The organism is Bradyrhizobium sp. LMTR 3 (genome assembly GCF_001693485.1).
GTDB lineage: Bacteria > Pseudomonadota > Alphaproteobacteria > Rhizobiales > Xanthobacteraceae > Bradyrhizobium.
The window spans coordinates 281645-338576 of the sequence record NZ_MAXC01000001.1 but is presented as its reverse complement, the minus strand read 5'-3'; the positions used below and the strand labels follow the sequence as shown (position 1 = coordinate 338576).

At 62.9% G+C, this 56932-nt stretch carries 49 protein-coding genes and 1 pseudogene (1 of these 50 only partly in view); 28 read left to right on the top strand and 22 right to left on the bottom strand.

Annotated features, from left to right (window positions below):
• Positions 1-184, bottom strand: a 184-nt coding sequence (locus LMTR3_RS01565) for an acyl-CoA dehydrogenase family protein (RefSeq protein WP_176721801.1), incomplete at its 3' end; no start/stop codon positions are given.
• Positions 185-406: 222 nt separating this feature from the next.
• Here LMTR3_RS01565 and LMTR3_RS01560 point away from each other — a divergent pair.
• From LMTR3_RS01560 to LMTR3_RS01545, 5 genes are all read left to right on the top strand, one after another.
• Entirely contained in the window at positions 407-1678 is a 1272-nt protein-coding gene (locus tag LMTR3_RS01560) for a cytochrome P450 (protein ID WP_065743313.1), read from the top strand.
• Positions 1679-1710: 32 nt separating this feature from the next.
• Positions 1711-2985, top strand: coding sequence for a cytochrome P450 (locus LMTR3_RS01555; RefSeq protein WP_065743312.1), 1275 nt, complete (start codon positions 1711-1713; stop codon positions 2983-2985).
• Entirely contained in the window at positions 2982-3152 is a 171-nt protein-coding gene (locus tag LMTR3_RS38860; RefSeq protein ID WP_210184668.1) for a hypothetical protein, read from the top strand. Before LMTR3_RS01555 ends, LMTR3_RS38860 begins: the two co-directional genes overlap by 4 nt.
• 78 nt (positions 3153-3230) lie before the next feature.
• Positions 3231-4712, top strand: a complete 1482-nt coding sequence (locus tag LMTR3_RS01550; RefSeq protein ID WP_065743311.1) for an FAD-dependent monooxygenase — start codon at positions 3231-3233, stop codon at positions 4710-4712.
• Positions 4713-4982: 270 nt separating this feature from the next.
• Entirely contained in the window at positions 4983-6746 is a 1764-nt protein-coding gene (locus tag LMTR3_RS01545) for an adenylate/guanylate cyclase domain-containing protein (RefSeq protein ID WP_065743310.1), read from the top strand.
• Between the two features lie 312 nt (positions 6747-7058).
• Here LMTR3_RS01545 and LMTR3_RS01540 read toward each other — a convergent pair whose 3' ends face one another.
• Entirely contained in the window at positions 7059-7355 is a 297-nt protein-coding gene (locus LMTR3_RS01540) for a hypothetical protein (protein WP_065743360.1), read from the bottom strand.
• A gap of 306 nt (positions 7356-7661) precedes the next feature.
• On the opposite strand from LMTR3_RS01540, the gene LMTR3_RS01535 reads away from it, so the two are divergent.
• The gene (locus LMTR3_RS01535; protein WP_245319688.1) at positions 7662-8264 is read left to right on the top strand and encodes a winged helix-turn-helix domain-containing protein; all 603 of its coding nucleotides are present in this window, start codon (positions 7662-7664) and stop codon (positions 8262-8264) included.
• An 11-nt stretch (positions 8265-8275) separates the two neighbouring features.
• Positions 8276-9064 (top strand): SRPBCC family protein, encoded by a 789-nt coding sequence (locus LMTR3_RS01530; RefSeq protein ID WP_065743308.1) that lies wholly within the window; start codon positions 8276-8278, stop codon positions 9062-9064.
• Positions 9065-9096: 32 nt separating this feature from the next.
• Here the strand turns inward: LMTR3_RS01530 and LMTR3_RS39955 are convergent, their stop codons facing one another.
• The 4 genes from LMTR3_RS39955 to LMTR3_RS01510 all read right to left on the bottom strand — a co-directional run bounded on the left by LMTR3_RS39955 (position 9097) and on the right by LMTR3_RS01510 (position 13141).
• Complete coding sequence (locus LMTR3_RS39955; protein WP_349643785.1) at positions 9097-9543, bottom strand: hypothetical protein; 447 nt, start codon at positions 9541-9543, stop codon at positions 9097-9099.
• Positions 9544-9887: 344 nt separating this feature from the next.
• A complete protein-coding gene (locus LMTR3_RS01520) occupies positions 9888-11012 on the bottom strand; it encodes an MFS transporter (RefSeq protein ID WP_245319687.1) in 1125 nt (374 codons plus the stop codon).
• Between the two features lie 115 nt (positions 11013-11127).
• Positions 11128-11463, bottom strand: a complete 336-nt coding sequence (locus LMTR3_RS40175; RefSeq protein ID WP_502686591.1) for a hemerythrin domain-containing protein — start codon at positions 11461-11463, stop codon at positions 11128-11130.
• 754 nt (positions 11464-12217) lie between these two features.
• Positions 12218-13141, bottom strand: a complete 924-nt coding sequence (locus tag LMTR3_RS01510) for a LysR family transcriptional regulator (protein WP_065743306.1) — start codon at positions 13139-13141, stop codon at positions 12218-12220.
• Between the two features lie 128 nt (positions 13142-13269).
• Here LMTR3_RS01510 and LMTR3_RS01505 point away from each other — a divergent pair, with 128 nt between their 5' ends.
• The 4 genes from LMTR3_RS01505 (at position 13270) to mdlC (ending at position 18175) form a co-directional block, all read left to right on the top strand.
• Positions 13270-14436, top strand: coding sequence for an acyl-CoA dehydrogenase family protein (locus tag LMTR3_RS01505; RefSeq protein WP_065743305.1), 1167 nt, complete (start codon positions 13270-13272; stop codon positions 14434-14436).
• A gap of 9 nt (positions 14437-14445) precedes the next feature.
• A complete protein-coding gene (locus tag LMTR3_RS01500) occupies positions 14446-15576 on the top strand; it encodes a CaiB/BaiF CoA transferase family protein (protein ID WP_065743304.1) in 1131 nt (376 codons plus the stop codon).
• Positions 15573-16424: an HTD2 family dehydratase gene (locus LMTR3_RS01495; protein WP_065743303.1), complete on the top strand. Its 852-nt coding sequence runs from the start codon at positions 15573-15575 to the stop codon at positions 16422-16424. Before LMTR3_RS01500 ends, LMTR3_RS01495 begins: the two co-directional genes overlap by 4 nt.
• Positions 16425-16546: 122 nt before the next feature.
• Positions 16547-18175 carry a benzoylformate decarboxylase gene (gene mdlC / locus LMTR3_RS01490; protein WP_065743302.1) on the top strand — a complete coding sequence of 543 codons (1629 nt, stop codon included), beginning with the start codon at positions 16547-16549 and terminating at the stop codon, positions 18173-18175.
• A gap of 246 nt (positions 18176-18421) precedes the next feature.
• On the opposite strand, the gene LMTR3_RS01485 is transcribed toward mdlC, so the two are convergent.
• Complete coding sequence (locus LMTR3_RS01485; protein WP_065743301.1) at positions 18422-19216, bottom strand: SDR family oxidoreductase; 795 nt, start codon at positions 19214-19216, stop codon at positions 18422-18424.
• A 25-nt stretch (positions 19217-19241) separates the two neighbouring features.
• The gene (trhA, locus tag LMTR3_RS01480) at positions 19242-19940 is read right to left on the bottom strand and encodes a PAQR family membrane homeostasis protein TrhA (protein WP_065743300.1); all 699 of its coding nucleotides are present in this window, start codon (positions 19938-19940) and stop codon (positions 19242-19244) included.
• A 272-nt stretch (positions 19941-20212) separates the two neighbouring features.
• Here trhA and LMTR3_RS01475 point away from each other — a divergent pair, with 272 nt between their 5' ends.
• Both LMTR3_RS01475 and LMTR3_RS01470 read left to right on the top strand, forming a co-directional pair.
• Complete coding sequence (locus tag LMTR3_RS01475) at positions 20213-21676, top strand: YcjX family GTP-binding protein (RefSeq protein ID WP_065743299.1); 1464 nt, start codon at positions 20213-20215, stop codon at positions 21674-21676.
• Entirely contained in the window at positions 21673-22704 is a 1032-nt protein-coding gene (locus LMTR3_RS01470) for a YcjF family protein (RefSeq protein WP_065743298.1), read from the top strand. The genes LMTR3_RS01475 and LMTR3_RS01470 overlap by 4 nt, the downstream gene beginning before the upstream one ends.
• A gap of 183 nt (positions 22705-22887) precedes the next feature.
• Here the strand turns inward: LMTR3_RS01470 and LMTR3_RS01465 are convergent, their stop codons facing one another.
• The 3 genes from LMTR3_RS01465 to LMTR3_RS01460 all read right to left on the bottom strand — a co-directional run bounded on the left by LMTR3_RS01465 (position 22888) and on the right by LMTR3_RS01460 (position 24993).
• Positions 22888-23460, bottom strand: a complete 573-nt coding sequence (locus tag LMTR3_RS01465; protein WP_141686423.1) for a hypothetical protein — start codon at positions 23458-23460, stop codon at positions 22888-22890.
• A gap of 670 nt (positions 23461-24130) precedes the next feature.
• Complete coding sequence (locus LMTR3_RS39010) at positions 24131-24316, bottom strand: hypothetical protein (RefSeq protein WP_245319686.1); 186 nt, start codon at positions 24314-24316, stop codon at positions 24131-24133.
• Positions 24268-24993 (bottom strand): isocitrate lyase/PEP mutase family protein, encoded by a 726-nt coding sequence (locus LMTR3_RS01460; RefSeq protein ID WP_245319685.1) that lies wholly within the window; start codon positions 24991-24993, stop codon positions 24268-24270. Before LMTR3_RS01460 ends, LMTR3_RS39010 begins: the two co-directional genes overlap by 49 nt.
• Before the next feature lie 310 nt (positions 24994-25303).
• Here LMTR3_RS01460 and LMTR3_RS01455 point away from each other — a divergent pair, with 310 nt between their 5' ends.
• Complete coding sequence (locus tag LMTR3_RS01455) at positions 25304-25582, top strand: DUF3551 domain-containing protein (RefSeq protein ID WP_035728233.1); 279 nt, start codon at positions 25304-25306, stop codon at positions 25580-25582.
• 538 nt (positions 25583-26120) lie between these two features.
• Here LMTR3_RS01455 and modA read toward each other — a convergent pair.
• Positions 26121-26885, bottom strand: coding sequence for a molybdate ABC transporter substrate-binding protein (modA, locus tag LMTR3_RS01450; RefSeq protein ID WP_065743295.1), 765 nt, complete (start codon positions 26883-26885; stop codon positions 26121-26123).
• A 464-nt stretch (positions 26886-27349) separates the two neighbouring features.
• Here modA and LMTR3_RS01445 point away from each other — a divergent pair, with 464 nt between their 5' ends.
• Together LMTR3_RS01445 and LMTR3_RS37245 are read left to right on the top strand one after the other, a co-directional pair.
• The gene (locus LMTR3_RS01445) at positions 27350-28003 is read left to right on the top strand and encodes a glycerophosphodiester phosphodiesterase (protein WP_141686422.1); all 654 of its coding nucleotides are present in this window, start codon (positions 27350-27352) and stop codon (positions 28001-28003) included.
• 88 nt (positions 28004-28091) lie between these two features.
• Positions 28092-28625, top strand: coding sequence for a hypothetical protein (locus LMTR3_RS37245; protein WP_176721800.1), 534 nt, complete (start codon positions 28092-28094; stop codon positions 28623-28625).
• A gap of 335 nt (positions 28626-28960) precedes the next feature.
• On the opposite strand, the gene LMTR3_RS01435 is transcribed toward LMTR3_RS37245, so the two are convergent.
• Positions 28961-30460, bottom strand: a complete 1500-nt coding sequence (locus tag LMTR3_RS01435; RefSeq protein ID WP_245319693.1) for a glycosyltransferase family 39 protein — start codon at positions 30458-30460, stop codon at positions 28961-28963.
• Between the two features lie 359 nt (positions 30461-30819).
• Here LMTR3_RS01435 and LMTR3_RS01430 point away from each other — a divergent pair, with 359 nt between their 5' ends.
• On the top strand, positions 30820-32550 hold the full coding sequence (locus tag LMTR3_RS01430) for an adenylate/guanylate cyclase domain-containing protein (protein ID WP_065743357.1): 1731 nt from the start codon (positions 30820-30822) through the stop codon (positions 32548-32550).
• A 363-nt stretch (positions 32551-32913) separates the two neighbouring features.
• Complete coding sequence (locus tag LMTR3_RS01425; RefSeq protein WP_028351035.1) at positions 32914-33114, top strand: cold-shock protein; 201 nt, start codon at positions 32914-32916, stop codon at positions 33112-33114.
• A gap of 155 nt (positions 33115-33269) precedes the next feature.
• Here LMTR3_RS01425 and LMTR3_RS01420 read toward each other — a convergent pair whose 3' ends face one another.
• Complete coding sequence (locus LMTR3_RS01420; protein WP_065743292.1) at positions 33270-33893, bottom strand: hypothetical protein; 624 nt, start codon at positions 33891-33893, stop codon at positions 33270-33272.
• Positions 33894-34176: 283 nt separating this feature from the next.
• Between LMTR3_RS01420 and putA the strand changes: the two genes are divergently transcribed.
• The 3 genes from putA to LMTR3_RS01405 all read left to right on the top strand — a co-directional run bounded on the left by putA (position 34177) and on the right by LMTR3_RS01405 (position 39161).
• A complete protein-coding gene (putA, locus tag LMTR3_RS01415; RefSeq protein ID WP_065743291.1) occupies positions 34177-37188 on the top strand; it encodes a bifunctional proline dehydrogenase/L-glutamate gamma-semialdehyde dehydrogenase PutA in 3012 nt (1003 codons plus the stop codon).
• Positions 37189-37296: 108 nt separating this feature from the next.
• A complete protein-coding gene (locus tag LMTR3_RS01410) occupies positions 37297-38502 on the top strand; it encodes a CaiB/BaiF CoA transferase family protein (RefSeq protein ID WP_065743290.1) in 1206 nt (401 codons plus the stop codon).
• An 11-nt stretch (positions 38503-38513) separates the two neighbouring features.
• Positions 38514-39161: a glutathione S-transferase family protein gene (locus LMTR3_RS01405; protein WP_065743289.1), complete on the top strand. Its 648-nt coding sequence runs from the start codon at positions 38514-38516 to the stop codon at positions 39159-39161.
• 32 nt (positions 39162-39193) lie between these two features.
• Here the strand turns inward: LMTR3_RS01405 and LMTR3_RS01400 are convergent, their stop codons facing one another.
• Both LMTR3_RS01400 and LMTR3_RS01395 read right to left on the bottom strand, forming a co-directional pair.
• Complete coding sequence (locus LMTR3_RS01400) at positions 39194-40696, bottom strand: hypothetical protein (RefSeq protein ID WP_065743288.1); 1503 nt, start codon at positions 40694-40696, stop codon at positions 39194-39196.
• A 90-nt stretch (positions 40697-40786) separates the two neighbouring features.
• Positions 40787-41779, bottom strand: coding sequence for a hypothetical protein (locus LMTR3_RS01395; RefSeq protein ID WP_065743287.1), 993 nt, complete (start codon positions 41777-41779; stop codon positions 40787-40789).
• Positions 41780-42019: 240 nt separating this feature from the next.
• Here LMTR3_RS01395 and LMTR3_RS01390 point away from each other — a divergent pair, with 240 nt between their 5' ends.
• The gene (locus LMTR3_RS01390; RefSeq protein ID WP_065743356.1) at positions 42020-42394 is read left to right on the top strand and encodes a Crp/Fnr family transcriptional regulator; all 375 of its coding nucleotides are present in this window, start codon (positions 42020-42022) and stop codon (positions 42392-42394) included.
• A complete protein-coding gene (locus LMTR3_RS01385; protein ID WP_065743286.1) occupies positions 42391-43200 on the top strand; it encodes an MBL fold metallo-hydrolase in 810 nt (269 codons plus the stop codon). Before LMTR3_RS01390 ends, LMTR3_RS01385 begins: the two co-directional genes overlap by 4 nt.
• 418 nt (positions 43201-43618) lie before the next feature.
• Here LMTR3_RS01385 and LMTR3_RS01380 read toward each other — a convergent pair whose 3' ends face one another.
• From LMTR3_RS01380 to LMTR3_RS01370, 3 genes are read right to left on the bottom strand one after another with little or no spacing between them, the layout of a single operon-like run.
• The gene (locus tag LMTR3_RS01380; protein WP_065743285.1) at positions 43619-44116 is read right to left on the bottom strand and encodes a TPM domain-containing protein; all 498 of its coding nucleotides are present in this window, start codon (positions 44114-44116) and stop codon (positions 43619-43621) included.
• A gap of 2 nt (positions 44117-44118) precedes the next feature.
• Positions 44119-44994, bottom strand: a complete 876-nt coding sequence (locus LMTR3_RS01375; protein WP_065743284.1) for a TPM domain-containing protein — start codon at positions 44992-44994, stop codon at positions 44119-44121.
• Between the two features lie 20 nt (positions 44995-45014).
• A complete protein-coding gene (locus LMTR3_RS01370) occupies positions 45015-45623 on the bottom strand; it encodes a LemA family protein (RefSeq protein ID WP_065743283.1) in 609 nt (202 codons plus the stop codon).
• A gap of 162 nt (positions 45624-45785) precedes the next feature.
• Here LMTR3_RS01370 and LMTR3_RS01365 point away from each other — a divergent pair, with 162 nt between their 5' ends.
• The 3 genes and pseudogenes from LMTR3_RS01365 to LMTR3_RS01355 all read left to right on the top strand — a co-directional run bounded on the left by LMTR3_RS01365 (position 45786) and on the right by LMTR3_RS01355 (position 48900).
• Positions 45786-46637 carry an enoyl-CoA hydratase gene (locus LMTR3_RS01365; RefSeq protein WP_065743282.1) on the top strand — a complete coding sequence of 284 codons (852 nt, stop codon included), beginning with the start codon at positions 45786-45788 and terminating at the stop codon, positions 46635-46637.
• A gap of 20 nt (positions 46638-46657) precedes the next feature.
• A pseudogene (locus LMTR3_RS01360) lies at positions 46658-47690 on the top strand (acyl-CoA dehydrogenase family protein).
• A gap of 13 nt (positions 47691-47703) precedes the next feature.
• Positions 47704-48900, top strand: coding sequence for an acyl-CoA dehydrogenase family protein (locus tag LMTR3_RS01355; protein ID WP_065743281.1), 1197 nt, complete (start codon positions 47704-47706; stop codon positions 48898-48900).
• 172 nt (positions 48901-49072) lie between these two features.
• Here LMTR3_RS01355 and LMTR3_RS01350 read toward each other — a convergent pair whose 3' ends face one another.
• On the bottom strand, positions 49073-51397 hold the full coding sequence (locus LMTR3_RS01350; RefSeq protein WP_065743280.1) for a xanthine dehydrogenase family protein molybdopterin-binding subunit: 2325 nt from the start codon (positions 51395-51397) through the stop codon (positions 49073-49075).
• A 145-nt stretch (positions 51398-51542) separates the two neighbouring features.
• Positions 51543-52643, bottom strand: coding sequence for a S1C family serine protease (locus LMTR3_RS01345; RefSeq protein ID WP_065743279.1), 1101 nt, complete (start codon positions 52641-52643; stop codon positions 51543-51545).
• 331 nt (positions 52644-52974) lie between these two features.
• Between LMTR3_RS01345 and ftsH the strand changes: the two genes are divergently transcribed.
• Positions 52975-54816 carry an ATP-dependent zinc metalloprotease FtsH gene (gene ftsH, locus LMTR3_RS01340; RefSeq protein ID WP_065743278.1) on the top strand — a complete coding sequence of 614 codons (1842 nt, stop codon included), beginning with the start codon at positions 52975-52977 and terminating at the stop codon, positions 54814-54816.
• Between the two features lie 120 nt (positions 54817-54936).
• Here ftsH and LMTR3_RS01335 read toward each other — a convergent pair whose 3' ends face one another.
• Positions 54937-55812, bottom strand: coding sequence for a dihydrodipicolinate synthase family protein (locus LMTR3_RS01335; protein WP_065743277.1), 876 nt, complete (start codon positions 55810-55812; stop codon positions 54937-54939).
• A gap of 407 nt (positions 55813-56219) precedes the next feature.
• On the opposite strand from LMTR3_RS01335, the gene LMTR3_RS01330 reads away from it, so the two are divergent.
• Positions 56220-56932: the beginning of a peroxidase family protein gene (locus LMTR3_RS01330; RefSeq protein WP_065743276.1), read on the top strand. 1030 nt of this gene lie beyond the right edge of the window; the window shows 713 of its 1743 coding nt (coding positions 1-713); it begins with the start codon at positions 56220-56222; its stop codon lies off the right edge, out of view.

The window sequence follows — 56932 nt, the reverse complement described above, 5'->3', positions numbered from 1 at the left end:
TGATACCGTGCAGGCCGAGCGCGCCGATCCTGGGCCAGAGGTCGCGCGGGAACTGATTGCTGCGGTCGATTTCGGCGGCGCGCGGGGCGATTTCATTCTGCGAAAACGCATGCACCGTCTCGCGGATGGCGTCCGCAGTCTCGCCAAGATCGAAGTTGAACATCCGATGGGCGTTGGGAATCATGGCCGCCTCCCGGCGAATTAAACGTTGTTTCAAACAGACTTAGTACCCGGGCCTACACTTGTCACGCGGCGAAATACGCGCGCGCCGCCCAAGATGGGCCAGCACTGCGATGCGGCCAAATGCGCCCAACTCGCCCTTGCGCCGGGGCACGGCTCGGGATGTAATAGGGTAAAACATCACCCGTTCGGCATGCTTCGCACGGGGAATCAGGGAGAGCGGCTCATGCACGGAACCATCGATCTCGCCGGAGATTCTCATCTGCGCGCCGCGCGCGACACGGCACAGTCGATGCCGCTGACGGATTTCGATGTCGGCAATCCCGAACTGTTCCAGAACGATTCCTTCTGGCCGTATTTCGACCGGCTGCGCCGGGAAGACCCCGTGCATTACTGCAAGGACAGCATGTTCGGGCCGTACTGGTCGATAACCAAGTACAGCGACATCATGGACGTCGAGACCAATCACGCGGTGTTCTCGTCGGCATCGTCGCTTGGCGGCATCACCATTCGCGACGTCGCGCCGGACCTGCGCCGCGAAAGTTTCATCGCGATGGACCAGCCGCGCCACAGCGCGCAGCGCAAGACGGTGGCGCCGATGTTCACGCCGACGCATCTGGACCAGCTCGCGATCAACATCCGCAAGCGCTCCGCCGAATGCCTCGACAACCTTCCGAAGAACGAGGTGTTCGACTGGGTCGATCAGGTCTCGATCGAGCTCACCACACAGATGCTCGCCGTGCTGTTCGACTTCCCCTGGGAAGATCGCCGCAAGCTGACGCGCTGGTCCGACATCGCGACCACGATTCCGCATCTTGGCGGCCTGGTCGAGAGCGAGGACCAGCGGCAGGCCGAGTTGTTGGAATGCGCGACCTATTTCGCAAGACTGTGGAAGGAGCGCATCAGCCAGCCGCCGAAGAGCGACCTGTTGTCGATGATGGCGCATAGCGATGCTACGCGCGACATGGACCCGAAGAATTTTCTCGGCAATCTGATCCTGCTGATCGTCGGCGGCAACGACACCACCCGCAACACGCTGTCGGGCAGTGTCTATGCGCTGAACAAGAATCCGGATCAGTATCAGAAGCTCCGCGACAACCCCGAGCTGATCGACAGTTTCGTCCCCGAAGTGATCCGCTGGCAGACGCCGCTCGCGCACATGCGCCGCACCGCGCTGGAAGACATCGAATTCCGCGGGCGTCAGATCAGGAAGGGCGACAAGGTCGTGATGTGGTACGTCTCGGGCAACCGCGACGAGGAGGTGATCGAGCGTCCCTACGAGTTCATCATCGACCGCGCCCGCCCCCGCACCCATCTTTCCTTCGGTTTCGGCATCCACCGATGCGTCGGGATCAGGCTGGCAGAGTTGCAACTGAAGATTATCTGGGAAGAAATCCTCAAGCGGTACGATAATATTGAGGTGATCGGCGAACCGAAGCGGGTATATTCGAGTTTCGTCAAGGGCTACGAAACCCTGCCGGTCCGCATCGCCGCCTAGCCGCGCTCACGCTCATCCGGGATGATCGAACCATGAACGTTCAAACTGCCATCAGAGCCGACAGACAAGAGCTGCTGCGCGCCGCGCGCGAGGAGGCCTATTCGACGCCGCTGAAGGACTTTCATCCCGGTGCGCCGAAACGTTTTCAGAACGACACGCTGTGGCCGTGGTTCGAGCGGCTGCGCAAGGAAGAGCCGGTTCACTATTGCGAGAATTCGCCGATCGAGCCCTATTGGTCGGTGACCAAGTACAACGACATCATGCATGTCGACACCAACCACGGCATCTTCTCCTCCGATTCCACGCTCGGCGGCATCTCGATCCGCGACGTGCCGCCCGGCTACGACTACCCGAGCTTCATCGCGATGGACCAGCCCAGGCACTCGGCGCAGCGCAAGACGGTGTCGCCGATGTTCACGCCGACACATCTGGACGAGCTGGCAAAGCTGATCCGCGAGCGCTCGCAAAAGGTGCTGGACAATTTGCCGCGCAACGAGACCTTCAACTTCGTCGAGCGCGTCTCGATCGAACTGACCACGCAGATGCTGGCGACGCTGTTCGATTTCCCCTGGGAGGAGCGGCGCAAGCTGACGCGCTGGTCCGACGTCTCGACCGCGCTGCCCAAGAGCGGCGTGGTGGAATCGCCCGAGCAGCGGCGCCGGGAGATGGACGAATGCTACGCCTATTTCTCGAAGCTGTGGAACGAACGCGTCAACGCGCCGCCGAAGAACGACTTGCTGTCGATGATGGCGCACAGCGATGCGACGCGGCACATGGATCCCGACAATCTGATGGGCAACATCATCCTGCTCATCGTCGGCGGCAACGACACCACCCGCAACACCATGAGCGGCTCGGTGCTGGCGCTGAACGAGCACCCGGAGCAGTATCAGAAGCTGCACGACAATCCGGCGCTGATCGATTCCATGGTGCCGGAAGTGATCCGCTGGCAGACGCCGCTCGCCCATATGCGCCGCACCGCGTTGGTCGACACCGAAATCGGGGATAAGAAGATCAAAAAGGGCGACCGCGTGGTGATGTGGTACGTCTCGGGCAACCGCGACGAGGAAGGCATCGAGCGCCCCGATGAATTCATCATCGACCGCGCCCGCCCCCGCACCCATCTGTCGTTCGGCTTCGGCATCCACCGCTGCGTCGGCATGCGGCTTGCCGAGTTGCAGCTCAAGATCGTGTGGGAAGAAATGCTCAAACGCTTCGACCGCATCGAGGTGGTCGGCGAGCCGAAGCGGGTCTATTCAAGCTTCGTGCGCGGCATCGAGCAGTTGCCGGTCCGCATTCCGGGGTGAGCGGCGCACTCAACCCCGCCGATCACTACGTAAAAGAAAAAGCCGCCCAAGGCGGCTTCCAGATTCGATGCCTGATGATCGTGGATCAGGCAGAGATGCCCGCTGGCTGTGTCTTCCGGAAATATCCGAAAAAGCAGAACACCAATCTTCCCCACTTCAATATGTAGCGCGCAAGGGGCTTGCTTCAAGACCCCGGTCATCCCGTAGAACCGCTGGCCGACGCCACAACCTACGGGGGTCACGAAATGAGTGCATTTGTCGTCGAGCATGCGGTGGTCATCGTCGGAGGAGGTCCGACAGGGTTGATGTTGGCCGGCGAGTTGGCGTTGGCTGATATCGACGTCGCCATCGTCGAGCGGCGCCCTGACCAGGAGCTGGTCGGCTCGCGCGCGGGCGGTCTGCACGCACGCACCATCGAGGTTCTCGATCAGCGCGGAATTGCCGACCGGTTTCTCTCGCAGGGACAGGTGGCCCAGGTCGCAGGCTTCGCCTTGATCCGCTTGGACATCAGCGACTTCCCCACCCGGCACAATTACGGGCTCGCGCTATGGCAGAACCATATCGAGCGCATCCTCGCCGGCTGGGTCGGCGAGCTGGCGGTGCCGATCTATCGCGGACGTGAGGTGACTGATATCGCGCAGGACGACAGCGGCGTCGATGTCGCGCTGGCCGACGGCCAGTCGCTGAGGGCGAAATATCTCGTCGGGTGCGACGGCGGACGCAGTCTGATCCGCAAAGCAGCCGGCATCGACTTCCCCGGCTGGGATCCGACGACCAGCCACCTGATCGCCGAGGTCGAGATTGCCAAGGAGCCGGAATGGGGCATCCGCCACGACACCATCGGCATCCATGGCCTGAGCAGGTTGGAGGATGGCGGGCCGGTGCGGGTCATGGTGACCGAGCGGCACGTGGGATCCACCAGCGAACCCACGTTGCGCGATCTCAGCGAGGCGCTCATCGCCGTCTTCGGGACCGACTACGGGATCCACAGTCCGACCTCGATCTCCAGGTTCACCGATATGACCCGCCAGGCGGCGTCGTACCGCACGGGACGGGTGCTGCTGGCCGGCGATGCCGCGCATGTGCATTACCCCGCGGGAGGACAGGGCCTCAATATCGGCGTGCAGGATGCCGTGAATCTGGGATGGAAGCTGGCCCAGGTGGTCAAGCAGACGTCACCGGAAAGCCTGCTGGATACTTACCACGCCGAGCGCCACCCGGTCGGTGCCCGGGTGCTGCGCAACACGATGGCCCAAGTCGCGCTGATGCGTCGCCCAGACGACCGCATCAAGGCCTTGCAGAACACCATGTCCGAACTACTCGGCATGGACGAGCCCCGCAAACGCTTCGCCGCGATGATGTCCGGTCTGGACGTCCGCTACGATCTCGGCGAGGGACATCCGCTGCTCGGACGCCGCATGCCCGATCTCGACCTGGTCACCGCCAACGGCCCGCTGCGGGCATTTACTCTGATGCACGGCGCCCGCCCCGTGCTGCTCGACTTCGGCCATCCCGGCCGCCTCGACGTCACGCCGTGGGCGGATCGGGTCCAACTGATCAGCGCTGAATATGTTGGTACGTGGGAGCTGCCGGCAATCGGCGTAGTTGCTGCTCCCACCGCCGTGTTGATCAGGCCGGACGGATATGTCGCCTGGGTGGGAGAGCAAACCGAGCTCGGGCTCGCTGACGCGCTAACGACATGGTTCGGACCACCTGCCGCAGCGTAGCTGCAAAGGTTTTGCCGCGGCCGCTCGCTGATCCGCGGGCTGGCCGCCCATGTCCGCCCTGAATCGAAAGCTGACATCGTCTGGCTCACCCGAAACGTCGGCTTAGAGCCAGAAGCTGACGTGTGGCCAAGAGCTGGAGAGAGGACGGAAAGCAAACACCTCTTCGGGGTAGCCGTCAGGGGGAAAACGATAGCCCAGAGCCGGTGAACTTTGTCGCGGCTTGGGTTATACTCGGTCGTCACCGGTCCCGGCTTTTACAGGGTGACAGCTATGGGCACCGCAGCGGTTGAACGCAAGCTCGCTGCCATTGTGGCGGCCGACGTGGCCGGTTATTCGCGACTCATGGGAGCCGACGAGGAAGGCACTCACGCATCGTTCGTGGCGCATCTTCGGGAGCTGATCGAGCCGAAAATCCGGGAGCACCGCGGCCGCGTGGTCAAGACCACTGGTGACGGCTTCCTCGCCACCTTCGAGAGCGTTCTGGGCGCGGTCCGGTGCGCCGTCGAGGTGCAGCGCGGGATGGCCGAGCGGAATGCCAGCGTGCCGGAGCCGCAGCGCCTCGTGTTCCGGCTCGGCATCAACGCCGGCGACATGATGATCGATAGCGGAGACATTTATGGCGACGGCGTCAACATTGCAGCGCGGCTCGAGACCATGGCCGAGCCGGGGGGCATCTGCGTCTCCGCCCGCGTGCAGGAGGACGCGAGCGGGCGGCTCGACCTCGGCTTCGAAGACCTCGGCGAGCGGCAGCTCAAGAACATCGTCCGGCCGGTGCGGCTTTATCGCGTCATATTCGATCGACCCGAGGCGTCGGCAGGCGCCGTCGCAACTGGCACGCAACTGCCTAACCTCAGCGATCGCCCCACCTTTGCCGTTCTGCCGCTCGCCAACATGAGCGGCGACCCGGAGCAGGAATACTTTGCCGACGGTATAAGCGAGGATCTCATTACGGGGATTGCTACGTGGTGTCGTTTCCCGGTAATCGCCCGCAACTCGTCCTTCGTCTACAAGGGCCGTTCAATCGACATCAAGCAGGTCGGCCAGGAGCTCGGCGCCCGTTACGTGTTGGAAGGGAGCGTCCGCAAGGCCGGAAACCGGGTCCGCATCACTGCCCAGCTCATCGACGCGCTGACCGGGCACCACGTTTGGGCGGAGCGCTACGATCGCGAGCTCGGCGATCTGTTTGCGATTCAGGACGACATCACGACGAGCATCGCGGCTGCGGTCGAGCCGGAGATCATGGAAGTAGAGGAGCATCGGGCAACGACGCGCAGGAGCCTCACCGGCTACGATCTGGTCCAGCGCGGCAACTGGCACCTCTACAAATTCACCCCGGAAAGCATACCCGAGGCGCAGCGCCTGTTCACGGCCGCCATTGAGGCGGATCCCAACTATGCTCCGGCCTACGCCAGCATGGCCTACAGCAAGTACATTTCGGCGCAGTTTGGTGCGGACTTTGAGGCAACGCTGCAAAGCGCATTCGAGTACGCCCGCAAAGCAGTCGCCCTCGATGAGAAGGATGCGCGCGCGCACATGTTTTTCGCCCAAAGCTCGCTTTGGCTGCGCCGGCACGAGGAGGCCATAGCGGCGGCCCGTCAGGCGATTGCGCTCAATCCGAGTCTCGCGCACGCCTATTCGGTGCTTGGCTATGCGCTAGACTGCGTCGGCGAATTCGAGGAAGCGCTGAAGACCGTCGCGCATTCGTTTCGTTTGCGCCCGCACGATCGTACGGTCGGGCGCTGCATTCCAGCGATGGCCGTTGCCCACTACCAGCTCGGAGCGTATGCGGCCGCGGAGGAGACCGCCCGCCGCGCCGTGACCCTGACGCCACCCTACTGGCTCGGTCATCAGATGTTGGCCGCCAGTCGCGGGCAGCTCGGCCGCAAGGCTGACGCGGCGCAATGTGTCGCGGAAATCCGCCGCCGCGAGCCCGAGATCTCGCGAAGCGCGTATAGCGCGAGACTTCCGTTTCGAGAAGCCATCTACGCCCAGCGCATCGAAGAAGGTCTGGCGAAGGCTGGCTGGAGCGGCTGAGCGAGTCTCCCAGCTCAGGATTGGTCTAGTTTGGCAGGGAAGGAACGCCTGTGGCTGGGGCCTTGCGGATGTCTCACCTCAAGCCTTGAGTCCTCAGACCATGTCTGACGTCCGCATCGGGTCATTTGCGTCGTTCTGACTAGGGGTCGGCCACTTCCGGTTTGCCCTGACGAGCGAACTTCTTCGGAGTGCGTCGGCATGTCTCAAACGTGCCGGTTTTGCTGTAACAGTCGGGAGCAACGGATTGGGTTCGTAGCGCGCTTGTAGGAGCCGCAGCTTTGACGCGCTGCCCCCTGACGCCCTTACGAACAATTACGCGTCAGATTCCATATTGACCAAAACTTCCCCGGCGATGATTTCGGGGTCTCCAAGATTAAGGTCAAGCAGGCTTGCTTGAACAAACTCCAGTACCTTATCGTTCGCCGCATTGGCGCTTTCGCGGTCCTCGAATATCATTACAGCGATACCGACGCCTTCGCCCCCATCCACTACGTAATAAGATCTGAATCCGTGCGATTCCCTTAGGATCTGACCGATGCCGCTTTTGGCGCGGCGGGCAGCATCCGCAACCGAACGAACCTTGGTGTACTTTCGAATGAACATGTACATGAGGCCACCCATGCGTCTCAGCTCGAGCCCCAAGGCATCAAAGCATATTGGGCCGCTGCTGGACTAGGGCCTACTTCCGAGATGGGTCACACGCGGACCTTTGGCCCTGCCCTATCCTGTGTCTGTGCGACCCTCGAATGCGGACGTCGTCGCCGACAGCGTTCGATTCCGCTTTATGCCAGGAAGAGCATCGCCATCTGCTTGTGCAAGTCGACAACTCCATTCCGATGAGAATGCGCAATCGCACAAAGTAGGACCGCGACCAAACGCAACTGTCGCGCTGCCCCTTGACAAAAAAATTTGTCAATGTACGCTACCACCATGATCGATATCGAAGTGATCAGCGATCCGGCGGTTGCGGTTGCCGCCCTTGACCCTATCCGAAGCGCGTTGCTGGCCGAACTCGCAGAGCCCGCGTCGGCGGCGATCCTGGCGACGCGCCTGGGGCTACCTCGTCAGAAGGTGAACTATCATTTGCGCGCGCTCGAAGCCTGCAGGCTGGTCGAGGTCGCGGACGAACGGCAGTGGGGCGGATTGACCGAGCGGCTGCTGGTGTTATCGGCCAAGTCGTTCGTTGTTTCGCCGGAGGCGTTGGGCGCGGTCGCTGCCGATCCGAAGCGCAGCAAGGATCAGCTCGCGGCCAGCTATCTGATCGCCCTCGGCGCCCGGATCGTTCGCGAGGTCGGCGATCTCTGGAAACGCGCAACGAAAGCCGACAAGCAGCTTGCGACCCTGTCGATCGATGCAGAGATTCGCTTCGCCTCCCCCGCTGCCCGCGCTGCGTTCACGCGCGCGCTGACGCAGGCCATCACGGAGCTGGTCAGCCGCTACCACGATGCGGGCGCTCCGGGCGGCCGTGATCATCGATTGGTGATCTTGTCTCATCCCTTGCCTCAAACGTCTCACTGAAAGGACAGACCATGCCCGTGAAGAAGGAACCGTCTGGCCGTCGCAGCGTCGAAGCCACGGTTGAGGTCCCCGGCACACCCGAAGAGGTGTGGCAGGCGATCGCGACAGGTCCCGGCATCTCCTCGTGGTTTGTGCCGACGACGTTGGACGAGAAAGTTGGCGGCACTACCAAATCGAGCTTTGGCCCCGGAATGGATTCGGAGGCCACGATCACCGCGTGGGAGCCGGCCAGGCGTTTCGTCGCCGAATCGGAGGGAGGACCGCTCACGGTAGCCACCGAGTGGACCGTCGAAGCCAAGGGCGGCGGCACGTGTGTGGTGCGGGTCGTTCATAGCTGGTTCGCGGATAATGACGATTGGGATGGCCAGTTCGAAGGACACACCTACGGCTGGATCGCCTTCTTCCGCAACCTGCGGCGCTATCTGGAGAAGTTTCGCGGCCAGACGTCGACGATCGTGGCGCTTTCCGCGATGTCGAACGACAACGATGCCTGGGGCCGCCTGGTCGGCCCGCTCGGCCTGGCTGACGCAAGCGCCGGTGCGCGCTTCGCGACACAAGCTGGGACGCCAGAGCTACGCGGCATTGTGGAAGCCGTCGGTCCTCCGCAATGGCCCTTGGTGCAATTGCTGCTCGAGCACCCGGCACCCGCCCTCGCTCATCTCTTCGCGATGCCGATGGGAGGGTCGACCTTGCTGACGGTCCGTCTCTACCTCTACGGAGACGCCGGGCGCACCATGGCCAATCACGTCGAGGCCGATTGGCGGCGCTGGCTTGATCGCCAATTTCCACCACAGACGTAGCGGCTGACGGCGACGGTCATTCCAGCAGGCCACTAAGCAGCGTTAGCAAGCTGACGCGACATCGACAGGATGGCGTGCATAGTCTCGGCCGGTTGCAGCGTCGGATGCAGATGCGTGCCTTCCAGTCTTATTACCGGCCATCCCCGCCGTCGCGCTTCGAGGGTTGCGTGATCGTAAATGGGCGAGCATTGAATGAACCCGGCCGGAACGTGGTCCCAGCCGGCGAGTTCGATCGTATCGTCGAACCAATCGACCGTCAGCTTTGGTAGTCCGCGCTCGAACTCCGCGAAGGCGATCGGGTCTCTCGCCAGGAGGTCCAGGCCAACGAGGGATGTGCGCTTGATATCGCCCGCGAACCATCGTGACCAGATCGGAAGCGTTCCGTCGCTGGCTGCGATGCTTCTTATGAAATCCCGCAGAGCAGGCCGGACGGGCGGGGCAGCGCCTCGCGACGGCGGCACCTCTCCGTCAACGATCATAACGCCACGGCAGGGAAGCCTATGCGCGAGATCTGCGACCAGCACACTTGCGGAGCTATGACCGACCAATATCGGCTCGTGGCACGAGGTGATGCGCTGGAACAGGTGGGACGTCCATGCACGCCAAGGCGGCGGCGGCTGGTTGTCGAGTACGTCTGGAGTCTGGACATTATGTCCTGATTTCCGCAACTGCTCTGCTGTAGGCTCCCAGCTCGACGCCCGAACCAATGGACCGGGTACAAGAACGAAATTGAGGCTCATACGAATTCCGCAACCAAAATTATGAACGGCGCTATGATACGGCCCAGCGTTGCGAAGGCACAAGTTGGAAGGCCAACGAATGTCTATTGCTCGGCCTGTTGCCGTCGTTGTGCAATCAAGAATAGCGGAAGTGAGGCCATCTGGACCATGACTGCAAACACGACCAAGCCGATGCGCGACTGCTGGTAAAGGATACCGGCCGCAATGCTGCCGACGAGCCAACCGCCCCCATACCCCGTGTAAAACAGCCCAAACGCAAGATTTCGTCGCCCCTCGGGCAAGATGCCGGCAACAACCGCTTTCAGCAGCATGTCCTGAATGACCTGACCGACGCCCCATAGCGCCATCCCGAACAGCACGAGATAAAATCCACCGAGGAAGACGAATGGCGAAAACAGTGAGGTCACGAAGGTGGCGGCCAAGAGCACTGGCAGCCCGAAGCGGTCGTAGAGTTTGCCCAATGCCAGCGTGACCACGACGGCTATACCGGTTCCGAATGCCAGGAACAGCGGCACTCCGGTCTTGCCGACCAAGCCACTGGTGGAGAGGTGATACGCGATCAGCTCAAAACTCATGAGACCAGCGGCGAAACAAGCGCTGGCCGACATGTACAGCCAATAGGCCGAAGTGAATCCTCTTGCCTGCGCTTCACGTTGCTGCTCGAGGTCCGATGGGGCAGGAAATTGGATCCGCGCAAACGTCAGAGCGGCCAGCGCCAGCAGTGCCGGGATCAAGAGCAACGCATATCCGGTTCGATCATCTCCTTGCAGGAAAAACACCAGGGCGACCACGATCGGACCGAGCGTCCGTCCTGCGCTGTCCAGCGCGCCATGCACTGCGTAGACCCACCCGCGGCCGTGTTGCTTCGTCGCGTAAGACAGCATCGCCTCGATGATCGGCTTCCGGATGCCTCGCCCGATGCCCTGCAGAAGAATGAGTCCGAAGGCCAGCGGCCAATATCCGGCAAGTGCCATTGCGGGTACCGCAAGGAGGTTGAGAGCGTAGCCGATGGCGATGATGAGCCAATATTTCCCGGTCTTGTCGGCCAGATAGCCGGATATCCCGCGTATCGAGTACTGCACGGCCTCGCTGGCGCCTCCGGCAATACTGACGATGACGGCCCCCGCTTCGAGTGAGCCGAGGAACGGACCGTTCATGCTCGCCCCGCCGGAGTACGTCGTGTCGCCGAAGAAATCGACGACCCCCATCAAGAGCACGAAGGCAAAGGCGGGCGACAGCGAGCCAAGCAGGCGAGATCCGGACACGGCATTCATCTCCGAATGGTCCAGGCCGGTGCCTTCGTATCGACCAGATCCTTCCAACTCATCGCGGCGTGAACTGATCGAGATCGTGGATGCCCATATGTTGTTCCAGTTGAGCAACCCGGGCCGCCATCTTCTCGAAACCGTCCGCTCCGAACAGTTCGTGCTCCTTCTTCTCGAACGTCTCGGCCATCGCGTCGTACGCGTTCGAGGAGACCACGTCTTTCAGCTTCGGAAAGAGATCCGTGTCTTCGCGTGCGGCGTGCGGACGATACATTGTGATGAAGGACTGTATCGATGCAATGAGCTGCTTGCGGTCGTCGGCATTGGCGCGGCTGGACGGCGCCAGCCTGATGATCGTCTGGGTGACCCTCCGGCCCGCCTCGTGCTGGCGCAGCAGGGAATCGACCAGGTTGACCAGCTTCCCAGCTTCCCGGCTTCCCTGAAGCGCGGGAAAACATACTCCTCTTCGGACTTCTCATGATAGTTATTGATGAAGTCCCGGATGATCTCTGCCGATTGCGTGATCAGGGCCGGATCGAAATCCTCGTTTGAAGAAAACTTCAGGATCCCGGCTTCGTACAGCAGAAGCACCCGATCCAGCACCCCATGCTCCCGCATCAAATCCTCGGGAGGCGTGACCTGCTCTTCTTTCTTGCCTGTTACCACCTCCTTCAGCTTCTCGCCGACGCCCTTCTCCTCCGCTAAAGCAGGTCTCGTGAGCACGGCAGGGGCCGCCAGTGCCGCGGCCACGGCGCTTCCATACAAAAGCAAATCGCGCTTCCTTGGCATGATGATTTGCATGATGGACTCCTTGGAAAACCGCCGCTGGTGACCGGCGGACCTTCTGTCGGCCGCCGCCGACACTGGTCAGCGCCAAGCGCTTTCGTTCTTTTCGAAGACCCTGAATGCTATGACGCTGCCGAACGTCCGGGGGACCGTCCGGTAGCTTGCGCGTTAACGACCGGCGGCACTTCGCGTTCCAATTGCAAAATTCTGATAAAACAGACATGAAGTTCACAGATCTGCTTACCGGGTTCATCAGACCCGCACCGCCCCTATACAATTGCGGCATGACAGAAGTAGCCAGATGAGAATGCCGCACCCGGCCGTTTTGTTCTAAGCCAATCCTTAAAGCGCCTCGCATCGGCTCAGGCGAGCTTGATGTCCCAGAGGCCTTCTTCGCGGCAGGCGATCAGTTCGTCGCGAAGCAATTCGGTGACTAGCGCAATCGCAGTCGAGCCGGGATGATCGATGGGAGCAGCAAGCGTCAGTTCGCGCATCGGCGACGGCTTTGATATCGCCGCGGTTTCCAGCCGGCCGCCGGCGACTTCGTGGCGCACCGAAGACGGCGGCAGCAGCGTATATCCAAGCCCTTCCTCGACAAGGCTGGTCAGCACGCGGAAGGAATCGGCTTCCAGCTTGACGTCGAGCTTGATTTTCTTCTTCGCCGCCGCCTGCTCGATCAGCGCCCGGAGCCCATGCGAATGACTGGGCAGCACGAGACGCTGCTTCAGCAGCCAGCCGATATCGACCTGCTTCCGCTCGGACAGTCCGCTGCCGCGCGGCCCGACGGCGACGATGGGATCGCGGCCGAGGCTTTGCACGGAAAGATGCAGGTCGCTCGACGGCCCGTAGATCAGCGCCAGATCCATCTCGCCGCGGTGCAGCCATTCGGTCAGATGGCCGCTGTAGCTTTCGACAATGCAGAGCGAGATGCCCGGATACTTGTCGACGGTGCGCCGCGCGAGCCGCGCCGAAATCACGTAGCTCACGGTCGGCACCAGCCCAAGCACCACCCGGCCCGAGGGCGGGCCGCCGGCGGACTGGATCTCGTCGCGCACCTGGTCGATCTGCCGGACGATGCCGGCGGTGCGCGCCAGCAGCAGCCGGCCGGCGTCCGTCAGCACCATGCCGCGGCCGTTCCGCGTGAACAGCTCGGCCCGCAATTCATGCTCGAGCAGCTTGATCTGGCGGCTCAGCGCTGGCTGCGCCACCCGCAGCGTATCGGAGGCCTTGCTGAGGCTGCCGAGCTCCGCCACGCAACTGAAGGTCCTGAGCTGCCGGATATCCATTGCTTGCCAATCTTCGAAGGCAGGTTCATACGCTATAACAATTCAGCATAGGTGCCCAGCCGCCGTTTCACAACGTTCCGCACCCTTAAGCAATTGACATCAACCCGCATCCATCGCCAGAAAACCCAATGACCGCACAAGAACAACAAGACGAATTCCACGACATCCGCGACGCCGTCGCAAAGCTCTGCGCCCAGTTCCCCGGCGAATACTGGCGCAAGCTCGACCGCCAGATGGCGTACCCGAAGGAGTTCGTCGATGCGCTCACCGAGGCCGGCTATCTCTCGGTCCTGATCCCCGAGGAGTATGGCGGCTCCGGGCTGAAGCTGTCGGCCGCGGCCGCGATCCTGGAAGAGATCCAGCGCGCTGGCTGCAATGGCGGCGGCTGCCACGCCCAGATGTACACGATGGGCACCGTGCTGCGGCACGGCAGCGATGCCCAGAAGGCGAAATACCTGCCCGGAATCGCCAGCGGCAAATTGCGGTTGCAGGCGTTCGGCGTCACCGAGCCGACCAGCGGCACCGACACCTCCTCGCTGAAGACCGTCGCCAGGCGCGATGGCGACCACTACATCGTCAACGGCCAGAAGATCTGGACCAGCCGCGCCGAACATTCCGACCTGATGATCCTGCTCGCGCGCACCACGCCGAAGGAGCAGGCCAAGAAGCGCACCGACGGGCTTTCGGTGTTCATCGTCGACATGCGCGAGGTGAAGGGCAAGGGCCTCGAAATCCGCCCGATCCGCACCATGATGAACCACGCCACGACCGAAGTGTTCTTCACGGACATGCGGGTGCCGGCCGAAAACCTGATCGGCGACGAGGGCAAGGGCTTTCGCTACATCCTCTCCGGCATGAACGCCGAGCGCATTCTCATTGCGGCCGAATGCATCGGCGACGCCAAATGGTTCATCGCGAAAGCCACCGCCTACGCGAAAGAGCGCGCCGTGTTCGGCCGTCCGATCGGCCAGAACCAGGGCATCCAGTTTCCGATTGCAAAAGCCTACGCTTCCATGCGTGCGGCGGAGCTGATGGTGAAGGAAGCCACCCGCAAATATGAGGCCGGGCTCGACTGCGGCGCCGAGGCCAACATGGCCAAGATGCTGGCGGCGGATGCGTCGTGGGAAGCGGCGAACGCCTGCGTGCAGACCCATGGCGGCTTCGGCTTTGCGGAAGAATACGACGTCGAGCGCAAGTTCCGCGAAACGCGGCTCTATCAAGTCGCGCCGATCTCGACCAATCTGATCCTGTCCTACGTCGCCGAGCACGTGCTCGGTCTGCCCCGCTCCTACTGAGGACGTCAGATGCTGCCGTTGGAAGGATTGATCGTCGTCTCCGTCGAACAGGCGGTTGCAGCCCCGTTCTGTAGCTCCAGGCTCGCGGATGCCGGCGCGCACGTCGTCAAGGTCGAACGGCCCGAGGGCGATTTCGCCCGCGGTTATGATGCCGCTGCCAAGGGACAGAGCAGCTATTTCGTCTGGCTCAACCGCGGCAAGAATTCGCACGTGATCGACCTCGCCACCAAAGAGGGCCGCGCTGAACTCGAAGAGCTGATCGCAAGCGCCGACGTGCTGCTGCAGAACCTCAAGCCCGGCTCGATGGACAAGCTCGGCTTCTCGCTGGAGCGTCTGAAGAAGGATTATCCCGCGCTGATCTGCTGCACCATCTCCGGCTATGGCGACGAGGGCCCCTACGCGGACCGCAAGGCCTATGACCTCCTGATCCAGGCCGAGAGCGGACTTGCCTCGATCACCGGCGGGCCCGAGGGCCCGTCGCGCGTCGGCATCTCCGTCGTCGATATCGCCACCGGCGCCACCGCGCATGCCGCGATCCTCGAGGCGCTGATTGCGCGGGGACGCACGGGCCGGGGCGCCGATATCCGCATCTCGATGTTCGACGTGATGGCGGACTGGATGGCGGTGCCGCTGATCAATTCGGAAGCCGGCAATCCGCCGAAGCGGATGGCACTGGCCCATCCCTCGATCGCGCCCTATGGCGTGTTCAATTCCAGGGACGGCAAGGGCATTCTGATTTCGATCCAGAGCGAGCGCGAGTGGAAGAAGCTCTGCGCGGAAGTCCTAGATCAGCCCGACCTGCCCAATGATCCCCGCTTTGCCAACATGGTCGAGCGCGTGCGCAACCGCCAGCTCACAGACAAGACGGTCTCAGATAGTTTCGCCTCGATGACGCGCGTCGAACTCTTAAAGCGCCTCGACGCCGCCGACATCGCGTTCGCCGAGGTCAACACCATGGCCGATCTCTCGGTGCATCCGCATCTGCGCCGCATCGAGGTTGACACGCCGAACGGCAAGGTGAGTTACGCAGCCCCCGCCGCGATTTTCGTCGACGAGCCCAGGCACTATGGCGCGGTGCCCGCCATCGGCGACCACGTCGAACTTCCCAAAGCTCCACGTATCAGGAGCCGCCAGTCATGACAGAAGCTCTCAACCTCGATCATCTGCGCCAATGGATCGGCCGCAGCACGGAAGCGTCAGACATCGTCACCGCGCAACTCGTGAAGGGCCTACGCGCAACCCTGTTCCAGGACATCGGCGACCCGAAGCCCGGCGATGCCGCGCCGTGGACCACGCATTGGTGCCTGGCGCAGCCGGTATTTCCGATGTCGCAGCTCGGTCCCGACGGCCACCCGACCCGCGGCGGCTTCCTGCCGCCGGTGCCGCTGCCGCGCCGGATGTGGGCCGGCGGCGAAATCGAATTCCTCCAGCCGTTGCGTGTCGGTGATGAATCGACGCGCACCTCGCGCATTTCAGATGTGACGATGAAGACCGGCTCGACCGGCCCGCTGTGCTTCGTTTCCGTCGAACACACGGTGACGACGCCGCGCGGGGTTGCCATCCGCGAACGGCAGGACATCGTCTATCGCGACATGGGGAACGCTGCCGTCGCTTCGCCGCCGAAAGCCGCTCCGCCGCCGGTCGCACGGCATCGCGAAACCCATGTCAGCGATCCCGTGCTGCTGTTTCGCTATTCGGCGCTGACCTTCAACGGCCACCGTATTCACTACGACCGCGACTACGTTACCAAGGTCGAGGGCTATCCGGGCCTGATCTTCCACGGCCCCCTGCAGGCGGCGCTGATCGTCGAATTCGCTGCAAAACTTCACGGCGACAGCGCGCCGAAGAAGTTCAGCTATCGCGGCGTGCAGCCGCTGTTCGAAGGTGGCGAATTCTCCATCAACGCCAATGAAACCCACGCTGGCATGGAGCTGTGGATCGCGAATGCGGAAGGACAGCCGACGATGAAGGGCACGGCGACGTGGTGAGGTGTGCGCACCGTCATTCCGGGCTGGTGCGATAGCACCAGACCCGGAATCTCGAGATTCCGGGTTCGATGCTTCGCATCGACCCGGAATGACGGAGTAAGCAGTTAGCTCTGGGAGTCCCAATGTCGTCCCGCAAACCAGCCAAACCCGCCGCCGCCTCCCTCACCGTCAAGGACGCCACCTTCAGCCTGCTGCGCGCGTTCGGCATCAAGCGCGTGTTTGGCAATCCCGGATCCACCGAACTGCCCTTCCTCAGCGACTGGCCCGACGACATCGACTACGTGCTCGGCCTGCAGGAGGCTTCCGTCGTCGGCATGGCCGATGGTTATGCGCAGGCGACCCGCAATGCCGGCTTCGTCAATCTGCATTCCGGCGCCGGCGTCGGCAATGCGCTCGGCAATATCTATACCGCCCACCGCAACCAGACGCCGCTCGTCATCACCGCAGGCCAGCAGGCGCGCTCGATCTTGCCGCTGCAGGCTTTCCTCTATGCCGAGCGCGCCTCCGAATTCCCGCGGCCCTATGTCAAATACAGCGTCGAGCCGGCGCGCGCTGAAGATGTGCCGGCCGCGATCGCGCGCGCCTATTACGTCGCGATGCAGCCGCCCTGTGGACCGACCTTCGTCTCGATTCCGATCGACGACTGGACACGCCCGACCCAACCGGTCGAGGCCCGCCACGTCAGCCGTGAGCTCGGCCCCGACCCGCAAGCCATGAACGCGCTGGTCGCAGCACTCGCAGCCAGCAAGCGCCCCGCCTTCGTCGCCGGCCCGGCCGTCGACCGTGCCGAGGCGGTCGATCTCATGGTGAGGGTCGCGGAGAAGGCGAAGGCTGCCGTCTGGGTCAGCCCGTTCTCGGCGCGCTGCTCGTTCCCGGAACGTCATCCGCAGTTTGCAGGCTTCCTGCACGCCTCGCCGGGACAGCTATCGGACGCGCTGCGCGAGCATGACCTCGTGGTCGTCATCGGCGCGCCGGTGTTCACCTTCCATGTCGAGGGCCATGCCGCGATCTTCGACGGCGCCACCACGATCTTCCAGATCACCGACGATCCGGATGCCGCCGCGGTCACGCCGTCAGGCGCCAGCATCGTCGCCACCATGAAACCGGCGCTTTCGATGTTGCTCGACCTGCTGCCCGAAACCGCGCGCGCGATGCCGGCGGGCCGCGTGTTGCCGCCGGCGCCAGCGGCGGCCGATCCGCTCCCGGTCGAATTCCTGCTGTATCAGCTCTCGGAAGCCATGCCCGACAATGCAGCACTGGTGGAGGAAGCGCCCTCGCACCGCCCGGCGATGCAAAGGTTCATGCCGATGCGCGGCCAGGACAGTTTTTACACCATGGCGAGCGGCGGCCTCGGCTACAGCCTGCCTGCCGCGGTCGGCATCGCGCTCGGACGCCCCGGCGTCCGTACCGTCTGCCTGATCGGCGACGGCTCGGCGATGTATTCGATCCAGGCGCTGTGGACCGCGGCGCAGCGCAGGCTGCCGCTCACCGTCATGGTCATCAACAACGCCGGCTACGGCGCGATGCGCTCGTTCAGCCAGGTCATGCAGGTGCGAAACGTGCCCGGCCTCGAACTGCCCGGCATCGATTTCGTCAAACTCGCGGAAAGCATGGGCTGCCACGCCGTGCGGGTGACGAAATCATCCGAGCTCGCGGGCGCGCTCAAGCACGGGCTCTCGCATGCCGGCACCAGCCTAATCGAGGTGATGGTCGATTCCGCCGTTCCGCTGCTCTACGCGCAGAAGGGGTGAGCGAAGCTCTCTCCCCGTCATTGCGAGGAGCGAAGCGACGAGCAATCCATCTCTCCTCGTGCGGTGAGATGGATTGCTTCGCTTCGCTCGCAATGACGGAGGAAGCGCACGAGCGCCCCTCATCCTGAGGAGGCGCGGAGCGCCGTCTCGAAGGATGAGGCCCGTGTTGTGGCCTCATGGTTCGAGACACGCGGAGCTTGTCATCGGCCGCTGCGCGCGGACCCGGTGGCGCTCCTGAGGGTCAAACTACTTCCCGTAAGCTTCCCGCATCTTAGCCTGGATCTTCGCCATGCCCGCGATCCAGCGGTCGTAGTTCTCGGTCTTCTTGCGCATGTAGCCAAGCACCTGCGGGTGCGGCAGGATCACAAAGGTTTCCTCTTCCAGCCCCTTCAGCACGTCCTGCGCCACCTGCTCCGGCGTCAGATCGCCGTCGCCCGATTGCGGGCCCTTCGGGATCGAGCGCAGCATGTTGGTGTCGACGCCCTGCGGGCACAGGATCGAAACCTTGATGTTGTCGGCCTTGTGCGAGATCGCGAGATTCTCGGCAAAGCCGACTGCGGCATGCTTGGTGGTCGAATAGGCCGGACTGCCGACCTGCGACAATAGTCCCGCCGCCGAGATCGTGTTGAGGAAATAGCCGCCACCGCGCGCCTTCATGCGCGGGATCAAATGCCGCGCCGCATAGACATGGGCCATCACATGAACGGCCCAGCTTCGCTGCCACGGTTCGTCGGAGTTTCCGCCGGCATTCACCGATAGTGGATCGAAACCGCCGCCGATGCCGGCATTGGAGCAGAACAGCGCAATCGGGCCGAATTGATGCTCGGTCTCCTCGATCACGTGATGAACGTCCTTCTCTTTTCCCACATCGCATTTGAAGGCCGCCCCACTGATCGGAGTGGCGACGGCTCGTGCGCCATCGGGATCGATATCGGCGACAACGACCTTGGCAGCGCCTGCACGATGAAAGGCCTCGCACATCGCCTTCCCGATGCCGTTGCCGCCGCCGGTGACAACCACGACTTTGCCCGTCACCTGCATGGCCGCTCTCCCCGATATGATGATCCTACGTCAAGATCATCATATCGAGAATAGCCGTATAATGGCAGGCGGCGCCGAGCAAGACGAAGCCGTGCCAGATCGCGTTCTGGAAGCGCAATCGCTGCCAGGAATGGAAGATTACCCCAAGGCTATAGAGCACGCCGCCCGCCACCAAAAAGCCCAGCGCCAGCGGCGGCACCGCCTTCACCACGGCGTCGTAAAGCGTGACGCCGCTCCAGCCCAAAGCGAGATAGAGGCCGACCGCCAAACGATCGTATCGCCCCGGCAGCGCCAGCTTCAGCACCACACCGGCGATCGCGATGCACCACACCCCGGTCAGCAGCGCGATCGCGAGATAGCTGTCCCGCAGTTCCACGATGAACGGGGTATAGGTCGCGGCGATCAAGAGATAGATCGCCGAATGATCGAAGCGGCGCAGCACCCATTTGGCGCGCGACACCGGCCAGAGATTATAGACCGCCGACAATGTCAGCATCGCGAGCAGGCCTGCGACGTAGACCGATACCACTGTAATCTCGAACGCACCGGCATAGACCGCCGTCAGCACGATCAGGGCGGTGGCGGCGATGAGCCCGAAACAGACGCCGACGATATGCACGACGCCGTCGGCGATCAGCTCGGCGCGGTCGTAGTTCCAATGCATGGCGCCAGCCGCCGCATGGATGGATGTCGAGGCGATTTGTTTCAGTCTGAAGATGGTCATGCAGGTCCGCAGTAAGTAGCGAGGGAGCGATTAAGATATGGCTCTTCCGAGGTCAACGAACCGTTTACGCCGCTGGCCCCAAGGCCGTCGTCATGCGGTTTCGCTGACGATGCCAGTATCCCGTCGTCGTGGCATTTTCGTGCAGCCGGTAACCGCCGGATATCCCGGGGGGATTCCCTCGTCAGACGATCACAAGCGCTTGATTTCGGGCCGCCAATCGCCACTTCTCCGGTAATTGCACACCAACGCCCTCTCCGAGCTTTCCGCCCCGCATGGCCCCCAATTTTTCAGATATCGTAGAAGAAGCGCGCCTGTCGGCGCGGGCACTGCTGGATTACGGCGACAGTTTTTTCAATCCCACCGTGCGGCTCGGCGTCACCGGCCTGTCGCGCGCCGGGAAGACCGTGTTCATCACGGCGTTGATCCACGGCTTGACCCGCGGCGGCCGGTTTCCGGTGTTCGAACCCTATGCCTCGGGCCGGATCGCGGGCGCCCGGCTCGAGCCGCAGCCGGACGACGCGGTGCCGCGCTTCGATTATGAAAACCATGTCCGCACCCTGATCGAGGAACGGCGCTGGCCGAACTCGACCACTGACATCTCTGAATTGCGCCTCGTCATCGATTACCAGCGGCAGAATGGCGCGGACCGCACGCTCACCATCGACATCGTCGATTACCCCGGCGAATGGCTGCTCGATCTACCGCTGCTCAACAGGAGTTTCGAGCAATGGTCGGCCGAGAGCCTTGCGCTGTCGCGCGAAGGCCCGCGGGCAACACTCGCCGCGCCCTGGCACGAGCATCTGAAGACGCTTCAACCCCAGAGCCGCGAGAACGAGCAGGCGACGCTCGCCGCCGCAAGACTTTTCACCGATTATCTGCGCGCCTGCCGCGACGAACGTTTTGCCATGAGCCTGCTGCCGCCCGGACGTTTCCTGATGCCGGGTAACCTCGCCGGCTCGCCGGCGCTGACCTTCGCCCCGCTCGACGTGCCCATTGATGGCGCCGCGCCCGACGGTTCGCTGTGGGCGATGATGCGGCGGCGCTATGAAGCCTACAAGGACGTCGTGGTGCGTCCGTTCTTCCGCGATCATTTTGCGCGGCTCGACCGCCAGATCGTGCTGGTCGATGCGCTCGCGGCCTTCAATGCCGGGCCGGAGGCGCTGCACGATCTCGAAGCCGCGCTTGCCGGCATTCTCGATTGCTTCCGGATCGGTCGGAGCACCATCCTCAGCAGCTTGTTTCGTCCGCGGATCGACCGGATTCTGTTTGCCGCCACCAAGGCCGATCATCTGCACCATTCCAGCCACGACCGACTCGAAGCCGTGCTACGGCGGGCCGCCGCCAAGGCAGCCGACCGCGCCGAATATGCCGGCGCCGCCATCGACGTGGTCGCGCTCGCGGCGGTACGCGCCACGCGCGAGGCAATGGTTACGCGCGGCCGGGAGAAGCTGCCGTCGATCCTCGGCACGCCCGCACCGGGCGAGACCGCCAATGGCGATACGTTCGACGGGGAGACCGAAGTGGCGACCTTTCCGGGTGATCTCCCCGCCGATCCCGAAGAGCTGTTCAAGGGCGGCTTTCGCGGCCTTTCCAGCATGCCGTCCGACAGCGCCGACTTCCGCTTCCTGCGCTTCCGGCCGCCGCTGCTGGAGCGCACCGGCAAGGACGAGCCCGCGCTGCCTCACATCCGCCTCGACCGCGCCCTTCAGTTCCTGATCGGAGACCGACTGCAATGAGCGAGAAAACGCCGCATCGGCGGCCGGCGACGTTCAAGCTCGGCGATCCCGGCGTCATCGTGATAGACCCGGAGGAGACCGGTCGCCCCGCCCGCGGCACGGTGCAGATCACGCCGGAGGCGGATCCGGCGCTGCTGCCTGTTCCGCTCGATGCACCGAGGGTCCCGCTGCGCCGCGGCTTTCGCTGGGGAGCGCTGTTCTGGTCGGCTGTCGGCGGGCTGGTGCTGCTCGGCACAGGGCTCGGCGTCGTCAATCTGATCGAGGATCTGTTCGCGCGCAGCCAGACATTGGGCTACGTCGCGCTGGCATTTGCGGTGGCGGCAGGGCTGGCGCTGGCCGTCGTCATCGGCCGCGAAGCATTCGGGCTGGCGCGGCTGGCGGCGATCGAAAAGCTGCATCAGCGCGCCGCCGAGGTGCTGCGCAGCGACGACCGCGCCGAGAGCCGTGCCGTCGTCAACGAACTGCTCAAGCTCGCGCATCAAAATCCGCAACTGGCGCGCGCCCGCGCCACGCTGAAAGGCCACGCCGACGACATCATCGACGGCGCCGACATGATCAAGCTGGCCGAGCGCGAACTGATGGCGCCGCTCGACGAGGAGGCGCGCCGGCTGGTCTCGACGGCCGCGCAGCGCGTCTCGGTCGTGACCGCGGTAAGCCCGCGCGCGCTGATCGACGTGCTGTTCGTGTTCGTCGCCGCGATGCGCCTGATCCGCCAACTGGCGCGGCTCTATGGCGGCCGTCCCGGCACGCTCGGCATGATCAGCCTGTTGCGCCAAATCATCGGCCATCTCGCCATCACCGGCGGCATGGCGGTGGGCGACAGCCTGGTGCAGCAGATGCTCGGGCACAGTATCGCCGCAAAGCTCTCGCAACGGCTCGGCGAGGGCGTGCTCAACGGCCTGCTCACGGCAAGGCTGGGACTAGCCGCCATCGACGTGACGCGCCCCTTGCCGTTCACCGCATTGCCGCGGCCCGCGCTCTCCGATCTCGCGAAGGATTTGCTGAGCAAGCGCGACGATGAGGCGTGAGCCAATCGCCACGCATCTGCTCTCCCCGTCATTCCCGGCGCGACGAGTGGTGTTTGACGCGGGGGTTCGTGCCATCAGATCGATGACACTTATGAATTCCGCGAGCCCCGCGGCAGCTACTTTCTATCCGTCCTATGTCGCGCGGCGCAATTTTAGGAAGTGGCTTGGTCGCGCGTCTTGACGCTATTTCCGTTGCTGCCACTGGATGAATTTCTCAAGTAGAGCGTCGGATTTTTCGGGCGCTTTAGCCGTTCTTGCGGAGGCAGGTTCGGAAACAGCGTGTTCCGGACTATTGCTTTCTTGAGATTGTTGAAACTGCATGAATCCGTGCAGCAGCTCTTGGGAGTCTTTGGGTGTCGTTTGAGCCGGCGTGGCCAATGCGGGAGTGGAAATGGAAACAGCGAGCTCCGAGGGATCGCGCTCTAACTTTGGGACTACCTTAAAAAATACGAGCGCCACGACCACCGCGACACCGATTGCTGCGGCAACTCCGCCCGCAATGGCAAACAGCGCGCGTCGTGGACGGCGTTCGTGGGCGAGCTGCAACTCCAGCGGATGCCGGTTGGATCTGGCGAAGGCTTCCTCACGCATCTCATCAAAACGAGACCGAGAGGAAGTGGGAGGCAAATGGTCCGATCTCGTCTGTGTCGCGTTAGATCGATGGGCCGCTTCACTGCGCACCGCAGGCGGTGCGTAGTACAGGGGATCGTCTGGACTATGGGGCGCGGAATGTTCGTCCGAACGGATGAAACTCATTTGCACTGCTCCTCACGACGCCAAAATTGCTACTCCGGTGCTTTGGTATGGGCGAGATTGTCGTCGCGAAATCCTAGCGAGTCAGTTGCGTTGAGTCATCTCTAAATCACCATCGTTCGCCCAACACCACAAAACGGTTAGGTGAAGGTTCCCCGTCGGCTTTCCAGGCCCTGGGCTTCCGCCCGTCCCGGCATGCCCGCTCCGGTTTTGGTACCTATCGGACATGACTGGCTAGCCTGGCGAGTCCGTGGCTAGGGGCAAGCAGGCCCTGATGCTGCGCGCGTCGATGTCCGAAAGTGACCCCAAGCTGGACCATCAGGGCCGAAGCACAAAGGCCCCAGTTCAACACACGCTATGTCGCCTTCACCGGGCTCGCATCCGATGTTGGTCTGCCATTCGCACGCGTCTCTTACCGCCCAGTCATGGTGGGCCACATCCTGCGCAAAACCCCGTCCTTGATCACATGGTGATGAAAAAGCGCGGCTACGGAATGAAGCAGCGCCACGGCGACAATGATGTTTGCGACGAAGCGAGCCACGTGGCAGAAAATTGGTCGTCCTGCCGATCAGAAACTGGATTGTAACGAGAATTGCGATCACCCAGTGCAGCGTGATCGTCGTGCTATCATAGACTTCCGCTGGATTTTCAGAGCGATCGGACACGTCGCTGCTCAACCCGCTTCCAGTGAGGCGTACTTCTTCTCGAAATCCCACACCTCCTGAAAGCCAATCAACGAGCTGAACTCGTTGAAGTCATAGAGCGCCGCCTGCACCGGCTTGTCGTCAACCAGCGAACCGTAGACATTGTTCAGCGCATAAGCGGCGGCGAGCAGGCCTGCCGTCGGATAAATCGCCATCCGGTAACCGATTTCCCTAAGTTTATCCTGACTGAGGATGGGGGTTCGGCCACCGTGAAGCTGGTTTGAGACCAGCGGCACGTCCAGGCTGATCCGATCTTTCGCATCTCTGCTTCCGATTCCGGGCTCTCGATGAAAATAATATCGGCGCCGGCTTTGGCATACGCTTCGCCACGACGGATCGCTTCGTCGAGCCCGAGCGGCGTGCGGGCATCGGTGCGCGCGATGATCAGAAAGTCTCTTGACGAGCGTGCATCGTTTGCAACCATCAGCTTGTTGATCATTTCCTTGACGGGGATCACGTGCCGGTTCGGCGTGTGACCGCATTTCTTGGGGCTTTGCTGATCTTCGAGCTGGATCGCTGCGGCCCCCGCCTTCTCGTAGCCGCGAACCGTATGATGAACGTTCAGCAGGCCGCCGTAACCGGTATCGCCATCGGCGATCAGCGGCTTGTGCACGGTTTGGGCGATAGCCTGCACGCGATCGAGCATCTGTGAGTAAGTCGCCAGACCGGCATCGGGCAGTCCGAGATAGGACGCCACGGCTCCATAGCCTGTCATGTAAAGCGCGTCGGCCCTGGTGCGATCGGCGAGCTTGGCGGAGACCAAGTCGAAGACCCCGGGACAGGTCACAAACGGCTTTTCCTCGATCAATGTTCTCAGGGTGCGGGAAATCATCGTCATCTCCTGACTGATTTTGAGCCCGCTGCGCGGCAAATCGTGAGCAAATTGATGCTTCACCGTCCCTTTGTCCGGTCGGGCTTCGTGCTGGACCCAATTCGGCGCTCCCCAACATGTAGGCGTGAGAGAGCCTCATTCCAATTAAATACAAATTCATTCGCGGGTTCGGCCGATCACGTATGGCTGATGGCACGCCAACGCATCTGCACCGACGAGGCCAGCAAGCAGAATGAATTTTTTTATAATCGATTTCATCAGCATCGGGCCCCATCTCAGGGTTGGACAGGGCCTAAGATGGACTACGACCATGAGAACAATTCAGAAAGTTGCGATTGCCTCGACAATCGCTTTCTCCGCACTTGCCTTCTTCCCGATGACGGCTTCCACGGCGCAGGCCGGACCGATTGTGCCGTTGGACCATTATTGCTTGTCTTATGACTATGGTGGCACCGACTGCAGTTTTACAAGCTATGCGCAATGTCAGGCTACTGCATCGGGACTCGCAGCCGAATGCTACGGCAAGACCATTCGTGATGACGAGCACGAACGCCCCTGGGACGCCGGCCACGATCGCTCCCTGCGGTGAACCGGAGGCGAAGTGTTCGCTTTCAATGGTGCCGTCCGGGCAAGCAATATCCACCCTGAAGCCAGGCCTCCCGGCCCTGGACCGTCAGCCGAAAACCGTGCAGCATTCACAATGGCGCGACCAGACTGAGGCCGAGACCGACGACATGAGAGATGTCGATGGTCTCATCGACTTTTCGTCCGAGCAGCAGCACGTCGCCATTTTTCATCCTCCGTGCCATTGCGCGGACCGTCTGCCGCACCTTGCAACCCCCAATCGACCCCGACGATACCCGCGCGGCGCGCGGGGCTATCGATCCGCAATTCCGCAGGCAGCTGCTCCACAAACAATCGCGCTGGTCTGTTGTTGGGCCCAGAGCTGACGTAAACCTCTCGCGCGCACGAAAATATCTCTTACTTTCGCTCTCGCACTGCTGGTGGAATTATCGGTTCATAGGTCAGCCGCGCTTCAGTTTGGGCGCCGACGCACCCGCTGTGGCGACCAGATGGCTGGTCGCCACTACCTTTCCCGGTTTACCGCACCAAGCGGTGCGTATGCGTTAGCGAGATTCGAAGCCTTTCGATTTTAGAACTGACTGTGTGGCTGGAGATCTCAGGAAGCTGACGAACGCGTTGGCTGCCTCCAATTGCGTCGTCCCAGCTACTGCTGCCGCGGCATACACCGTGAAGTTCTGAATCTCAGTGGGCAACGCACCCACGAGGTCAACTCCCGAGACAAGCGTTGTATCACTCGTCAATCCAAAACCGATGTCAACTTCACCCTTCGCTACCGATTGCAACACAGCTTGGCTGTTTGGGAGCAATCGGATGCGAGGCTTCATCTCGGCGGTCAGCCCAAGCCGCTCGATCAACCCCGCTACATGTGTGCCGCTGACGCCCCCGCTGGCGGGGTCGCCGTAGCTGATCGACTTTGCGTTCGCTAAAGCACGCTTAAACGCGTCGATCGAAGTGACGTCGGGCTTTGGTACGCCGGTTCGGACGAATACACCAACTCCGACTTGAGCAACATCAACCCGGCTGCCAGCTACAATCCTTCCGAGCTTTTGCAGTTCATCCAGTTGCGGTCCAGCTAGGATCGCAACATCTGCCGGTTCGTTTCTTTTCAATCGATCGAGAATGACTCCGACGGTTGCATACTCGACCGATACCTTGTCGCCCGAAGACTTTTCGAACTCCCGGGTGACATCAGCTATAACCGCTCGCAGCGCGATAGGACTAAGAAGTTTTATATCCGCCGCACTCGATACTGAAATATCAATCGAAGCGAGGAGTGCACTTGCAACTGCAAGCCATTTCCAATTCATGGCTGTCCTCCCTTGATTAAACTTTGTGATTTTTTGCTTTGGCCGTTTAGGCAAGTGCACTGTGGATGAGGGCCACCTCTCACTCAAGCAGGCGGGGCCCCATGGAAATAAATAAACCAGGTCAGGCCGCCATACCTTTCGGCAACAGGAGGACACCCCACGCGTAATCGCTACTAATCATCGTCATCACAGCTCGCTCCAGCGTTGGTTTCCAGCTGCGCCTCGACGGGATGTCAACTATTGGCCCGTATGCGACGACTCCGACCTGTGACGTAGCGTCTGTTGCTAGGGGTGGACCGGCCATGGTTCAGACGCGGGCCAACCGACGCAACTGACCCAAAACCGGCTGTTTCGGTGACGTCGCCTTTTGGCCCTACGCGGATCAGGGTCAACGTCGTGGCCGCGGATTGACATTTCTCTCTACGGGGAGATTGCATGGCGCGCGCAGCTTTACGGACCTCGTCATGAAGCTTATTGCGCATCGTGGATGGTCCGCGGGTCGGGGTGAAAACTCGCTCGCCGCATTCGCACGTGCCGCCCGTGACGGCAGAATATCTGGTGTCGAATTCGACGTCTGCCTTGCAGCGGATTCCGACACATTGGTGGTGTCACACGAGCCGCCGCGTCATGTCGAGAATGCGCTTACCCTCGATGCGGCACTGTCGCTTCTTTTGCCGACTGACCTTGAACTGTTTGTGGAGGTGAAGGAGACGGGACTTGTCTCTAGAGTCATCGAGAGGCTGGTTGCCAGCAACGTGGCCCGTCGCTCGGTCGTATTTGCCTTTGCCGCCGTCGCAAGATCCTTTCCGTGGGAGGGTGCGCGACCGGTGCGCCTGGGCATCATCGTCATGTACCCGTGGAACCTGAATCGTGCGGTGCGCAGGTATGCGCCGGATGTCCTCCTGCTCGGCTGGGACGCGCGCGCTTGGACGCGAGTCGCTTTTCGCGCCTGGTGGTCCGTTTTCTCGCTTGAGCAGCTTGCGCGACGCCACCACGTGCCGGTTGTGGTAGGAGTCGTGCAACGCATGAACGACCTTCATTGGCTCTCGCGGCAGCACCTCTACGGGGCGGTTGCCGACGTCGACCACACTATCGGCCGCAGCGCCAGACCTGATTAGGCCCGCGCAAACCCGTTCGTCGCCCGTGAAGTATTCGAAAGCAGCTGACAGATCGGCCTGATCTGGCGTGGGGAACCGGCTGTTTTCGGTGACGTCGCCTTTTGGCCCCTTAGCGGACATCCCGGCCGCACTGACTGATGTTCGCGCCTTGCTCGCCATCGATCATCGAACGCGCTTGCGGATGGTGGCACGCGAAGCCTGTCATCGGGCGGCATTCGCGCGACCCGTTGGCTTTGCTCACGCTACGGACAGCAGGCTGATTTGCGGCCGCGCGCAAGTGCAATTGCGACAAGACAACCCGGACGGCAAATCACTTCTGATTTTCAGAAATCGTGTCAAGCCCAAGAAACAAAAAGAATCAAAAATATTCCGCTTAACTTCCGGAGCAAATCATCGGCATAACTGCGCCCGTCTCACCCATGGAGGGGCGCTCGCGAACGTCACGAACGTGCGGTGGGATGCGGTGGACGCGAGAGGCGCGATAGACGTTGCGCGCCGGAAGCGTACGGCGAAGTCGTGTGGTTCGGGCGCCGCGGTGCTGGCGTTAAGTTCTTTGAGAAGCGAAAGCTTCTCGGGGGCGACGGAGGCAAAAGAGCCGTTCTCCGGGAAGAGCACGAAGTAAGCCGTAAAGCCATTGCGCAGGGAAGGCCGGGATGCTCCCGCTGTACCTGTATGCTCGTGTGCGCTTTTGCTATGCGCAACTGCACACGAGACCGCGGGTGCAGCAAGCACCCGGTCTTCCCTGCGCCCTCCATTTGAGAGGGCGGGAAAAGAAGATGCAAACCTCGGGCAAAACATGTCGCGAGAATGCGAAACTGTGACCACACGTCATGCGAGCGAAGCGAAGCAATCCATTGTCACCTCATACTCGGAAAGATGGATTGCTTCGCTTCGCTCGCAATGACGTGGAAAGGCCGCGGCGCACTGGATTCCCCGCATGCGCGGGGGATGACGACCTTACCCAAGGCCGGCAGCCTGCCCCCAATCCCCGGCCAGCACGCGCCAGCGGAACAGCGGCGACTCCGGTGGCGGCGAGAGTTCGGGCGTCCAGCCGGTGAGCTTTTCCAGCGCGTAGGTATCCATCACCATCCCGCGCCAGACACGCTCGACCCGCTCCAGCGGCTGCCGCTTCGCAGTGGTGAGATCCCACAGCGGCAGGCGATGGTCCGGCTCGCGGGCGACGTAGAGGCCGGGATGATCCTTGATCAGGTTCATGCCGGGATCGCGAAAGCCCTGAAACCGTCCACGCTCGTTGATCTGGATGACCGGCACCTGCCCTTTGAAATGCCAGCGCAACATTGCATAGGTGCGATAGTCCGACGTCGCGATCCAGGTCGCGCCGGTCTTCTGCAACTGCTCGCGCGCGCGCGCCGCGACCTGCTCATAGCCGGCCTCGCCGCCGACGGGATCGGTCCTGCCAATAAAATTCCAGGGCGCCGCGACGTAATAGAAGAACACGCCGACAACGAAGGCGATGCCGGAGATGACGGCCACCCTCGCCCACCGGAACGTCGATTGGACCATCCATTCCGAAAACCCCTCGCGCGGCAGCATGACGAGATTGATGGCGGTCGCGGCAAAGCCGGCGGGCCACAGGAACATCGGCCAGGTGTCGCCGACGCGGAGCGTCAGCGACTTCCAGAGGAAATAGAGGAAAGGCACCAGCACGGCGGTCGACAGCAGGATCGCGACCGGCTCGCGCGTGCGGTAACCGCGCCAGGCCGTCAGCGTTACGCCGGACAGCACCACCGGCAGCAGCACGAAGCCGACAAGACCGAACTGCAGGCCGATGAATTCGCCGACAGTGCGAAGCGACAATTGATGGGTCGCGACCGCGCGCACGAACTGGAAACGGAACGAGGCCCAATCGTGCTGCGCATTCCAGATCAGCACCGGCGAGAACACGATCGCTGCGATCAGCGCTGCCCGCCATGGATACTGGCTGAGCAGCCAGCGCCGCCGCCAGTCCGGCACCAGCACGAACGCCACAACCGCCGGCAGCAGCAGGATCGCGGTGAACTTCGACAGCAGCGCAAACCCTGCGAACAGTCCCGCGGCAAGCCACCAGCGCGGGTTGCCGCTCTCGTTGAGCCGCACCAGCGCCCACAGCATCGCGACCGCGAACGGGATCATCGCGGTATCGGGCGCGACCTTCGCCATCAACAGCCCGTAATACAGCGCTGCTTCCGGCAGCAGCAAGGCGAAGATCACGGCGCGAACATCATGCGTCACGCGCCGGACGATGTCGGCGAGCAGGAGCTGCGTGACCAGCATCGCGACGATGCCGCCGAACCGCACACCGAGATTGGTGTCGCCGAAGATCGCGGTGCCGAACCGGATCAGCCAGGCGATGCCGGGCGGATGATCGAGAAAAGCGAGCGAGCTCTCCTTCGACCAGGTCCAGTAATAGGCCTCGTCGGTGCGCAGATCGAGCACGCTGGCATAGACCAGCCGCATCGCCGTCAACGCGGCGATCAGCAGCGCCACGGCAAGCCACGGCGGCGTGGCAGAACGGTCCGGTTTTGCTTGGCTGTTATTGGGCGGGGCTATGGTCACGGCGCGCTTTTCCTCGACTGTGCCGGGAGTGTCAACGAGCCCTAAACAAAAACTGTCCCGCACACCCACCTCGTCATTCCGGGGCTCGCGAAGCGAGAACCCGGAATCCATCGGGACACGGTTGATGCGGGCAGATGGATTCCGGGCCTGCGCCCAAGGGGGCGCATCCCGGAATGACGGTGCCGTGAGGCCGGGGCGACCAGAGTATTCACCGTCCGAATTACGCATTAGTATCGCCCAATATTGACCCTATGGATCGCATGGCCGCCCTCTCCCGAGACCAGATCACGACCTTCCTCCGCGGCATCAGCCTGCGGCAGGTCCGCCTTGCCAGCGGCGTGATCCTGTTCGCCTATCTGGTCAGCCATTTCCTCAACCATGCGCTCGGCAACATCTCGCTGGAGGCGCTGGCGACCGGCGTCTATCTTCATACGTCGTTCTGGCAGTTCCTGCCCGTCACGGTCCTGTTCTACGCGGCATGCCTCGTGCACACCGCGCTCGGCATCTGGGCATTGTATGAACGCCGGCAATTCCGCTGGAAGGCGATCGAGCCGCTGCAGCTTGCGCTCGGCCTCAGCGTGCCGATGCTGATCATCGCCCATATCATCGGCGTCCGGCTCGGCCAGACGCTTTACGGGCATGAAAAGCTCTACCCGCAGGTGCTGTTCCTGTACTGGATCTGGGCGCCGTGGCGGATCTGGATGATGCTAGCGGTCATGACCATCGCGTGGGTGCATGGCTGCATCGGACTGTATCTCTGGCTGCGGATGCGGGCGTTCTACAAGCGCGCCGCCCCGTTCCTGCTCGCCGCGGCGGTACTTATTCCGACGCTCTCCATGCTCGGCTTCTATCAGAGCGGGCGCATGGTGATTGACAATGACAGCGTCGAATGGCGGGCGGAAACCCAGTCGGAGCGCCAACTCGGCACGCGGGACGAGGCGCAAGCGCTCGAACGCATCACCGACTATTTCCTGTTCGGCTATTTCGGCCTGATCGGTATCGCGCTGGTGGCGAGAGGCGTGCGCGCCATCAACGAGCGCCGCCGCGGCATGATCAGCCTGTCCTACGGCAACGGCCGAACGGTGCGCGTTCCGAAGGGCCTGAGCGTGCTCGAGGCGAGCCTGCGCAACAACGTGCCGCATGCCAGCGTCTGCGGCGGCCGCGCCCGCTGCTCGACCTGCCGCATCCGCATCATCGGCGACTGCTCTGCGCTGCCAGAGCCTTCGCAGCGCGAGGCGTTCGTGCTTGGCCGGGTCGGCACGTCGGATCCATCCATCCGCCTCGCCTGTCAGTTGCGGCCGCCAGCCGATCTCTCATTCTTTCAACTCTTTCTGCCGCACACCTCCGCCGACGGTCACGAGTCGCATCCGACGCGGATCGGTCAGGAGCGCTATCTCGTCAGCCTCTTCGTCGACATGCGCGGCTCGACCAAGCTTGCGGAAAAGCGCCTGCCGTTCGACACCGTCTTCATCGTCAACCGCTTCCTCGGTGCGGTGTCGCAGGCGGTGCTCGCGAGCGGCGGCATGCCGAACCAGTTCGTTGGCGACGGCATGCTGGCGCTGTTCGGACTTTCGACCAGCCGGCAGGAAGCCTGCCGCCAGGCATTGCTGGCGGCTGCGATGATCGCCGCCAACATCGATGAATTGAATAAGTTTCTCGAACATGATCTGCGCGAACCGATCCGCTTCGGCATAGGCATCAACGGCGGCGAAGTGATCGTCGGTGATATCGGCTACCGCGACCACATGGTGTTCACCGCGCTCGGCGACGCCGTCAACGTCGCTGCGCGCCTGCAGGACATGACCAAGAGCCTTGCATGCGAAGTCGTCGTCTCGGACGAAGTTCGCGCTACCGCTGGCCTCGCCGCCGATGCATTGCCGCAGCATGAAGTCGAGATCCGCGGACGCAACGAGCCGATGATCGTACGCAGCGTGACAGACGCGCGGATGCTGCCGGCGCTGGCTAACGAAGAGCAAAGCGCCGCCGCGTGAAACCGCTCCGGCAATGGTGGTTCGAGGCGCATGAACAATCGTTCAGAAAATTGTCGGCGAACGCGGCGCGGCCATGCCTAAGGGCTCGCTGCTGCCTCCCTCCAGGCGGAAGAATGGCGTCAACGCAGCGGATCGATCCACTCGCCAAAAATTGGAATTGCCGGCCGCCCGGCCGCGTCAAATGGGGCCGAAACCCTCAAAACGGCTGGAATCGGATGGGAATCGGGGCATTTTTGCCGAAACGGCCGGTCCGTTTACGCTACCCAGCCTGCCCCAACCCGCGTATCCTGATGGTACGGGCATGCCGGTTAGTGCGGGGACCGGCGGCTCGTTTATTTTTTTGATTCCGCGGAGACGACGTGAATGGCTAAAGGTACGGTGAAGTGGTTCAATCCGACCAAGGGTTACGGGTTCATCCAGCCCTCGAGTGGCGGCAAGGACGTGTTCGTTCATATTTCGGCAGTTGAGAAAGCTGGTCTTTCGACGCTCAATGAAGGGCAGACCGTCGAGTATGAAGAGATCGCCAACCGCGGCAAGACTTCTGCCGAGAATCTCAAGGTTTAGCGCGACCACGCAATCGGCAACGGCGCACTCTCGGAGTTAGATCCGGGAGTTGAGGCTAGGGCCTAAGAAACTTCTCGAAAACTGTGAGCGTTCGGCGGAGCGGGCACCGCTTCTGCACGCACGATGGCTAGATCGTTGCGTGAAAAACCGGCCGCTCAATCTTCCGTGATCCACTTCTGAACCGTCATCACGTCGGGTGGCTGCAGGTAGCCGCGCGGCCAGAGATCGACGACCCATTCGACCTTGGTGGCGCGATCGACCAGCACCGCGGTGTTGTGCGGCGTCTGCAATACCAGCGTATTGCCGCGATAGCGCGGATCGCCGATCGCGTGATGCTTCAACAGGCCCCACTCCTGCAGCACCAGCAAAAGGCTGGTGGTGTTGCGCGTGGTGTCCCAGCAATCGTAATTGTGCTTGTCGTCGAAGTAGCGGAAATCAGCTTTCGCCACGCGCTTGTTGGTGCCGATGATCGGCCCCATACGGCGGTCGAACCAGACCACCGCCTTCTGCACCGCCGCGCGTTCGGCCGCGGCCGAGGTGCGGCCCGCTTGCATGATCTGCGTCAGCGCGCTGCGGTCGGCGGCCGTGAAATCGAGGATCTCGCGGCGCCGGCAGACGAAGCCGTAGCACACGGTCATGGATTTGGCTGAGGGCGGATAGATCGAAACCGAGCTGTAGAGGTTGGCGACCTCGGCACTCATCTCGACCGCTCTCGCCGGCAGCGCTGCAAACAGCGCGGCGAGGAGCACGCCAAGCGCGGCCGCGAAGCTGGTCCGCATTCGGCTTCCCTGTATCGGCGGAGCGGCACCCCTCATGATCCCTGCTGTTCCCAAGCGACGGCGTGCCTGACGATTAGCGCGGCTCCTGCACGCTGCCAACCAGCAAGCCCGCGATCTGTGGATCAGGCCGCGGAAATTCCGGCCGCTGTGTTTTCCATGCGCCAGTCGGTTCCGCCGGCGCCGCCATCCCAGGCGGCAATTGAGGGGACTTGCGGGCCTGTTCCGCCCATCCCGGCCCCGTTAGACTGGCCGAAGCCAAGAGAAATCCCATGCTAGAAATCCCATGCTGATTCCTCCGTCGCCGCTTCCACCCTTCAGCGCGCCCTACGCGCCCGATGACCGCGCGCTGGCCGCCCGCCTGCTCCAGGCCGCGCGGCTGGACGCGGCGCAGGAGCGGCGCATCGATCGCGCAGCGACTGCGCTGATCAAGGCCATCAGGGCCAATGACGATCCGCTCGGCGGGGTCGAGGACATGCTGCGCGAGTTCGCGCTGTCGACCAAGGAGGGGCTGGCGCTGATGGTGCTGGCGGAAGCGCTGTTGCGGGTCCCGGACGCCCGTACCGCCGACCAGTTCATCGAGGACAAGCTCGGCCAGGGCGATTTCGTCCATCATGAAACCAGGTCGAGCGCCTTCCTGGTCAACGCCTCGGCGTGGGCGCTCGGCATGTCGGCCCGCGTGATCCAGCCCGGTGAGACCCCGCAGGGCACCATCGGGCGGCTGACCAAGCGGCTGGGCGCACCCGCCGTGCGGGCGGCAACGCGGCAGGCGATGCGGCTGATGGGCAATCATTTCGTGCTCGGCGAGACCATCGAGGCGGCGCTGTCGCGGGCGCAACCGCATTCCGCGCGCCAGCAACGCTACTCCTTCGACATGCTCGGCGAAGGCGCCCGCACTGCCGACGACGCCGCGCGCTACTTCACTTCCTATGCCAGCGCCATCGAGGCGATCGGCCACACGGCCGATGACCGTCCCCTGCCCGACCGGCCCGGCATCTCGGTCAAGCTCTCGGCACTGCATCCCCGCTTCGAGGCGGTAAGCCGGGCGCGGGTGATGAGCGAACTGGTCCCTCGGCTGATCGACCTCGCCAGGCAAGCCAAAGCCTATGATCTCAATTTCACCGTTGATGCCGAGGAAGCGGACCGGCTGGAATTGTCGCTCGACGTGATCGCGGCCGCTTTCGCTGATCCCTCGCTTGCCGGCTGGGACGGATTTGGCCTCGCGATCCAGGCCTATCAGAAACGGGCCAGTGACGTGATCGATTACGTCGATCGTCTCGCACGCAGCCTCGACCGCAACATGATGGTGCGGCTGGTCAAGGGCGCCTATTGGGACACCGAGATCAAGCGCGCGCAGGAACGCGGGCTCGACGGCTATCCCGTATTCACCCGCAAGGCGATGACGGACCTGAACTACGTTGCCTGCGCAAAGCAATTGCTGGCGCTGCGGCCGCGGATATTTCCGCAGTTCGCCACCCACAATGCGCTGACGGTCGCGACCATCCTCGAACTGGCAACGGAGCAGAGCGGATTCGAATTCCAGCGCCTGCACGGCATGGGTGAAGCGCTCTATGCAAAGCTCGGCGAGGACCGTCCCGATATCGCTCATCGCACCTACGCGCCGGTCGGCAGCCACCGCGACCTCCTCGCCTACCTGGTGCGGCGATTGCTGGAGAACGGCGCCAATTCATCCTTTGTCGCGCTCGCCGCCGACGAGGCGGTGCCGGTCTCGCAATTGCTGCGGCGCCCGGCTGATATCGTCGGCAGCGCCGATAATGCCAGACATCCGAATATCCCGCTGCCGCGCGACCTCTATGGGCCGCAACGAAAAAACTCTCACGGAATCGAATTCGGTGAACGCGCGGCGTTGAGCAAACTCGTCTCGGCCATCGCTGCGGAACGACTGCCCGCATCCGGAAGCATTGCGGATGCGACGGAGATGGAGGCGAATGCGGCGGTATCGGCCGCACGCGCCGGCTTCACGAATTGGAGCAGAACGCCGGCCACGACACGCGCAGCGGTGCTGAAAACGGCCGCTGACCTATTGGAATCCCGCGCGGCGCATTTCATCGCCCTGCTGCAACGAGAGGGCCGCAAGACGCTGGACGATTCGGTATCGGAAGTCCGCGAAGCCGTGGACTTCTGCCGCTACTATGCGGCGCAGGGACGCGAGCTGTTCGGCGAAGGCAAGCCGCTGCCGGGGCCGACCGGCGAGAGCAATATGCTCCGTCTGCGCGGCCGCGGCGTCTTCGTCGCGATCTCGCCGTGGAATTTTCCGCTCGCGATCTTCCTCGGACAGGTCACGGCGGCATTGATGGCGGGCAACGCGGTCGTTGCGAAGCCGGCCGAACAGACGCCGCTGATTGCGGCTGAAGCCATCAGGCTGTTGCACGAAGCCGGCGTGCCGGCATCAGCGCTGCATCTGGTGGCCGGCGACGGCCGGATCGGCGGCGCGCTGGTGGCGCATCCCGATATCGCCGGTGTTGTCTTTACCGGCTCGACCGAGGTGGCGCGCACGATCAATCGCGCGCTCGCCGCTAAGGACGGGCCGCTTGTGCCGCTGATCGCCGAGACCGGCGGCATCAACGCGATGATCGTCGACGCCACCGCGCTGCCCGAACAGGTCGCCGACGACGTCGTGACCTCGGCATTCCGTTCCGCCGGCCAGCGCTGCTCGGCCCTGCGGCTGTTGTTCCTGCAGGACGACGTCGCCGACCGCGTGATCGAGATGATCGCGGGCGCGGCGCGCGAACTCGTCATCGGCGACCCCTGCGATCCGGCCACTCATATCGGACCGGTGATTGATGCCGAGGCCAAGCAACGGCTGGACGCGCATATCGAAAGGATGAAGAAAGAAGCCCGGGTGCACTTTGCGGGTCACGCACCACAAGGCAATTACGTCGCGCCGCATATTTTTGAACTGTCCGATGCCGGTCAGCTCACGGAAGAAGTCTTCGGTCCGGTGCTGCATGTGGTGCGCTACCGCGCCGACCGGTTCGACGAGGTTCTGCAATCGGTCGAGCGCTCCGGCTATGGGCTCACCCTCGGCATCCATTCCCGGATCGACGATACGGTGGAAGACACGATCGAGCGCCTGCAGGTCGGCAACATCTACGTCAACCGTAACATGATCGGCGCCGTCGTCGGCGTGCAGCCGTTCGGCGGCCACGGGCTATCCGGCACCGGGCCCAAGGCCGGCGGGCCGCATTATCTGGCGCGTTTTGCAACCGAGCAGACGGTGACCATCAACACGGCGGCTGCCGGCGGAAATGCAGCACTGATGTCTGGCGGCGAGTAGTTGCATCACCCACCCCACATGGGCCAAATGGCATCCGAATTCCAGCTTTCGCTGGCGGTAATTCCGACCCACGAAAAAAATCAACAAGCCACACGGAGCGGCGGCACTATGGAAAAGGGTATCTTCGACGGCCTCAAGGTTCTGGATTGCGCGAGCTTCATCGCTGCGCCCGCGGCCGCCACCGTGCTGTCGGATTTCGGCGCCGACGTGATCAAGATCGAGCCGCCCGGCGCCGGCGATCCCTATCGCAATCTGCCGAATTTACCGGGCTACCCGCATAGCGAGCATAATTTCGCGTGGATGCTGGAGGCGCGCAACAAGCGGAGCCTTGCGCTCGATCTCTCCAAGCCCGAGGGACAGGCGGTGCTGCATTGCCTCGCCGCCCAGGCCGACGTCTTTATCACCAACTATCCGCCGCAGGTGCGCCAACGGCTCGGCATCACCCACGAGCATCTGGCACCCCACAACGAGCGCCTGATCTACGCCTCGTTCACCGGCTATGGCGAGAAGGGCGAGGAAGCCAACAAGCCCGGCTTCGACTCCAATGCCTATTGGGCGCGCTCCGGCCTGATGGACCTGGTGCGGGCGGACGAACATACGACGCCGGCACGCTCGATCGCCGGCATGGGCGACCACCCATGCGCGATGGCGTTTTACGGCGCGATCGTCACCGCGCTCTACAAGCGCGAGCGCACCGGCAAGGGCTCGCATGTCAGCTCCAACCTGATGGCCAATGGCGTCTGGGCCGCTTCAGTGCTGGCGCAAGCCAAACTGGTCGGCGCGAAGTTCGGCGAACGCCGCCCGCGCGAGCGCGCGCTGAACGCGGTGACCAACCACTACCAGTGCAAGGACGGACGCTGGCTGATCCTCTCCCTGCTCAACGAGGACCGGCAATGGCCGACGCTGGCGCGCTGCCTTGGCCGCGAGGATCTCATCACCGATCCCCGCTTCGAGACCAAGAAGGACCGTCATGCTCGGTCGATTGAGCTGATCAAGATTTTCGACGAGACGTTTGTGACCAAGGACCTTGCGGAATGGCGCAAGATCCTCGACGGCAACGGCCTGGTATTCGGCGTGGTCGGCATCCTCGACGATATTCCGAATGACAGGCAGATGATCGAGAACGAGGTACTGGTGCCGTTCGAAAACGACACCATGCTCACGATCAACAGCCCGATCTGGGTCGACGGCAGCCGCAAGGTCCAGCCGCGCAAGCCGCCCGGCATCGGCGAGCACAGCGACGAAATCCTGCGCAACGCCGGCTATGACGAGGCGGCAATCGGCAAGCTGCGCGCCGCCGGCGCAGTGGCGTGAGGTAACGAGCCATGCCCAGCTATCGCCTGCATTACTTCCCGGAATCCGGAAACAGCTACAAGCTCGCGCTGATGCTCACGCTGTGCGGGCAGACATTCGAGCCGGTCTGGACCGATTTCGGCGGTGGCGTCACGCGCACGCCGGAATGGCGGCGCGACGTCAATCCGATGGGCGAAATTCCGGTGCTCGAAGTGGATGGCGAGCGTCTCACCCAGACCGCGCCGATCCTGCTCAAGCTGGCAAAGCAATTCGGCCGGTTCGGTGGTGAGACCGAGCAGCAGGAGTTCGAACTGCTGCGCTGGCTGTTCTGGGACAACCACAAGCTCACTGGCTACATGGCGACCTACCGCTATTTCCGCACCTTCACGCCGTCGCCGGACGAGCACGTGCTGAAACATTTCCGCAGGCGGCTCGACGATTTCCTGTCGATCCTCGAACAGCACATGCAGAACAATGCATTCGCGATCGGCGAACGGCCGACGGTGGCCGACATTTCCATGATGGCCTATCTGCATTATCCCGCCGACGAGACCGGATATGATTGGGCTGTGAGCCATCCCGCGATCAACGCCTGGCTCGGACGCATGGCGCAACTGCCCGGCTGGAAATCGGCCTATGATCTGTTGCCCGGCAAGCGCTTGACGCATTACGCCAAATAATCGTGCGTCAAGTGACCTTGCGTATCGCTAGACTAGCGGCTTTTGACGAAGCACATGCCGATGCGCGAGATCTTGCCGGCGGCTTGACAGGTCAGCCCTTCGGCGCAGGTCCAGTCGCGGAAACTCGTGTCATTGTTGGCGGACGGCTTGCCCTGCACATAGCAATGCGCGCCCCAGCCGTCGTAATAGTTGCTGCCGGCGAGTTCGGTGCTGCCGCGCAACTGCGGACGGCTGGCAAATCCGCGCGAATAGTCCGGCGGCTTGCCGTCGCGCAGGCTTTCAAGAATATCGCGGCGGCGGATCTGGTCACCGAAGAAATGCGGCGATGCCGGCACGACGGTTGTATTCGAAGGCTTGTGAGCCATCCAGTCGACGCCGGGGAAATGAAAACCACCGATGCCGCGCGTCTGATGGCAGCCGGAACAGGTCACGTCGTTGAGGCGTCGTTCGAACCCGGCAAGCGAGCGGATATTGTGCAGCTTCGCGCCGCCTTCCGTGGCTCTCCTTAGCGCCGCCACCACGTCAGCGTCGCTGAACACGGCGCCCTCTCCCTGCACCAGCCCGAATTCCGGCTCCAGGTCCGACGGATCGAATCCCACCGGCGTTGGCGCGATCGCGCCATGCGCGAGGAATTTTTCCGGGATCAGCACGGTGCCACGATCGAACGCGACGAGATTGACGGGATCGAGCAGCCATGCCCTGAACTCGCGCTTGAGGCCATCGTCCGCCAGAAGGCGCGCACGGTCGATCTGGTTCTCCATCGGCGATTCCACGAACGCCCGCGCTTGCCGGTCGTAGCGAAACACCTTCAGCAGATAATCGGTACGGAATTCGCGGACCGAGGATTTCGGCGCGTGCGCGATCTGGAGATTGGTCTCGATGCGGTCGATATTCTGATAGTCGATCAGATCGAGCGGGCCGTCGCTAGCCGACGGCTCTCCGCCGAGCCAGCGCTTGGCAATTTCGGAACATGCGATCGCCGCCCCCTCGCCTCTTGCCTTCAGCACGAGGTTCAGCGTCATCGGCAGCCGCGGCGGCACCGCATCGTCACCCGCCGCCTTGTTGATCCGCGTCAGGCGGTAAATCAGGCGTATCTCGCCACAACTTGCTTCCGCGGTGAAAGTGCGGTCCATGCGATTGACAATGCCGGCCAGCACGAACCGCGTCTCTTGCGAATAGAGCAGCGTGCGGTCGAACAATTGGAAATCAAAGCCCTCGCCGACGCCGATCGTCTCCTTCGGCAGGCTCGCGTGATGCCGCGCGATATAGCGATCGAACTCGCCGTCGATCGCCTGCCGGACCGCCGCCATCGATGGCAAGGCGAACAACTCGCTGTTGGCAAGCGGTGTATCCGCCGACCGCTCCGGCACCAGCATGCGGTCCAGGCGAAATTTTCCGCCATCGAGTTCGCGCAACGTCGCGGGATCGGTGATGGCGGCACCGCGCTCAAGCGCAGCATCTTGTGCCGCATGCGCCGACGAAACGCCACACAGCAGAGCAAACAAGATGGCGAGAAATCGTGGCGCGCGGCTCATGTCGCAACTAACACCGCGCAAAGAGGTCTATTCAAGAAAAAAGGCGCTTCACATCGCCGTGAAGCGCCTTGCTGCTCGTTTGTCGTGCCGTTATCGCGCGACGATCAGGCCCTTGCTGGTCACGACCACCCAGCGGCCGTCCTGCTTGCGAATGGCGTCGACCCGGCCGAGACCGGGCACGGGGTCGCCGGCATAGACCTCATACATGCCGCGGCGGCTCTCGATCAGCGCGCTGCCATTGCCGACATCGCGCAATACCCAGCCTTCGACGGTCGGCAGCCGGGCGACTTCAGGCTTGGGCGGAGCCGCGGGTGCTGGCGCTGCGGCCGCAACCTGCTGCGGCACCGAGCCGGTCACGTCCTTTGCAGGGGCCGGCGCGGCCGCAGCGGTCGTTGCGGAGGCCTGGGTGGCGCGGAGCTTGTCGACGGTCTCGCTGAGCTTGGCGAGTTTGGCGGCGGGCTCGGCCTGGGCCTTTTCAACCTTGTCGAGGCGATCGCTGGCCTTGTTGAACTGGCCTGTCGTCGTCTTGGACGTCTGCTCCAGGCTCGCCTTCAGTGCACCGATCTCGGCATCGAGCCGCGCCACCGAGGCTTCGAGGGCGCTGTCCTTCGCCGACGCCTGGGTCGAATCTCCGGCCATCAACTTTCCAACGCCTGTGGTCGCCAGGGCGCCACCGAGCGCCCCCGCCACCGTTGCCAGCGCCACGACGGCGGCCATGGCCCCGATCCTGCGCTTGCCGGACGATGCCTCCGACGGCGCAGCCTTCGTCTCAGTGCCGACGCGGTCGCCAGGCGACATGATTGTCACATTGCCGGGGAAGCGCGGCGCTTCCGGCTTTACGGCGTCGATCTTGGGAGCATCAACCTTTGGCGCCTCGACCTTTGGCGCTTCCATGTTGACGGCGTCCACCTTGGGCGCGTCTGGCTTCGGGGCGGTCTCTTCCTGCTCGGGCGCCAGTCTCACGGGCTCGACCTCAGCCGCGGCGGTTACCGGCTCGCTCGGCGCCGGCTTGTCAGGCGCGGCTGGCCCGGCACCAAGGGTTCCGGTTTCACCGCTGCTGGGCTGGGACTGCTGATCGCTCACGTTGGATTCTCCAGAATTGATTGACCATTTGGTAACTTTTATTGCTTGCCAAATCGTTACCGGCTCGCGCCTTACCGAAATTTTAGGAACTCATCCGGTCCGGTTTTGGCCTGATACACGTCAGCCATCCCGGTCCAGCCTCTCCCATGCTGCCCTGCGGCATCCGTGGTTCCGTTTGCGCCGGCTCTTTTCCCGACTAACATGGACGCAACCGACCAGCCAGAAAGGCAGGGGGCCACCATGACCATCGAGAAATGCATCAACGAGTTTGATGTAGATGACGTCATTTTTGAGGAAGGCTCGACCGGGCGGGAACTGTTCGTCGTGCTCGACGGCAAGGTCGAGATCGCCAAGATGAACGGCGCCAGCAAGACCGTGATCGTCACGCTCGGCAAGGGCGAGTTCTTCGGCGAGATGGCGGTCATCGACGGCTCGGCGCGTTCGGCAACCGCCATTGCGGCCACCCCACACACCCGCGTGATGCGCATAAATCACGCCCGCTTCGTCTACCTGGTGAGCCAGCAGCCTGCCTTTGCGCTGATGATCATGGATGCGCTCAGCAAGCGCCTGCGGGCCTCCAACACGGTCGCCTTCCGAGCCGCGGGCGGTTCATGAGCGAGCGCAGACCAAGCCCGTTCAAGACGCTGCTCGAGGGCGACGTCTGTACGCTGATCCAGGCTGCCGAAGACGTCTATCAGGTCCGTTTCAAGAACCGTGGGGCGAACGCCTATCTGGTGCGCGGAAGCTCGCGCACCATCCTGATCGATGTCGGGCTGTCCTCGAACTATCCGCACCTGCTGACGTCCCTCGATCACATCGGGGTGAAGCCCGACGATGTCGATATGGTGGTGCTGAGCCACGAGCATCTCGACCACATCGGCGCGGCCTATCATTTCCACGGCCGCGCCTTCATCGCCGCGCACAGGCTCGCCGCCAACAAAATCATGCTGCGCGACGACTTCTCAATGCTGCGCAAGATGTTCAACGAGCCGAACGTGCCGATCAACATCGATCTCTGGCTCGAGGAAGGCAATCTGATCGACCTCGGCAATTTCCGCCTCAACGTGATGCACACGCCAGGCCACACCTCGGCCTGCATCACGCTGTTCGACCAGGACAAGGGACTGTTGTTCGCCTCCGATACGCTGATGCCCGGCGGCGTGATGGGCGGCGTGTTCGGTTCCGGCAGCATTGCCGACTACATCCAGTCGCTGGAGCGGCTGAAGGGCCTGAACTCGAAGATCCTGCTGTCGGGCCACGGACGGCTGTCCGATACGCCGCAGGAGGACGTGCGGATCGCGATCCAGCGCTCGCATGGATTGTTGTCGGACACCGCGCAATTATTCGACGCGCTGGATGCGCGAGCGAATTTCGAGCCGGTCATGCAGTCGGTGCGCGACCTCAACAAGCTCGACGACTGACCCGTCATTGCAAGCGCCAGCGACTTGTCCGCCATAGCTCAAAGAGCGAAGGCGGAAGCAATCCATTGCGCGCCGCCCCGGAAAGAATGAATTGCTTTGTCGCTATCGCTTGACGCGGCGAGGGAAGGCCCATTGCTGAAGCAGCCGGCCGCCGCGCCCCTTGAATCGCACAATGTCGAGCAGTTCACTCACCACTCAAGAAAAAGGCCGGCGGGCGTTACGCCGCCGACCTTGTCTTGCAACTGCCGGCTCGCAGGTCCGGTTCCGTTGCTTTGCATTCCGCTTGCTGCATTATCGGTAACACCCAGCGCCGGCTGATGCCATTGCATGCAGGTATGGCCAACCCGTCCAAAGGTAGCCTCCCACTATGGAAACGGATGGCGCCAACTATCCAAGGGTTTAGGGCAGCGGTAGCGAGTTACAGCACCACCGGCGTATCCGGCAGTTCGTTCATCCCGCCGCCCGCCTTCGGAAAATGCGCCGCCAGTTCGCGCGACACCGCCTGGACGCCACTGATCACGCCCCGCTCGAAATGCCCGGCGCGGAAATCGGTTTCGATCTGCCGGCAGATTTTCTCCCACTCCTCAGCGCCGACCTTGGCGTTGATGCCGCGGTCGGCGACGATCTCGACGTCGTGATCGGCGAGCAAGAGATAGATCAGCACGCCGTTATTGTCGGCGGTATCCCATATCCGCAAATGCGAAAAGACGTCCAGCGCCCGCTCACGCGCCGGCTGGTTGCGAAACAGCGGCGCGCCGTCGAGCGCGCCTTCGACCACGAAACGGACCTGCCCGGAATGAGTTGCCTCGCCCGCTTTGATCGCCTGTTCGATCCTCGCCAAGACGGCGGGCGGGAAATCGCGGCGGCGGCGCCAATGATGCTGGAGAAGATGCCTGATGATACGCCCGATGCTCATGTCTACCAGCTCCCCGATGCACCGCCGCCGCCAAAGCTGCCACCGCCACCGCGGAACCCGCTGTCGCTGGAGCTGCTACCGCCGCTGCCACCGACCCATCCACTGTCTTTACCGCGGCGTCCCACGCTTGGGCCCATCGAACCCATGTTCTGGACGAGGAAACTCACGACGAACGCGATAAAGCCGATGAGAACCGCTACTGCGAGCGATCCCACAACGAACCAGCCGAAGACGCCTACGATGCCGCCGGTGGCCGCCGCGCCGATGAATCGGCCAAGCACCGCCCTCAGCACCCCGCCGACAATGAAAACGAAGACGAGGATAAATGGATTGAACGGGTCGACATAGTTGGACAGGCCGGGACTTTGCCAGTGTGGCGGCTCCGGCTCCGGCAGTTTCTCGCCATTGGCGACCGCGATCATCCTGATAACGCCAGCCGAAACACCGCCGGCGAAATCGCCGCTCTTGAGTTTTGGCGTGATGTCCTCGTCGATGATGCGCTTGGTGGTGGCGTCGGTCAGCGCGCCCTCGAGGCCGTAACCGACCTCGATCCGCAAGCGGCGATCGTTCTTGGCGATCACGAGGAGCGCGCCGTCGTCGATCTTCTTGCGGCCGATCATCCAGGCTTCCGCGACGCGGAGCGCGAATTGCTCGATGGCCTCGCCGTCCGTCGTCGGCACGATCAGCACCGCGATCTGGCTGCCCTTTCGCGCCTCGAGATCCCCAAGCTGCTGCGTCAGCGAAGCGACGTCGCCCGCAGTGAGCGTGCCGGTCTGGTCGACGACCCTCCCGCTCAAGGGCGGCACCGCGACGAGCGCCAGCGCTGAAGCAGCCCAGCACAGCAGTAGCGCAAGAAGGGACGCTCTCGCAGCGTTCATCGCAGTGGCCTTTTCAGCCGCTACTTGGCGGGCGCCGGCGTCGGGTTGAAGTCCACCTTAGGCGCCGTCGAGATCGCCTTCTCGTTCTCGACCGCAAAATTCGGCTTTTCCTGGTAGCCGAACGCCATCGCCGTGAGATTGTTCGGGAAGGTGCGGATGCCGACGTTATAGTCCTGCACCGCCTTGATGTAGCGGTTGCGCGCCACCGTGATGCGGTTCTCGGTGCCTTCGAGCTGCGCCATCAAATCGCGAAACAGCGCATCCGACTTGAGCTGCGGATAATTTTCCGTGACGACCAACAGCCGCGACAGCGCGCTCGTGAGTTCGCTTTGGGCGGACTGGAATTTCTGGAACGCGGCGGGATCGTTCAGCACCTCTGGCGTGGCCTGGATGCTGCCGACCTTGGCGCGGGCATTGGTGACGCCGAGCAGCACATCTTTTTCCTGCTGCGCAAAGCCTTTTACGGAATTGACCAAGTTGGGCACCAGATCGGCGCGGCGCTGATACTGGTTGACCACTTCTGACCAACCCGACTTGACCCGCTCGTCATTGGTCTGGATGGCGTTGTAGCCGCAATTGGTTAGACTCAGCGTCGCCAGCGCCGCCAGTACGGTCCAAATTCTGCGCATCGAACTCTCCCAAAGGAAAGTTCAACGCCAACCCATCTGATTGGTTGCGTCTGGCATGCAAGGCGCGAGCCTGCTCAGGTTCATTTTGCAGCCCGATGGCCCTTGCCTATCATTCGCCGAAATAACAACATGGCCCGATAATAATAATTGAGGGAGGGCCGATTGACCGCTTTCGAAACCATCGTCGTGGAGCGGCCGGAGCCGCGCATCGCGCGGATCGTGATGAACCGGCCCGAGGCGCGCAACGCGCAGAACCTGCAGATGACCTACGACCTCAACACCGCCTTCGACCAGGCGGTGCAGGACGACGCGGTCAAGGTCATCGTTCTCGCCGGCAACGGCCCGCATTTTTCGTCAGGGCATGACCTGCGCCCCGGGGCTAAGAATGCTGCGGGCGTGGATTTTCCGCCGGTTGGAAATTGGGGCGGGTTCGCCGAACCCAACGCCCACGGCCGCTTTGCGCGCGAGCAGGAAATCTATCTGCAGATCACACGGCGCTGGCGTAACCTCGCAAAGCCGACGATTGCCGACGTGCATGGCAAATGCATCGCCGGCGGATTGATGCTGGCGTGGGCCTGCGACCTCATCGTCGCAAGCGATGACGCCGAGTTCTGCGATCCCGTGGTCACCATGGGCGTCTGCGGCGTCGAATGGTTCGTGCATCCCTGGGAGCTGGGCCCGCGCAAGGCCAAGGAATTGCTGTTCACCGCCGACGTCTGGAGTGCGCAGGAAGCCCACCGGCTCGGCATGGTCAACCACGTGGTGCCGCGAGACGAGCTTTCCCCCTTCGTGATGAAGCTTGCTGAAAGGATCGCGGCAAAACCTTCCTTCGCGCTGAAGCTGACCAAGGAAGCCGTCAATCGCTCGGTCGATGTGATGGGACAGCCCGCGGCCATCGAACAGGCGTTCGCGCTGCATCAGCTCTGCCACGCACACAATCTTCAGGAATTCGGAATGATCGTCGATCCCTCAGGTCTTCACCCGTCCGTCCGGAAACCGGCGCAGGCCAGCTAAGAAAAAGGCAAAACAATCCGATGGACCTCACTTTAAGCGACGAGCAGCGATTGCTGCGCGAGAGTGTCGACCGCTTCGTCAAGGAGACTTACACCGCCGATCACCGCCGCAGCATCGCGAACGACCCGCTCGGCTTCAGCATGGATATCTGGAAGCAGTTCGCCGATCTCGGCTGGCTGGCGCTGCCGATCCCGGAGGCCCATGGCGGCCTCGGTGGCGGCGCGATCGAGATCGGTATCCTGATGGAAGCGTTCGGGCGCGGCCTTGTCTCCGAACCTTATCTCTCCACCGTCGTCATCGGCGCTTCGCTGATCTCGGAGTGCGGCACGGAAACGCAGAAGCAGGCGCTATTGCCGAAAATTGCCGATGGTTCACTGATTCTGGCATTCGCGCATTCCGAACGACAGGCGCGCTACGATCTCGCCAAGGTGGCTACGACAGCGAAGAGAACATCTGACGGCTGGCGTATCGACGGACAGAAGACCGCCGTGCTCGACGGCAACGCCGCTGGGCATATCATCGTCTCGGCGCGCATCGATGGCGGCAAGATCGGCTTGTTCATGGTGCCGCAAGGTGCGGCCGGCCTCACCTCACATGATTTCCCGCGGCTGGGTGGCGGCGGCCATGGCTGCGCTCGGTGCCGAGGCCGTCGGCATCATGCAGACGCTGCTCGACCAGACACTGGAATACACGAAGATGCGAAAGCAGTTCGGCCGGCCGCTCTCTGCCAACCAGGTGATCCGCCATCGCCTCGCCGACATGGCGATGCAATGCGACGAGGCGCGCTCGATGGCTCTGCGCGCAGCACTGATGGCCGATGCCGAACCGGTCGCGCGCAGCCGCGCTGCCTCGGGCGCCAAAGCCAAGATCGGTAAATGCGCGCGCTTCGTTGCCGAACAATCGGTGCAGCTTCACGGCGCGATGGGCGTTACCGAAGAGCTGGACATCGGCTCCTACTTCAAGCGGCTGCTCGCCTTCGAGACGCTGTTCGGCGGCAGCGCCCATCATTATCGCCGTCACGCCGCCCTCGGTGGCCGTGGCGTTGAGGCCTGAAAGGAACATACCCATGGATCTCACCTTCAGCGCCGAGGAGCGCGCCTTCGAACAGGAAGTGCGCGACTTCATCGCGGCCAACCTTACGCCGGAGATGAAGCGCGCCACCGCGCTGACGCCCTCGGTGTTCTCCGATCCTGATATCGGCATGGCCTGGCAGCGCGCGCTGCACAGGAAGGGTTGGGGCGCGCCGGGCTGGCCGGTGGACCATGGCGGGCCGGGCTGGACGCCGGCGCAACGCTGGATTTTTGAGGCCGAATGCGCCCGCGCCGGCGTGCCCAATGTGAACGTGATGGGCGTCAAGATGGTCGGCCCGGTCATCATCGGCTTCGGCTCGCCCGAGCAGAAGAATTTTTATCTGCCGCGGATTCTCTCGGGCGAGGATTACTGGTGCCAGGGCTATTCCGAGCCGGGCTCCGGCTCCGACCTCGCTTCGCTGAAGACCCGCGCCCTGCGCGACGGCGACGACTACGTCATCAACGGCACCAAGATCTGGACCACGCACGCCCACCACGCCAACCGGATGTTCGCGCTGGTGCGCACCAACGAGACCGAGCGGCAGCAGGACGGCATCTCCTTCATCCTGATCGACATGAAGACCCCGGGCATTACGACGCGGCCGATCCTGACCATCGGCGGAGACCACGAAGTCAACCAGGTGTTTTTCGACGACGTGCGCGTGCCCGTCGCCAACCGGGTCGGCGAGGAAGGCAAGGGCTGGACCTACGGCAAGTATCTGCTCGAGTTCGAGCGCGGCTCCGGCATCGCCTCGGCCAAGTTGCGCGATGCGCTGAAAACGGTTTCCGAGCTTGCCGAATCTGACGCGACCGGCCGCGCCATCGACGATCCCGACATCGCGGTGCGGATGTCGGAGATCGAGGTCGATATCGACGCGCTCGAGATGACGGAATTGCGCGTGCTGTCGGCCCTGCAGACCGGGCAAAATCCCGGCGCGGTGTCGTCGCTGTTAAAACTGCGCGTCAGCGAAATCCGCCAGGCGGTGACGCGGCTCGGCGTCGACGTGACCGGCAATGACGGGCTCTATGTCGAGCCAATGCGGCCGCTGTACCGGCTCAACGAGGCGTCGGGAATCCCCGAGGAGTTGCTGCCCGTCGTTCCGGAATATCTGAACGGCCGGGCGTACACGATCTTCGGCGGCTCGTCGGAGATCCAGCGCGATATCGTCGCGAAGATGGTATTGGGGCTGTAGGCACGAATACCCTCCCCTGGAGGGGGAGGGTCGGCACGCATCGCAAGATGCGTGACGGGGCGGGGTGATCTCTCCACTCGGGCACTGTTGGATGTGGAGAGACCGTCACCCCACCCCGCCGCTTCGCGTCGACCCTCCCCCTCCAGGGGAGGGTAAGAAGAACGCGCGATCTTTAACCCGCCGCCCTCGCATCCCTTATCGCCTGCCAGACCTTCGCCGGCGTCAGCGGCGTGTTGAGCTGCTTGATGCCGAGCTCGCTCAATGCATCCATCACGCCGTTGGTGACGCAGGGCGGGCCGCCGATGGCGCCGGATTCGCCGCAGCCCTTGGCGCCGAGCGGGTTGGTACGGCACGGCGCGGAATCATCCAGCGCCACCGCGATCGGCGGAATGTCGTCGGCGCGCGGCACGCAGTAGTCCTGGTAACTCGCGGTCAATAGCTGCCCTTCCTCGCTGTAGGCGACGCCCTCATAGAGCGCCTGCCCGATGCCTTGGGCGACGCCGCCGTGCACCTGGCCGGTCACCAGCATCGGGTTGACGGCAATGCCGACGTCGTCCACCGTGGTGTAACGCACCACCTTGCTGACGCCGGTTTCCGGATCGATCTCGACTTCGCAAATGTGAGTGCCGTTCGGCCAGCTCGGGCCGTCGACTTCGCCTTCGGAATCGACGGAGAGCCGCGCGCCATCTTCGTTCTTCGCGATCTCGAACAGGCCGATGCGCTTGTCGGTGCCGACCACCGTCAGCCAGCCGTCGCGGTATTCGATATCCTCGATGGACGTTTCCAGCACGTTCGAGGCCTTCTCGCGCGCCTTCTGGATCATGTCGTTCGTCGAAACCGCAACTGCCGTGCCGCCGACAAACAGCGAGCGCGAACCGACGCTGCCGAAGCCGGTGGCGAGATCGGTATCGCCCTGCACGACGTCGATCTTGTCCATGGGAATTCCGAGCGTATTCGACACCATCTGGCTGTAGGTGGTCTGCAGGCCCTGCCCCATCGCCATGGTGCCGGAATGCAGGATAATGCGGCCTTCCGCGGTCGCGTGCAGGCTGACCTTTTCGGTATGCGCGCGCCCGCCAGTCCATTCGATATAGCTGGTAAGGCCGCGACCGTAGAGCAGGCCCTTCTTCTTCGCCGCCTTCCTGCGCGCGTTAAAGCCGTCCCAGTCCGAAAGCTCGGAGGCGCGCGACAGCATGTGCGCGAAGGCGCCGGAGTCGTACACCTGCCCGACCGCATTGGTGTAGGGCAGTTGCGCCGGCTTGATGTAGTTCAGCTTGCGGATGGTACGCGGGTCGATTCCGATCTGACGCGCGGCGGCATCCATCAGCCGCTCGACGATGAACACCGCTTCCGGCCGCCCGGCGCCGCGATAGGCGCCGACCGGTGCGGTGTGGGTCATCACCGATTTCACTTCGAAATGCACCAGCGGCAGATCGTAGACGCCGGTCTGCACGAAGGGCCCGAGCACCAGCGGAATGATATTCGCGGTCCCCGACGAGTACGCGCCGGTGCCTCCGATCGAACGCACGCGGTAAGCGAGCACGCGGCCCTTGGCGTCGAGCGCGAATTCGCCGGTCGAGGTAAGGTCGCGGCCATGGGTGCCGCCGACGAACTCGTCGGTGCGGTCGCCGCGCCAGCGGATCTTCTTGTTCAGCTTGGTCGCGGCGTAAGCAACGATGCCGTCCTCGGGATAGAGGCTGGTCTTCTGGCCGAAGCCGCCGCCGATGTCGCCGACCAGCACGCGGACGCTGTCCTTCGGCCGCTTCAGAATGGATTCCGCGAGCAAGTCCCGGGTCGAGCCCGGCGTTTGCGACTGCACGTGCAGGATCAATCGGCCGGTCTTCTTCTCGATCTCGGCAATCGTCGAGCGAGGCTCCATGGCGGAGGGCACCAGCCGCTGGCTGACCAGGTCGAGCGAGACCACATGCGCAGCCTTGGCAAAGGCTTCCTCGACCTTGGCGGCATCGCCGTAGCTCATGGCAGCCACGACGTTGTCCGGCGCCTCGGGCCATACGACGGGTGCGCCGGGCTTCACCGCCTCGACAGGGTCGACCACCGAGGGCAGCACCTCGTAATCGACCACAATCGCTTCGGCCGCGGTCTGCGCCAGCACGCGCGACGTCGCAACCACGGCGGCCACAGCTTCGCCGGCATACCTCACGATTTCATGCGCGAGCAGACGGCGCGGCGGTACCGTCATCGGCGATCCATCGGGCCGCTTGAAGATCGCAAGCGTCGGAATGGTGCCGACATCGTCCTTGATCAGCTCGGTGCCGGTATAGATCGCGTGGACGCCCGGCATCCCGGCGGCATCAGTCGTATCGATCGAGACGATTTTGGCGTGGGCATGGGGCGAGCGCAGCACGTAGAGCCACAGGGCGCCCTCGTCGGGCTTGTCGTCGATGAACTGCCCCTTCCCGGTGAGCAGTCTCTGGTCTTCCAAACGCTTGACCGGCTGGCCCGCACCGAAACGCATATTGCCGGGAAGAATGTTCATCAGTTTGTCCTTAGCTTGTTCGGATTGAGCGGGGTTTTAGCGGTTTTTCGCCGCAAGACAACTATTCAGCCCGCTGCAACAAGAGAGCCGGCGCTGCGTGCGCAAGCACCGCAGCGGGGTACGATTCTGCCTTCAGAGGGGACCATTAGCCGCGGCCGATATCCACGATATCGACGTTGACATCGCGCGTTTCCGAACCGCGTTTCAACGTGATGCGGACGCTTTTGCCTGCGCCGACCTGCTCGATCTGGTCGGTCAGGTCGGAGAGCCGGTGAACCGGCTTACCATCGGCTTGAACGATCACGTCGCCGAGCGCGCCCGAGTTGAAATCGACGCCACGGATGCCAGCCCGTTCGGCCGGACTTCCGGGCGCGGTACGCACGACGATCACCCCTTCGACGCCCATGCGCGTCGCAACGGCTTCGCCGGCGGCGACGATGCCGATTCCCGGGGTCGGTACCCGACCATTCTTGATGAGTTCGGGCACGATACGATTGACGATATCGGCCGGAATGGCAAAGCCGATACCGGCGCTGGAGCCGGAGGGCGAGATGATGGCCGTGTTGACGCCGATCAACCGCCCCGCCGAGTCCAAAAGGGGGCCACCGGAATTGCCGGGATTGATCGCGGTGTCGGTCTGGATCACGTTGGCGATCTCGCGACCGCTGCTGGTCGGCAGCCGCCGCTTGAGCGCGCTGATGATTCCGCTCGTCAGCGATTGATCTAGTCCGAATGGGTTGCCGATCGCAAATGCAATTTGGCCTACCTTGAGGTCGTTGGAACTGCCGAGCGCCACCGGCGGCGGTAGCTGGCGCGGATTCCTGATCCGCAGCACCGCCAGATCGTAGTTCGGTGCAACGCCGACGATTGAAGCTTGGGCCACCTCGCCTGAGGCGAAGCGAACGGCCACCTCGCGGCCATTTTGCACGACGTGATTGTTGGTGACCACATGACCGCTACTGTCCCAGACAAAGCCAGTGCCGGAGGCTGCCGGGCCCGAGGTTGCCGGGTCCTCCTCTTCTTCAAAGGGATTAGCCATGGCGGAGCGCGCCGCAACCTGCACGACAGACGGCGAGACCCGCTCGAACAACTCGATGTTCGCACGCTCGGCATCAGACAGCGGCCCACGCTGGTCGACGGTTCGGGCGGTGGTATTGGTCCACGGGCTGTAGCGGATATTGGAGAGGGTAAGCGCCACCAGTACGGCTGCGATGGCGGCTAATGACAGCGCGAAGCGACGATTCATCGATCACTCACTTGATATCGATATCGCGCAAAGCGCGATGCGGAAGGTAAGCAGGCCGGGCATCACACCCACCAAACGTCCTTGCCGGACTAAAGTTTCTGAACTTTCAGAGACTTAATCATACGGCAAAAATCGACCGGTTGACGTGATTTATGCATGACGGTTTGTCGCGCAAGCAGCGCTGCCTGCGCTTGAAACCAAATCCTGCCGTTCTAATTGTTCTAAAGCCGTAGTCCGTCATTGCGCTGCCGGTCCTGATCGGGCGCCTGGCACGGCCATCAGGCAAAGGTCCCGATGCGGCTTCCTGCGACAGGGCGTCCGGAGTTGCGAGATGAACAACAAGACGCGTTTCAATATAGGATATGCGATCGCCGCCATCTTTGCTGTCCTCATCATTCAATATTTCGTTTCCACGGCGAGCCAGATCGCCATCATTCCCTACAGCGAATATCAGCAATTGCTGAAGCAGGGAAAGGTCGCGACCGTCGGCATCTCCGACCGCACCGTGCAGGGCACCTTGAAGGAGCCGCTGTCCGGCGGACAAAAGCAGTTTGTCACCACGCGCGTCGATCAGGAGACCGCGCAGGAGCTCGAGAAATACAACGTAAAATTCACCGGCCAGATCGAGAGCACTTTCCTGCGTGACCTGTTGTCCTGGGTCATGCCGGTGCTCCTGTTCTTCGGCCTGTGGTGGTACATCGCCAAACGCGCTGCAGAAGGCGGCGGCCTTGGCGGCGGGCTGATGGCGATCGGCAAGAGCAAGGCCAAGATCTATGTCGAGTCCAATACCGGCGTGAATTTTTCCGATGTCGCCGGTGTCGACGAAGCCAAAGACGAACTGCGCGAGGTCGTCGACTTCCTGAAAAATCCGACCGACTACGGACGGCTCGGAGGGCGCATGCCCAAGGGCGTGCTGCTGGTCGGTCCGCCCGGCACCGGCAAGACGCTGCTGGCCAAGGCGGTGGCCGGCGAGGCCAAGGTGCCGTTCTTCTCGATTTCAGGTTCGGAATTCGTCGAGATGTTCGTCGGCGTCGGCGCGGCGCGGGTGCGCGACCTGTTTCAGCAGGCACATCAGAAAGCGCCTGCCATCATCTTCATCGACGAACTCGATGCGCTCGGCCGCGCCCGCGGCATCGGGCCGTTTGCGGGCGGCCACGACGAGAAGGAGCAAACGCTCAATCAGCTTCTGGTCGAACTCGACGGCTTTGATTCACGCTCCGGCCTCGTCATCCTCGCCGCCACCAACCGGCCGGAAATTCTCGATCCGGCACTTCTGCGCGCCGGTCGCTTCGACCGCCAGGTGCTGGTCGATCGTCCCGACAAGAAGGGTCGCACCGAAATTCTCAAAGTTCATATGAAGAAAGTGCAGCTCGACTCCAGCGTCGATGCCGAGGCGGTCGCTGCACTGACGCCCGGTTTCACCGGCGCCGACCTTGCCAATCTGGTCAACGAAGCCGCGCTGCTGGCGACACGGCGCGGCGCCACTGCCGTCGCAATGACCGATTTCAACAACGCGGTCGAGCGCATGGTCGCGGGGCTGGAGAAGCGAAACCGGCTGCTCAATCCGAAGGAGCGCGAGATCGTTGCCTATCACGAGATGGGTCACGCCTTGATCGCGCTGTCGCTGCCGGGCGTCGATCCCGTGCACAAGGTGTCGATCATCCCGCGCGGCGTCGGCGCGCTTGGCTACACCATCCAGCGCCCGATCGAGGATCGCTTCCTGATGACCAAGGAGGAACTGGAGAACAAGATGGCGGTGCTGCTCGGCGGCCGGGCGGCGGAGTTGATCGTGTTCAGCCACCTGTCCACCGGCGCCGCTGACGATCTTCGCCGCGTCACCGACATCGCCCGCAGCATGGTGACGCGCTACGGCATGTCCGAAAAACTCGGCGGCGTCGCCTATGAGCGCGATCCCGGCAACTTCCTGGCCGGCGCCGATCGTCCCTTCCCCATGCGCGAGCGCGATTATGCCGACGAAACTGCTGCGGCAGTCGACGAGGAGGTTCGGGCTATTGTCGATCGGGTGTTCGACCGCGCGCAGGGCATCCTGAAGGCGCGCCGTGCGATCCTGGATCGCGCAGCGAAAAAATTGCTGGAGAAGGAAACCCTGGAGCAGAGCGACCTCGAAGCGCTGATGCGCGAAACGCCGAAGGAGGCGCTGCGGGCGATCTAAGCACGCCGGAAATTGTAGGGTGGGCAAAGCGAAGCGCGCCCACCATTCGCGACGGTGCGCTTGACGGTGGGCACGGCGCTACGCGCCTTTGCCCACCCTACAAGATATCGCAGGCTGCGCTTATCCTAGGTCGCGCAGCGCCGCCTCGACCACCTTGCGCTGCTCGGCCGTCAGCGCCGCCTGCGGCGGGATGGGATCGCCGACCGCGTAACCCTGGATGTCGAGGCCGGCCTTGATGCAGGCGGCCAGGTTGAACCGCGCAAAAGCTTCGTTGATGCGCCACAGCTTGCGCTGCAGCGCCATCGCCTCATCCCAGCGCGCCGCCCTGCAGAGATTGTAGAGCTCGACGCTCTGCCGCGGGATGATGCAGGCAGGACCGGCCATCCAGCCCACCCCACCGATCAGCATCACCGCCGCTGGGATGTGGGCGGATGCGGAGAACACGTGGATCGCCTCTCCACAGCGATTCATGATCGACAGCAGCCGGCCGGTATTGGTTGAGGCGTCCTTGATGTAGCCGATGCGCGGATGGGTCGCGAGCCGCGCGATCACGTCGAGCGTGAGATCGGAGCGCTGGAATTGCGGATTGGTGTATATCACGACTGGAATGTCGACCGCGTCGGCAATGGCGCGGAAATAGGATTCGACCTGCGCGTCGGCGACCGGAAAATACGCCTCCATGATCGCGAGAATGCCGACGGCGCCGAGCTTCTGATACGCTCTTGCCTGAGCCACCGCATCCGCCGTCGATGTCGAGGCGACGCCGGCGATCACCGGCACGCGTCCGTCAGCGGCTTCGATCGTGGCCTGCACCACGGTCGCGCGCTGCGCCCGGTTGAGATAGGCGAACTCACCAGTCGATCCTAGCGGCGTCAGCCCATGCACGCCCGCCTTGATGAGGTCGTCGCACAATCGGCCCAGCACCTCGGTGCGAATTTCGCCGGAAGCATCGATCGGTGACACGAGATAGGGAAAGACGCCGTGGAAGTCAGCCATGGAAGGAAAGCGCCTCAAGCGGGAAGTATATGCCATGGCTATCCGGAATGCCGGTCCAAGGCAACGTTTCGCAAACATCACGCGGGCTTGCCCTCACTTGCGTGCCTTGATCCAGGTATCGATCGCGGCCGCGCACACCGCTCCTGATACGACAATCATCACCGCGAGCATTGGCCGAAATAGCGCGCCGAGGATGCTGCCTCAATCAGCTTCACACGCGCTGCTATGCCAGCCGCTACTACGTGATGGTCATGCCGCCGCGTCACCAATCGTGAAACAGGCGTGAGCGGCCCGAAGAATGACCAAAAGATGTCCACAGATGTCCACAGGTTCTAACGATTTAACTCACGATTATTTCACGACTTTCTTTCCAATCTCGCCGAATTGATCAAGCGAGAGCAGTTCTGATGGTTGTGCAGAAGGTCGCCGACGCATCCTCGTTCCGAACTTCAGAGCTCGATACGCGCGCCTCTATTTCGTCGGCAACGCCTCCCGGCTTTCGTCATTTCTTCGGCACGCCCGCTCCGTCGCAGCGCTTCCGCGCCTTCGGTATCGATCCGCTCGAGTCTCCGTCACACCATGCAAAGCTTCGCGGATTGATGCATCGCCTGTCTCGGCGAATGGATGCCGCCATAAAATGGCCGTCACATCAGGTTCGATCGCTGGAACATTGGGAAAATCCCTCCATCCCATCGGGCTATACCTATCTGCTGCAGTTCATTGCGCATGATCTGGTTCACTCGGCGATTCCGCTTTCGGTGGCGGGCGGGCTTGGTCGAGGCACCACAAACGCCCGCCGTACTCCGCTTCGGCTGGAGACGCTGTATGGCAGCGGCCCGGTCGGATCGCCGCACATCTATGCGCTGGACGCGCCGAATGACGACCGCCGCACCAAGCTGCGGCTCGGCCGCATGCGCTGGAAGGAGAACAAGCCCGCGACCGGCTGCCCGTTCCGTGACATCGCCCGCGCACAGGCCGAGAATGTGACGGGAATCGACCGCAGCATTGCCGGCGTTCGCGCTGCCCTCACCGAGGCATTGGTCGCTGATCCGCGCAACGACGATCATGCCGTCATGTCGCAGCTCACCGCGCTGTTCGCGCTGCTGCACAACGGGCTCAT

Bases quoted from the DNA above. Each gene is read 5' to 3' on its own strand.
- LMTR3_RS01465 (WP_141686423.1), bottom strand. From the start codon at position 23,460: ATGAGTTTCATCCGTTCGGACGAACATTCCGCGCCCCATAGTCCAGAC.
- mdlC (WP_065743302.1), top strand. From the start codon at position 16,547: ATGTCGTCCCGCAAACCAGCCAAACCCGCCGCCGCCTCCCTCACCGTC.
- LMTR3_RS01540 (WP_065743360.1), bottom strand. From the start codon at position 7,355: ATGTACATGTTCATTCGAAAGTACACCAAGGTTCGTTCGGTTGCGGAT.
- LMTR3_RS01530 (WP_065743308.1), top strand. From the start codon at position 8,276: ATGCCCGTGAAGAAGGAACCGTCTGGCCGTCGCAGCGTCGAAGCCACG.
- LMTR3_RS01510 (WP_065743306.1), bottom strand. From the start codon at position 13,141: ATGGATATCCGGCAGCTCAGGACCTTCAGTTGCGTGGCGGAGCTCGGC.
- ftsH (WP_065743278.1), top strand. From the start codon at position 52,975: ATGAACAACAAGACGCGTTTCAATATAGGATATGCGATCGCCGCCATC.
- LMTR3_RS01545 (WP_065743310.1), top strand. From the start codon at position 4,983: ATGGGCACCGCAGCGGTTGAACGCAAGCTCGCTGCCATTGTGGCGGCC.
- LMTR3_RS01420 (WP_065743292.1), bottom strand. From the start codon at position 33,893: ATGCGGACCAGCTTCGCGGCCGCGCTTGGCGTGCTCCTCGCCGCGCTG.
- LMTR3_RS01460 (WP_245319685.1), bottom strand. From the start codon at position 24,993: ATGATTTCCCGCACCCTGAGAACATTGATCGAGGAAAAGCCGTTTGTG.
- LMTR3_RS01370 (WP_065743283.1), bottom strand. From the start codon at position 45,623: ATGCGCAGAATTTGGACCGTACTGGCGGCGCTGGCGACGCTGAGTCTA.
- LMTR3_RS01345 (WP_065743279.1), bottom strand. From the start codon at position 52,643: ATGAATCGTCGCTTCGCGCTGTCATTAGCCGCCATCGCAGCCGTACTG.
- LMTR3_RS01455 (WP_035728233.1), top strand. From the start codon at position 25,304: ATGAGAACAATTCAGAAAGTTGCGATTGCCTCGACAATCGCTTTCTCC.
- LMTR3_RS39955 (WP_349643785.1), bottom strand. From the start codon at position 9,543: ATGATCGTTGACGGAGAGGTGCCGCCGTCGCGAGGCGCTGCCCCGCCC.
- LMTR3_RS01550 (WP_065743311.1), top strand. From the start codon at position 3,231: ATGAGTGCATTTGTCGTCGAGCATGCGGTGGTCATCGTCGGAGGAGGT.
- LMTR3_RS01500 (WP_065743304.1), top strand. From the start codon at position 14,446: ATGCTGCCGTTGGAAGGATTGATCGTCGTCTCCGTCGAACAGGCGGTT.
- LMTR3_RS01375 (WP_065743284.1), bottom strand. From the start codon at position 44,994: ATGAACGCTGCGAGAGCGTCCCTTCTTGCGCTACTGCTGTGCTGGGCT.
- LMTR3_RS01555 (WP_065743312.1), top strand. From the start codon at position 1,711: ATGAACGTTCAAACTGCCATCAGAGCCGACAGACAAGAGCTGCTGCGC.
- LMTR3_RS01400 (WP_065743288.1), bottom strand. From the start codon at position 40,696: ATGAGCCGCGCGCCACGATTTCTCGCCATCTTGTTTGCTCTGCTGTGT.
- LMTR3_RS01425 (WP_028351035.1), top strand. From the start codon at position 32,914: ATGGCTAAAGGTACGGTGAAGTGGTTCAATCCGACCAAGGGTTACGGG.
- LMTR3_RS01385 (WP_065743286.1), top strand. From the start codon at position 42,391: ATGAGCGAGCGCAGACCAAGCCCGTTCAAGACGCTGCTCGAGGGCGAC.
- putA (WP_065743291.1), top strand. From the start codon at position 34,177: ATGCTGATTCCTCCGTCGCCGCTTCCACCCTTCAGCGCGCCCTACGCG.
- LMTR3_RS01485 (WP_065743301.1), bottom strand. From the start codon at position 19,216: ATGCAGGTGACGGGCAAAGTCGTGGTTGTCACCGGCGGCGGCAACGGC.
- LMTR3_RS01495 (WP_065743303.1), top strand. From the start codon at position 15,573: ATGACAGAAGCTCTCAACCTCGATCATCTGCGCCAATGGATCGGCCGC.
- LMTR3_RS39010 (WP_245319686.1), bottom strand. From the start codon at position 24,316: ATGGCGATTTATCCGACGGCAGGCCTGCTCGCCGCCGCTTATGCGCTG.
- LMTR3_RS01380 (WP_065743285.1), bottom strand. From the start codon at position 44,116: ATGAGCATCGGGCGTATCATCAGGCATCTTCTCCAGCATCATTGGCGC.
- LMTR3_RS01430 (WP_065743357.1), top strand. From the start codon at position 30,820: ATGGCCGCCCTCTCCCGAGACCAGATCACGACCTTCCTCCGCGGCATC.
- LMTR3_RS01435 (WP_245319693.1), bottom strand. From the start codon at position 30,460: ATGCGGCTGGTCTATGCCAGCGTGCTCGATCTGCGCACCGACGAGGCC.
- LMTR3_RS01505 (WP_065743305.1), top strand. From the start codon at position 13,270: ATGACCGCACAAGAACAACAAGACGAATTCCACGACATCCGCGACGCC.
- LMTR3_RS01475 (WP_065743299.1), top strand. From the start codon at position 20,213: ATGGCCCCCAATTTTTCAGATATCGTAGAAGAAGCGCGCCTGTCGGCG.
- LMTR3_RS01335 (WP_065743277.1), bottom strand. From the start codon at position 55,812: ATGGCTGACTTCCACGGCGTCTTTCCCTATCTCGTGTCACCGATCGAT.
- modA (WP_065743295.1), bottom strand. From the start codon at position 26,885: ATGAATTGGAAATGGCTTGCAGTTGCAAGTGCACTCCTCGCTTCGATT.
- LMTR3_RS01470 (WP_065743298.1), top strand. From the start codon at position 21,673: ATGAGCGAGAAAACGCCGCATCGGCGGCCGGCGACGTTCAAGCTCGGC.
- LMTR3_RS01445 (WP_141686422.1), top strand. From the start codon at position 27,350: ATGAAGCTTATTGCGCATCGTGGATGGTCCGCGGGTCGGGGTGAAAAC.
- LMTR3_RS01560 (WP_065743313.1), top strand. From the start codon at position 407: ATGCACGGAACCATCGATCTCGCCGGAGATTCTCATCTGCGCGCCGCG.
- LMTR3_RS01390 (WP_065743356.1), top strand. From the start codon at position 42,020: ATGACCATCGAGAAATGCATCAACGAGTTTGATGTAGATGACGTCATT.
- trhA (WP_065743300.1), bottom strand. From the start codon at position 19,940: ATGACCATCTTCAGACTGAAACAAATCGCCTCGACATCCATCCATGCG.
- LMTR3_RS01410 (WP_065743290.1), top strand. From the start codon at position 37,297: ATGGAAAAGGGTATCTTCGACGGCCTCAAGGTTCTGGATTGCGCGAGC.
- LMTR3_RS01520 (WP_245319687.1), bottom strand. From the start codon at position 11,012: ATGGGGGTCGTCGATTTCTTCGGCGACACGACGTACTCCGGCGGGGCG.
- LMTR3_RS01350 (WP_065743280.1), bottom strand. From the start codon at position 51,397: ATGAACATTCTTCCCGGCAATATGCGTTTCGGTGCGGGCCAGCCGGTC.
- LMTR3_RS01405 (WP_065743289.1), top strand. From the start codon at position 38,514: ATGCCCAGCTATCGCCTGCATTACTTCCCGGAATCCGGAAACAGCTAC.
- LMTR3_RS01535 (WP_245319688.1), top strand. From the start codon at position 7,662: ATGTACGCTACCACCATGATCGATATCGAAGTGATCAGCGATCCGGCG.
- LMTR3_RS01355 (WP_065743281.1), top strand. From the start codon at position 47,704: ATGGATCTCACCTTCAGCGCCGAGGAGCGCGCCTTCGAACAGGAAGTG.